Below are 57671 nucleotides of genomic sequence, written 5' to 3'. Positions count from 1 at the left end.
CCTCGTTGTTGGCCCACATCACGCTGACGAGGGCGACGCTCTCGGGCCCACCGTCCCGCGCGAGGGCGTCCTGCAGGGCCGCCGGGGTGATCAGCCCCTCACCGTCGGGTTCCACCCACGTGACGCGGGCACCCTGGGTGCCCACGAGGTGCTCGACCGGGTCGATGACGGCGTGGTGCTCGACCCCGCTGACCACGAGCCGGTCCCTGCGGGGGGCCGTGCCGGGGGCCGTGGTGGAGGCGACGCGAGCGGCATACGTCCCCTTGACCGCGATGTTGTCCGCCTCGGTGCCGCCGGAGGTGAAGACCACCTCGGACGGGCGGACGCGCAGGGCGTCGGCGATCCGCTCCCGTGACTCCTCGACGAGCCGGCGCGCGTCCCGGCCGTGGGTGTGCAGCGAGCTGGCGTTGCCGACCTGGCGCATCGTGCGGGCGACGACCTCGACCACCTCGTCGAGCACCGGGGTGGTGGCGGCGTGGTCGAGGTAGACACGGCGGGAGGGGACGGGCTCGGGCACCAGCCGAGTCTACGTGCGTACTCCCCCTGTCCTGCCCTCTCACCACCGGCCCGGTCGACGCGGCGACGACACCGCGCGGCCCCCGCCACCACGGGTGTCGGGGGCCGGTCGCGGGGCCGGGACGAGGTCAGCCCTTCCGGGCCCGGACCGCCTCGGTGGCCTGCGGGAGGACGGTGAACAGGTCGCCGACGACGCCGTAGTCGACGAGCTCGAAGATCGGGGCCTCGGGGTCCTTGTTGACCGCGACGATCGTCTTGGAGGTCTGCATGCCGGCGCGATGCTGGATGGCACCGGAGATGCCGGCCGCGATGTAGAGCTGCGGGGAGACCTGCACGCCGGTCTGCCCGACCTGGGAGGAGTGGGGGTACCAGCCCGCGTCGACCGCGGCGCGGGAGGCACCGACCGCGGCACCGAGGGAGTCGGCGAAGGTCTCGACCGGGCCGAAGTCACCGCCGGTACCACGACCGCCGGAGACGACGATCGCCGCCTCGGTCAGGGACGGGCGCCCGGAGGCGGCCTTCTCGGCGACCTCGGTGATGCGCGCGGCCGTCGCAGCCTCCGACAGGGCGACCTGCACCGGCTCGACCGCGGCGGCACCGGGGACCTCCTCGATCGGGATCGAGTTGGGCTTCAGCGTGATCACCGGGGAGCCCTTCGTCACCGAGGACACGACCGTGTAGGACCCGGCGAAGACGGACTGGGTGGTCCGGACCCCGCCGGAGGTGCCGGGGGCGACGTCGACCGCGTCGGTGATCAGGCCGGAGCTGGTCTTGATGGCCAGACGCCCGGCGATCTCCTTGCCGTCGTTGGTCGAGGGCAGCAGCACCGCCGCCGGGGAGGTGCGCTCCACCAGCGAGGCCAGCACCTCGGCCACCGGGGCCACGAGGTGACCGGTGACCGCGGGGTCGGCGACCGTGTAGACCTTGGCCGCGCCGTAGCGGGCCAGGAAGTCGGTGGCGCCCTCGGCGCCGGACCCGACGAACACCGCCGACGGCTCACCCAGTCGGGCGGCCGCCGTCAGCAGCTCGGCGGTGGACTTACGGACGTCGCCGTCGACGTGGTCGACCAGGACGAGGACTTCAGCCATGGGTGGATCTCTCTCTCTTCACGCAGGCGAACAGGTGCGGGGTCGGCTCAGACGAACTTGCGGGAGGCGAGGAAATCGGCCAGCGCGACGCCGCCCTGACCCTCGTCGGCGACGACCTCACCGGCCGAGCGGGGCGGACGCGCCGTGACCGTCTCCACCGTGGACCAGGCGGCGGCCAGCCCGACCTGCGCCGGGTCGATCCCCAGGTCGGCCAGCGACCACGTCTCCACCGGCTTCTTCTTCGCCGCCATGATCCCCTTGAACGAGGGGTAGCGCGGCTCGTTGATCTGGTCGGTCACCGACACGACCGCGGGCAGGGATGACTCGACCGTCTCCGAGGCGGTCTCGGAGTCGCGGCGGATGCGCACGGTGCCGCCCTCCACGCTCAGCTCGGAGGCGAAGGTCACCTGCGGCAGCCCCAGGCGCTCGGCCAGCATCGCCGGGACCACCGACATGCTGCCGTCGGTCGAGGCCAGACCGGTCAGCACCAGGTCGACCGTGCCGATCTTCTTCACGGCCTCGGCCAGCACCAGCGACGTCGCGACCGCGTCGGACCCCGCGATCGCCTCGTCGCTGACGTGCACGCCCTTGTGCGCGCCCATCTGCAACGACTTCTTCACCGCCCCCACGGCGTCGGCGGGCCCCATCGTCAGGACCGTGACCTCACCCTCGCCCGCCTCGACGATCTTCAGGGCCTCCTCCACGGCATACTCGTCCAGCTCCGAGAGCAGCCCGTCCACCCCCTCGCGGTCGGTGGTGTGGTCAGCCTCGAAGGTCCGGTCGCCCTGGGCATCGGGCACGTACTTCACACAGACGACGATGTTCACGCGTCACGTCCTCGTGGTCGGGATCAGGTTCTCGCTCATCTTGTCACGCCTCCCCCGACCTCCCGGACCGGTGGTGGACGCCCGCGGCTCCCTTCCACGCGCGGTGCAGCAGCGGGCGAGGGTCCGTCATGACTCAGGAGAGCAGGTGCGTCACCCAGGACAGCCCCATGAGCAGGAGGGTGAGCGCCGGCATGAGCAGCACCGAGGTCCAGCGCCCCGCCGTCGTCCGGCGCGGCGCCTCCCCGGGGGCCGTGATCCGGTCCTCGGAACGGTCCACCGCGGCGAGGATGCTGGAGGTGACGAGCAGCACCAGCCCCACGACCCCGGTGAGCAGGGTGGACAGCTCGACCACCGGCTCGCGCCACAGGAGCAGGATCGCGACGAACCCCCCGATGAGCACGAGCGGCAGCACCAGCGCGAGCCACCGGCGCTCGACGAGCAGGCGCAGGACGGTCGACGGCGCGGCCAGGAGCACCCCCACGAGGACGGCCAGGACGGCGGCGACGACGAGGTCACCGACGAGCACCTGGACCGGGGCTGCGATGAGCCAGGACGAGAAGGCCCGGGCGACGAGGTGCAGGCCGGCCAGGCCGAGCACGATGTGCGCCACGGCGAGCGGCCCGACGGGCGAACGTCCGGGGTTGCCGTCCGCATCCGCCATGGCGCGCGCATACTCCCGGGGGTCCCCGAACGCCTCCTGCGCGCTCTCGCCGGACTCCTGCACGTGGCTCTCGATCGTGGCCAGCGCGTCGCCGATGCGCTGGCCCGGCACGTCCAGCAGGCGCTGCTCCACGACGAAGGTCTCGATCCACCGCCGGTCGACGCTGGGTGCGAGGCTGGCCGGGTCGGCGCCGTAGAGGTTCCGGGTGTCGTTCATGTCGTTCTCCCTGGGACGGGTGCGCCGTCGGTGAGCGCGCGGGTGGTGGTGGTGAAGTCGGACCAGCGGGCGGCCAGTGCCACGGCGTGGGCTCGCCCCTCGGGGGTCAGCACGTAGTACTTGCGGCCCGGCCCCCCGTCACCGGGGCGCCACTCGACCTCGACGCGGCCGGCCTCCTCGAGGCGGCCGAGCAGCGGGTAGAGGGTGCCACCCTTGACGTCGCCGAGCCCGGCTGCGCCCAGTGCCTGCGTGAGGGCGTAGCCGTAGCTGGGGCCGTCCAGGAGAACCCGCAGGACGCAGACCTCCAGCACGCCGCGCAGCCACTCGCTCGGCCACGACTGTTGCGGTTCCATGACTAGATGGTATGTCGTACTAGTCCGTCTCGTCAACTAGTGACGAGCCCCCCGCCCGTCTGGGAGGAGCACCAGGGGGCAGGTACGTTGGGTCTCATGACCGACCCCACCTCCCTCCCCAACTTCCCTCCGCCCGCGCAGGAGCGTCCGCTGACCGGACGGGTGCTCGACGCGCTCCAGGACCTGCAGATGAACCCCAACCTCGACGGCGAGGGCGACGTCGCCTTCTCGGTCAAGGACCAGAAGCTCTTCGTCAAGGTCGTCGCCGGGCAGCAGTTCGACATCATGCGGATCTTCGGTCAGTGGCAGATCTCCAGCACCGTGCCCGACGACATGGCCACCCGCCTCAACGGCTGCAACGACGTGACCCTGGGGGTCAACCTCGTCAAGGCTGGCATCGCCAACAACAACCTGGTCCTGGCGGTCGAGCAGATCGTCGCCCGGCAGGAGAACCCCAAGGCCAAGGTGCAGATCGCGACCGGCCTCCTCCTCCAGGCGCTGCCGCTGTGGCACCGCAACGTGCAGGCCAAGTCCGCGGTCGAGCGCGGCGAGGACCCGCAGATCCCCGAGGGAGCGCCCGAGGGCACCGAGATCGGTCCCTGGCTCTCGATCGGCTCGACCGGCTCCACCGGTGGCGCGCCCGACGGAGAGGCGCAGGCGTGAGCCGTGTCGTGCGGACGGCCAGCGAGTTCGTCCGTGTCGAGATCGACTCGAGCATCGCCACGATCCGCGTCGACCGCCCGAAGATGAACCCTCTGTCGACCGAGGTGCAGGAAGCGCTCGGCGAGGCAGCAGGCATCGTGACGTTGGACGACGAGGTCGCCGCCGTCATCGTCTACGGCGGCGAGAAGGTCTTCGCCGCCGGTGCTGACATCAAGGAGATGCAGCACATGAGCTACACCGACATGGTGCAGCGCGCCCCGATCATCCAGGCCTGCTTCAGCGCGGTGGCACGCATCCCCAAACCCACCGTGGCCGCGATCGAGGGCTACGCGCTCGGCGCGGGCTGCGAGCTCGCGATGTGCTGCGACTTCCGCGTCGCCGCGCAGGACGCCAGGCTCGGTCAGCCCGAGGTCCTGCTCGGGGTCATCCCGGGCGCCGGCGGCACCCAGCGTCTCGCCCGTCTGGTGGGCGTGACGAAGGCCAAGGACCTCGTCTTCTCCGGCCGGATGATCGACGCCGACGAGGCTGCGGACATCGGTCTCGTCGACCAGGTCTGCGCACCCGGTGGCGCCCACGAGGCTGCCGTGGCGATGGTCGGTCGCTACGTCCACGGCCCCGCCTTCGCCCTCCGCTCGGCCAAGGAGGCCATCGACCGCGGGCTCGACGGTGACCTCGAGACGGGGCTGGCCATCGAGGCGATGCTCTTCGCGGGTGTCTTCGCCACCAAGGACCGCGAGATCGGTATGACGTCCTTCGTCAAGGAGGGCCCGGGCAAGGCTGCCTTCGAGGGCCGCTGAACCCAGCGCGCCCCACCGCGACCCGCCGCGCATCCACCCCGCGCACCCGGTCGCGGTGGGGCCGCATACCCTTGCGGCCATGGCGCCCCGGATCCGTCCCCGTCGCAGCACCGACACCCCTCCTCGACTGGGTGTGACCAGGCCGGAGACCGGCCCCGAGGTGGCTGTGGTCGCCCGTCACGCGACGGCGGTCGAGGTGTGCCTCTTCAACGACGACGGCTCGTCAGAGCGGCGGATCCCGTTGCGCCGCAATGCCTACGGCATCTGGTGGGACCACGTGCCCGAGCTCGTCCCGGGCACCCGCTACGGCTTCCGCGCGCACGGTCCGTGGAGCCCGGCCGAGGGTCACCGCCACAACCCGGACAAGCTGCTCCTCGACCCCTACGCGCACGCCGTCGAGGGCTGGGTGCACTGGCGCCCCGAGGTCTACGGCCACCGGGTCGAGGGCCACGGGGCGGACCCCGACTCGCGCGACGAGCGCGACTCGGCCCCCTACGTCCCCCGCTCCGTCGTGGTCGACCAGGCCTTCGACTGGGGCGACGACGCCCTGCCCGCCGTGCCCTGGACCGAGACCGTCGTCTACGAGGCGCACGTCCGCGGTCTGACGATGCGCCACCCGGACGTCCCCCCGCACCTTCAGGGCACCTATGCCGCCCTGGGACACCCGGCGGTCATCGAGCACCTCACCAGGCTCGGCGTGACGACCCTGGAGCTGCTCCCCATCCACACCTTCGCCTCCGAGGCCTCGCTCGTGCAGCAGGGTCTGCGCAACTACTGGGGCTACAACACGGTCGGCTTCTTCGCCCCGCACGCCGGGTACGCCGCGGCCAACGACCCCCAGGGCGTGGTCGACGAGGTCAAGGGTGCGGTCAAGGCTCTCCACGCCGCGGGCATCGAGGTCGTCCTCGACGTCGTCTACAACCACACGTCGGAGCAGAGCTCCTCCTCCGGCCCGACGCTGTCGTGGCGGGGGCTGGACAACCAGACCTACTACCGGCTCGACGGCAGGGGTCGCGACATCGACGTCACCGGCACCGGCAACACCCTGGACCTGCGCCACCCGCTCGTCGTGCGGATGGTCCTGGACTCCCTGCGCCACTGGGTGGAGGAGTTCCACATCGACGGCTTCCGCTTCGACCTGGCGACGGCCCTGGCCCGCGGGCGCGACGATGCCTACTACCGCGACCACGCCTTCCACGTCGCCCTGCAGACCGACCCGGTCCTGTCCCGCGCCAAGCTCCTGGCCGAGCCGTGGGACGTCGGCGTGCACGGGTGGCGCACAGGGCAGTTCCCCGCGCCCTTCGCCGAGTGGAACGACCGCTTCCGCGACACCGTCCGCACCTTCTGGCTCGCCGACGTCAAGCGCTCGCTGCACGGTCAGCCCGGGCACGGGGTCCGCGAGCTGGCCACCCGGGTGGCCGGATCCGCGGACATGTTCAGCGACGGCGACCGCGGGCCCATCGCCTCTGTCAACTTCGTCACCGCCCACGACGGCTTCACGCTGGCCGACCTCACTGCGTACGAGCACAAGCACAACTACCCCAACGGCGAGGAGAACCGGGACGGTCACGGCGACAACCGGTCCTGGAACCACGGCATCGAGGGGTCGACCACGGACCGCACGGTCCTCGACACCCGCAACCGCTCGATCCGCAACCTGCTGGCCACCCTCCTGCTCTCGACCGGGGTGCCGATGCTCGTGGCCGGCGACGAGATGGGCCGCACGCAGGAGGGCAACAACAACCCCTACTGCCAGGACAACCAGATCTCCTGGGTGCGGTGGGACCGCAAGCCGTGGCAGCAGGAGCTGCTCGAGGACACCCGCGCGCTGCTGGCCCTGCGCCGCGAGCTGGCCCTGCTGCGGCCCCCGGAGTTCCCGCTCCACGCCGCCGAGCCCGGCAGGTCCCGGCTGCGCTGGTACGACGAGTGGTCGGGCATGCTGGACGACGGGGGCTGGGATGACCCGCGGCGACGCACCGTCGTCGCCGTCTACGACACCCTGCACGAGGACGAGCCGCAGGCCGTCGCCCTGGTGCTGCACGCGGGCGCGGACCGCCTCGAGGTGGTGACGCCCGACCTGGACGACGTCCTGGAGTGGGACGTGCGGTGGTCCAGCGAGACGGTCAGCGCGGAGGTCGACGAGGTGACCGGCACCCGCCGCGCCCTCACGCCCGGCGCACGGCTCACCGTCGGCCCCGCCAGCTTCACCGTGCTCGTCGGCCGCGCGGTCTGAGCCCGGGCAACCGGGTCAGGGCAGCGCGACCAGGCCGAGCTCGGCGTCGGAGGACAGCTGCGGGTGGGCGGGCAGCACGCGCACCGTCCAGCCGAGCGAGCCTGTACGGGCCAGCCGGAAGTGCCCGTCGAAGCGGTGACGCCCCTCCTCGTAGGACTGCGTCGGCTCGAGGGCGATCTGCTCGACGTCGGTGAGGGTGTCCTCGGGGTTGGCGCGGCCCAGCACCATCTGCACCGAGACCTGAGAGGGGTCGAGGTCTCCCAGCGCGACGAAGGCGTGCACCTTGACCTCATCACCGATCTGCGGGGCGTCGCCCACTCCCTCGGCGTCGACGTGGTCCACGCGGACGTGCGGCCAGTTGCGGCCGACCGCCCGCACGAACTTCGCCAGCTCCCGGGCACCGGCGAAGTCGTCGTCGGACACCGCCCAGGCTGCGTGCGCGGCCGGCCAGTAGTACTTCTCGGTGTAGTCGCGCACCATCCGGTCGGCGAGGACCTTCGGGCCCAGCGTCGACAGCGTGTGGCTGACCATGTCGAGCCAGCGCTGGGGCAGGCCGTCCTCGTCCCGGTCGTAGAACGTCGGCACGACCGTCTTCTCGAGCAGCTCGTAGAGGGCGGACGCCTCGAGGTCGTCACGACGGTCGGGGTCCTCCACACCGTCGGCGGTCGGGATCGCCCACCCGTTCTGGCCGTCGTACCACTCGTCCCACCAGCCGTCGAGGATGGAGAGGTTCAGGGCCCCGTTGAGCGCCGCCTTCATGCCGGAGGTGCCGCACGCCTCGAACGGGCGCAGCGGGTTGTTGAGCCAGACGTCGCACCCCGGGTAGAGACGCTGGGCCATCGCGATGTCGTAGTTGGGCAGGTAGATGATCTTGCCGCGTACCTCGGGGTCGTCCGCGAAACGGACCATCTCCTGGATGAGTGCCTTGCCCGTGTCGTCGGCCGGGTGCGACTTGCCGGCGATGAGGATCTGCACCGGCCGCTGCGGGTCGTTGAGGATCTTCTTGAGCCGCTCGGGGTCGCTGAGCATCAGGGTCAGCCGCTTGTAGGTGGCCCCGCGCCGGGCGAAGCCGATCGTCAGCGCGTCCGGGTCCAGGATGTCCTGGGTCCAGCCCAGCTCTGCCTCGGTGACACCGCGGTCCAGCTCCGAGCGGCGCAGGCGGGCCCGGGCGTCGGCGATGAGCTGCGAGCGCAGCTCGCGCTTGGTGGCCCAGAAGTGCGCGATCGGCACCTCGTGGAGCCGGGTGAAGACGGACCGCGCCGCCATGTCCTTGCCGAGGTGCGCGCGCGCCAGGTCGTAGAGGCGGTGGTCGACCCAGGTGCCGGCGTGCACGCCGTTGGTGATCGAGCCGATCGGGACCTCGTCGAGGTCGAAGCCCGGCCACAGGCCGGAGAACATCTCCCGACTCACCGCGCCGTGCAGCTCGGAGACGCCGTTGACCCGCTGCCCGAGCCGCATACCCATGGCCGCCATGTTGAACCGCGACCGGTCACCGCCGGGGTAGTCCTCGGCACCCAGCCCCATCAACCGGTCGTGCTCGATGCCCGGCAGCTCGCAGCCCTCGTCGAAGAAGTGCGCGCGGATCGCCTGCACGTCGAAGCGGTCGATGCCCGCCGGGACCGGGGTGTGGGTGGTGAAGACGGTGCCGGCACGGACCGCCCGCAGCGCCTCGTCGAAGGTCAGGCCGGTGCCGGAGATCAGCTCGCTGATCCGCTCCACGCCCTGGAAGCCGGCGTGGCCCTCGTTGGTGTGGTAGACCGTCGGTTCCGGCGCCCCGGTGAGGAGGGAGTAGGCGCGCAGCGCGCGCACCCCGCCGATGCCCAGCAGCATCTCCTGCTCGAGGCGCTGGTCGCCGCCGCCGCCGTAGAGACGGTTGGTGACCTCGCGACGCACGGGGTCGTTGGACTCGACGTCCGAGTCCAGCAGGAGCAGCGGCACCCGGCCGACCTGGGCGCGCCAGACCAGCGCGTCGAGGTGTCCCCCGCGCGGCATGGCCAGCCGGATCACGACGGGCGTCCCGTCGTCCTCGCGCAGCAGCGAGAGCGGCAGGTCGTCGGGGTCGAGGACCGGGTAGGACTCCTGCTGCCAGCCCTCGGAGTTGAAGCGCTGAGCGAAGTAGCCGGACTTGTAGAAGAGCCCGACACCCACGATCGGGATGCCCTGGTCGGAGGCGGCCTTGAGGTGGTCGCCGGCGAGGATGCCCAGCCCGCCGGAGTACTGCGGAAGCACGGCGGTGATCCCGAACTCCGGAGAGAAGTAGGCGATCGCCTCCAGCGAGCGGCCCGCCTCGTCGTCCGCCAGGCGACCGGCGCCCTCGGCGTGGTACCAGCGCGGCTTGGTCAGGTAGCGGTCCAGGTCCTCCTTCGCCTCCCGCACGCGGGTGACGAAGCCGGCGTCGCCCGCGAGACGGTCCATGTCCTCGCCGCGCAGCGCCGACAGCACGGCGATCGGGTCGTGGCCGGTGGCGTCCCAGAGCTCCGGGTCGATGCTCGCGAACAGGTCGCGGGTCGGGGGGTGCCAGGACCAGCGCAGGTTCAGCGCGAGGTCGTGGAGCGGGGCCAGGGTCTGGGGGAGAACGGTGCGCACATGCATCCGACGAATTGCCTTCACGAGGACCAAAGATAGCGACAAGGTGCGCAAGTTCTTGCACGCCCCGTCCGCGGACCCACCCGCGCGGCCCGCGCGCGCTCTCCCCACCCCGCACGTGCTTGGACCACCCGATCACCGGTAGCGTGAGTGCGTGACCGATCTCTCGACCACGCCGCCCGCCCCCTCCCGTCCCGAGGAGCCCCCGATCGACAGGTCCGTTCTCGCGGTCTTCGGCCAGGAGCCCGTCGGCCGCATCCCTGTCCTGGACGTCGAACCCGTGGTCGACGGTGGACGCCGCCCCACCCGGTCGGTCGTGGGCGAGCTCTTCTCCCTCAGCGCAACCGTCTTCCGCGAGGGGCACGACGCCGTCAACGCCACCGTGGTGCTGACCGACCCCGACGACGTCGAGCACGCCGTCCCGATGACGCAGGTCAACCCCGGTCTCTCGCACTGGGAGGCGGAGGTCTCCGCCGACCGGGAGGGGGTATGGGGCTTCCGTGTCGAAGGGTGGTCGGACCCCTACGGCACCTGGTCCCACGACGGACCGATCAAGGTGCGGGCCGGCGTCGACGTCGAGCTCTCCTTCGAGGATGGTGCCCGCGTCCTCGAGCGGGCCCTGGACGAGGTGGAGCGACCCCCCGAGCACCGGGCGGTCCTCGACGAGGCCATCGTGACCCTGCGCGCCAGCAGCCTCGCGGCCGAGGAGCGTCTGCACGCGGGCACCCGCGACGAGGTCGTGGAGATCCTGGCCGCCGCACCTCTGCGCGACCGGGTCAGCGCCAGCCCCACCTACGCCTGGTGGGTGGAGCGGCCGCTGGCCCTCACCGGCGCCTGGTACGAGATCTTCCCGCGCTCCGAGGGTGCCACCCAGGACCCGCAGACCGGGCTGTGGACCAGCGGCACCTTCGCCACCGCCGCGGAGCGCCTGCCGGCGATCTCCGCCATGGGCTTCGACGTCGTCTACCTCACCCCGGTGCACCCGATCGGCACGACGAACCGCAAGGGTCGCAACAACTCGCTGACGGTGCAGGAGCACGACCCCGGCTCCCCCTACGCGATCGGGTCGGCCGACGGTGGCCACGACGCGATCCACCCCGACCTGGGCGACTTCGACGCCTTCGACGCCTTCGTCGCCCGGGCCCGCGAGGAGGGTCTGGAGGTCGCCCTCGACCTGGCTCTGCAGGCCTCGCCCGACCACCCGTGGGCCACCGAGCACCCCGACTTCTTCACCACCCGGGCGGACGGCACCATCGCCTACGCCGAGAACCCGCCGAAGAAGTACCAGGACATCTACCCCGTCAACTTCGACACCTCGCCCGCGAAGATCTACGCCGAGGTGCGGCGGGTCGTGCAGGTCTGGATCGACCACGGCGTGACGCTGTTCCGCGTCGACAACCCGCACACCAAGCCGGTCGAGTTCTGGCAGTGGCTCATCGCCGACGTCGCGGTGGACCACCCGGACGTCATCTGGCTGGCCGAGGCGTTCACCACGCCGATGATGATGCGGACCCTGGCCAAGGTCGGGTTCCAGCAGTCCTACACCTACTACGCCTGGCGCAACACCGCCGCCGAGCTGCGCGAGTACGTCACCGAGCTGGCCACCGAGACCGCGCCCTACATGCGCCCCTCCTTCTGGCCGACCACGCACGACATCCTCACGCCCTACATGCAGCACGGCGGGGTCGCCGCGCACCTGGTCCGGTCCGCGCTGGCGGCCACCCTGGTGCCCACCTACGGCATCTACACCGGCTACGAGCACGTGGAGAACCGTCCGCGTCCCGGGGTCGAGGAGCACCTCGACAACGAGAAGTACGAGTTCAAGGACCGACGCTGGGGCGAGCAGGTGCCCGGGCGGGCGGACCTCACCGACTGGCTGACCACCCTCAACCGGATCCGGCGCGAGCACCCGTCGCTGCACTGGCTGCGCAACATCACCTTCCACGAGGCGGAGGACGAGAACATCCTCGTCTTCTCCAAGCACGGCGGCGGGGCCGGTGACGGGTCCGACCGGGACACCGTGATCGTGGTCGCCAGCCTCGACACCGCCGCGGTGCGCGAGTCGCGCCTGCACCTCGACCTGCCCGCCCTCGGTCTGGGCCTGCGCTGGGGCGACACCTTCGTCGCGCACGACCTGGTCACGGGTGGACGGTGGACCTGGGACGATGCTCCTTCGGTCAGGCTCGGCCCGGGTTACGGTTCCGAGCAGGTCCACATCATCCACGTCGTGAGGAGCTGACCCGTGCGCGGTCTCAACCTGCACCAGCCCGGCCTGCGCAACGACCCCGACTGGTTCCGCAAGGCGGTCTTCTACGAGGTCCTCGTCCGCGGGTTCGGCGACTCGACGGGCTCCGGCTCGGGCGACTTCTCGGGGGTGCTCAACCGCCTGGACTACCTGCAGTGGCTGGGCGTCGACTGCCTGTGGCTGCCGCCGTTCTACGCCTCCCCCCTGCGGGACGGGGGGTATGACGTGGCGGACTACACCGCGGTCCTGCCCGAGTTCGGGACGCTGCCGGACTTCAACGAGCTCATCAGCCAGGCGCACGCCCGTGGCATCCGGATCATCACGGACCTCGTGATGAACCACACCAGCGACCAGCACCCGTGGTTCCAGGCCTCCCGCTCCGACCCGGAGGGGCCCTACGGCGACTTCTTCGTGTGGTCGGACACCGACGAGAAGTACAGCGACGCGCGCATCATCTTCGTCGACACCGAGACCTCCAACTGGACCTTCGACGCGGTGCGCCGGCAGTTCTTCTGGCACCGCTTCTTCTCCCACCAGCCCGACCTCAACTTCGAGAACCCGGCTGTGCAGGAGGCGATGTTCGACGTCGTCCGCTTCTGGATGGACCTGGGCATCGACGGCTTCCGGCTCGACGCTGTCCCCTACCTCTTCGAGGAGGAGGGCACCAACTGCGAGAACCTGCCGCAGACCCACGGGTTCCTGGCCAAGCTCCGCGCGATGGTGGACGAGGAGTACCCCGGGCGGGTCCTGCTGGCCGAGGCCAACCAGATGCCGGAGGAGGTCGTGGACTACTACGGCACCGAGGACGCCCCCGAGTGCCACATGTGCTTCCACTTCCCGGTGATGCCCCGGCTGTACTACGCCCTCCGCGAGGAGAAGGCCGAGCCGATCGCCCGTGTCCTGGAGGAGACCCCGGCGATCCCCGCCGGAACGCAGTGGGGCACCTTCTTGCGCAACCACGACGAGCTGACCCTGGAGATGGTCACCGCCGAGGAGCGCTCGGCGATGTACGGGTGGTACGCCCCCGACCCGCGGATGCGCGCCAACGTCGGCATCCGGCGTCGCCTCGCACCGCTGCTCGACAACTCCCGCAGCGAGCTGGAGCTGATCAACGCGCTCCTGCTCTCCCTCCCCGGCTCGCCGTGCCTCTACTACGGCGACGAGATCGGGATGGGCGACAACATCTGGCTCCACGACCGGGACGCGGTGCGCACGCCGATGCAGTGGACCCCGGACCGCAACGCCGGGTTCTCCTCCGCGGACCCCGGCAAGCTCTACCTGCCGGTCATCAGCTCGCTGGTCTACCACTACAACAACGTCAACGTCGAGGCCCAGATGGCCAGTGGCTCCTCGTTGCTGCACTGGACCCGCGGCATGCTGCAGGTGCGGGCCGCGCACGAGGTCTTCGGCCTCGGCGAGTTCCACCAGTGCGAGGCCGACAACGACACCATCCTGGCCTTCGTGCGGATCCTGCCGGAGGACGACCTGGAGGAACGGGACGGCCACGTGGCCGTCCTGTGCGTCAACAACCTCTCCTCGCGTCCGCAGGCCGCGCGGATCTCCCTGCCCGAGCGGCTCCACGGCTCCGCCGTCCGCGACCTCTTCGGCGGCCACGGCTTCCCGGCGATCGACGAGGACGGGACGGTGACCCTCACCCTGGGCTCCCGGTCCTTCTTCTGGCTGGGCCTGACCCCGCCCGCTCCGCCCGCCCCTCCCGCTCCGCCCGCCCTTCCGGCGCCGACCACCACCCCCCTCGAGAAGGACTCCTGATGGCTACCCTCTCCCCCGACTTCGGTGACTTCCTTCCCGGCTGGATCGCGCGGCAGCGCTGGTACCGCGGCACGGGGACCGCCCCGCACCTGCGCGAGGTGGCCTCGATCCGCTGGGAGGACCCGCTCGGCGAGGTCGGTCTCGAGGACCACATCCTCGTGGACGACTCCGGCCCCGAGCCGGTCGTCTACCAGGTGCCGCTGTCCTACCGCGCCGAACCTGTCGACTTCATGGCCCCCGCGCTCGTGGCGACCGCGGAGCACAGCGACCTGGGCACCCGCTACGTCTACGACGCGACGCACGACCCGGTCTTCGCCCAGGTCCTGCTCCAGCACATGTACGACCAGCACGACGTCCCGTCCGCCCGGGCCCGGCGCATCGTCGCAGGCGGCACCGCCCCGGCCCTGCGGTCCGCCCGCGTCCTGTCGGGCGAGCAGTCCAACACCTCGATCATCGTCGAGGCCCACGGCGAGACGCGTCCGGTCATCATGAAGGTCTTCCGGGTGCTGCAGGCCGGCGAGAACCCCGACGTCACCGTGCCGACCGCGGTCGCCGTGCGCGGCAACCGCACGGTGCCGGGCCCGATCGGGTACGTCGAGGGGCGCTGGCCCGCCGACGGCGCGGAGGTGCTCGGGCACCTGGCCTTCGCCCAGGAGTTCCTGCCCGACACGCAGGACGCGTGGCGCACCGCCCTGGAGGCGGCCCGGCAGGACGACGACTTCACCGAGCAGGCTCGCAGCCTCGGCACCACGATCGCCTCGTTGCACTCCTCGCTCCGCGAGGCCTTCGAGACCCGCGAGCCGGACCTCGCCTCCCGGGTGACGATCGTGGACCAGATGCGGGCCCGCGCGGACGCCGCGTTCGCCGAGGTGCCCGAGCTCGCTCCCTACCGCGAGGCCGTCGAGGCGATCCACCAGGACCTCGACCACCTCGAGCTCCCGGCGCTGCAGCGCGTGCACGGGGACTTCCACCTCGGCCAGGCCCTGCACGTGCCGGGCCGCGGGTGGGTCGTCGTCGACTTCGAGGGTGAGCCGCTGCGCCCGCTCGACGAGCGCACGGCGCCGGACCTGGCGCTGCGCGACGTCGCCGGCATGCTGCGCTCGTTCGACTACGCCGCGGCCTCGGTCGCGCAGGAAGGTGCGGGCGAACGCGAGGACTGGGCGTCCTCGGCCCGCGCCGCGTTCCTGGAGGGATATGCCGAGGCCAGCGGGGAGGACCTGGACGCCGACGAGCGCCGCCAGCTGCTCGAGGCCCTCGAGCTGGACAAGGCGCTGTACGAGGTCGTCTACGAGGCACGCAACCGTCCCGACTGGATGCCGATCCCCGTCGGTGCCGTGCAGCGGCTCCTCGGCGCGGCCGCCGGGCGGCACGAGTCCGCCGGCCCGTTCCTGCCCAGCGCCGACGACGAGCGCCCGGGGCGGCACCGTGCCGACGGCTCGGGCCAGGCCCACTCGCGGTCCGCGCCGCGGGAGTCCGCAGGTGGCCACGACGAGCCCACGGCGCAGGACTTCGGCGTCGGCGGTGCAGCCGCCCCCACCAGGACGTGGGGGCTGGCCGACCTCGACCCGGCCGTGCACGGACCGTCCTCGCAGGATCCCGAGGACGAGAGCGACGACCTCTCCGCCGTCTACACCGGCGCCGGCCACGGGGTGGTCGCGCAGCCCGAGCCCGGCACCGACGAGCACGCCGACGACGCCGCCCCCGAGCGGCCGCGCACCGCGACGGTGCCCTCCGCCGAGCACCCCCCCGCCAGCGGCGGCACTGCGCACGAGCCGATCCCGGCCCCGGTCGAGATGCTCGCCCCGCTGGCACCGCTCCCCCCGGTCGCCGCCGCCCCCGGCGAGAAGGCTCCCGGTCCCGAGGCCGATGAGCCGCCGACCGCCCGGGTCTACCCCGCCGCCAGCGGCTGGGTGCCGGCGAGGGACGCCCACGGCGTGCCGCTCGACCCGCAGGCCCAGCGCGAGCAGGCCTGGGACCAGGCGCTGCAGTCTCCCGCCATCGTGTCCGGCACCGTCCTCGGTGCTGGCGACGGCGCAGACGGAGGTGCGGTCCGGGGCGGGACCGGCGCTGCGGTCCACACGCGCGTCCCGCTGAGCCCCCCGCAGCATCCGTCGCCGCCGCACACCCGACCCCTCGACCTCGACGACGCCACCGACGTGGTCTACGGCATGCACCGCAGCCCGCACGACATCCTCGGCGCCCACGCGCACGAGGGGCACGTCACGATCCGGACCGTTCGTACGCAGGCCGACGCGGTCTCGGTCCTGCTGCCGGGGGGTCGTGAGGTCGAGATGACCCACGAGACCGGCGGCATCTGGGTCGCCGTCGTGCAGCAGGCGGAGGTCCCGGACTACCGGCTGGCCGTGCAGGAGGGTGGGGAGCGGACCGTCGTCGACGAGGCCTACCGCCACTCCCCCCTGCTGGGCGACACCGACCTGCACCTGATCGGAGAGGGCCGCCACGAGGAGCTGTGGCGCGTCCTCGGGTCGCACGTGCGCACCACCCGTGACGCCCTCGGCGAGATCACCGGGACCCACTTCGCGGTCTGGGCCCCCAACGCCCTGGCCGTCCACGTCATCGGCGACTTCAACGGCTGGGACGGGACCAACCACGCGCTGCGCGTGCACGAGCCCGTCGGCGTCTGGGAGATCTTCATCCCCGGGGTGCTGGCCGGAGCCCACTACAAGTACGACATCACCGGCCCCGACGGCACCCGCCGGACCAAGGCCGACCCGATGGCCCGCGCGACCGAGGTCCCGCCCTTCAACAACACCGTCGTGACGCAGTCCAGCCACCGCTGGGGCGACCAGGCCTGGATGGCCCGCCGCCAGGCCGAGGACATCCACCTCGGCCCGATGAGCATCTACGAGGTGCACCTCGCGTCGTGGCGCCAGGGGCTGGGCTACGAGGAGCTGGCCGAGCAGCTCGTCTCCTACGTCAGCCAGATGGGTTTCACGCACGTGGAGTTCATGCCGGTCATGCAGCACCCCTACGGCGGATCCTGGGGCTACCACGTCACCGGCTACTTCGCCGCCGACAGCCGGTTCGGTCACGAGGACGGGCTGCGTCATCTCATCGACCGGCTGCACCAGGCCGGGATCGGCGTCATCCTCGACTGGGTCCCGGGCCACTTCGCGACCGACCCGTGGGCGCTCGCCCGCTTCGACGGCACGCCGATCTACGAGCACCCGGACCCCCGCAAGGGATGGCACTCGGAGTGGGGCTCCTACATCTTCGACTTCGGGCGACCCGAGGTGCGCAACTTCCTCGTGGCCAACGCGACCTACTGGATGGAGGAGTTCCACGCCGACGGGCTGCGCGTCGACGGCGTCGCTTCCATGCTCTACCTCGACTACTCCCGCGAGGCCGGGCAGTGGATCCCCAACCGGCACGGCGGACGCGAGAACCTCGAGGCGGTGGCGCTCCTGCAGGAGACCAACGCCACGGCATACCGCCGTAACCCGGGGGTCGTGATGATCGCCGAGGAGTCCACGTCGTGGCCGGGCGTCACCGCCCCGACCGACGAGGGTGGGCTGGGCTTCGGGTTCAAGTGGAACATGGGCTGGATGCACGACACGCTCGACTACCTGGGCCAGAACCCCTACCAGCGGGCGCACCACCACCACGCGCTGACGTTCTCCCTCGTCTACGCCTTCAGCGAGAGCTACATCCTGCCGATCAGCCACGACGAGGTCGTGCACGGCAAGGGCTCCCTGGTCCGCAAGATGTTCGGAGACACCTGGCAGAAGTTCGCGACCACCCGGGCCTTCCTGGCCTACCAGTGGAGCCACCCGGGCAAGCAGCTGCTCTTCATGGGCAGCGAGTTCGCCCAGGGCAAGGAGTGGGCCGACGCAGGCTCGCTGTCGTGGGAGCTGCTCGGCCAGTCCGAGCACGCCGGGGTTCAGCGACTGGTGCACGACCTCAACGCCCTCTACGCCGAGCTGCCCGCGCTGTGGGCGATCGACCACCACGAGGACGGCTTCAGCTGGCTCGACGCCAACGACACCCAGCGCAACATCTACTCCTACCTGCGGTGGGGCAACGAGGGTCCGGACGGGCTGCGCCCGGTCGTGGCGGTCGTCGTCAACTTCAGCGGTATGCCGCACCACGGCGTTCACGTGGGTCTGCCCTACGGGGGTCGCTGGCGCGAGGTGCTCAACACCGACGCGGAGCACTACGGCGGGTCCGGCCAGGGCAACATGGGGTCGATCCAGGCCTACGACAACCCGCACCAGCGGCAGCCCTGGTCCGCCCTGGTCACGGTGCCCCCGATGGGCGCGGTGTGGCTCGTCCCCGACCCGCTGACGCCGGAGGAGGAGGCCGCCGCGGCCGCCGTACGGGCCGAGGAGGTCGCCACGCGCCAGGAGCTCGAGGTCGGCCAGCCGGTGGAGGACTCGGTGTCGACGACCGAGGACGCAGAGACGACGGCCGAGGTCCCCGAGACGACGGCCGTGCTCCCCGAGGACGACACCGCCACCGGCGTCGGCAGCGACACCCTCACCGACACCACCAGCACCGCTGCGGCCGACCCGACCGCGGAGCCGGACGAGACGAAGGACTGAGGACGAGGACATGGCACGTCACGAGCGGGCCGGTCAGCCGGCGCAGCCCCAGGACCTGGTCGACGTCGCCCATCTGGTGACGAGCTACTACACCGGCTCCCCCGACCCCGACGACCTCGACCAGCAGGTCGCGTTCGGGACCTCGGGGCACCGGGGCTGCTCGTTGAGCAGCGCCTTCAACGAGCCGCACATCGTGGCGGTGACCCAGGCGATCGTCGACTACCGGCGCGAGCAGGGCACGGACGGTCCGCTCTTCCTCGGCCGCGACACGCACGCCCTGTCCGAGCCGGCGTGGACGAGCGCCATCGAGGTGCTCGTCGGGAACGGCGTCACGGTCATGGTGGACGCCGACGACCGCTACACCCCGACGCCCGCCGTCTCCCGGGCGATCCTCCAGCACAACCTGGAGGGGTCTGGTGGTGCGCAGTCCGACGGCATCGTCGTCACCCCGTCCCACAACCCGCCTCGGGACGGCGGGTTCAAGTACAACCCGCCGCACGGAGGCCCGGCCGACGCCGACGCCACCGGCTGGATCGCCGACCGCGCGAACGCGCTGCTGCGCGCCGGCCTGAAGGGCGTGCAACGGATCCCCTTCGCCCGTGCGCGGTCCGCAGCCACGTCCTACGACTTCCTGGGCGAGTACGTCCGCGCCCTGCCCCGCGTGCTCGACGTGGACGTCATCCGCGAGTCCGGGCTGCGGATCGGCGCCGACCCTCTGGGGGGAGCCGCCGTCGACTACTGGGGTGCCATCGCCGAGACGCACCGGCTGGACCTCACGGTGGTCAACCCGCTGGTGGACCCGACCTGGCGGTTCATGACCCTGGACTGGGACGGCAAGATCCGGATGGACTGCTCGTCGGCCGACGCCATGGCCTCGTTGATCGCGGCGAAGGACGACTACGCGCTGTCGACCGGCAACGACGCGGACGCCGACCGCCACGGGATCGTGACGCCGGACGGTGGGCTCATGAACCCCAACCACTACCTCGCCGTCGCCATCGACTACCTCTTCGGCGGTGCCCGCCCCGACTGGCCCCAGGACACGGCCATCGGCAAGACGCTGGTGTCCTCCTCGATGATCGACAGGGTCGCCGAGGCCCTCGGCCGGCGCCTGGTCGAGGTGCCGGTCGGCTTCAAGTGGTTCGTGCCCGGCCTGCTCGACGGCTCGATCGCCTTCGGCGGCGAGGAGTCTGCGGGAGCGTCGTTCCTCTGCCGCGACGGCAGCGTCTGGTCCACCGACAAGGACGGCATCATCATGGCCCTGCTGGCCTCGGAGATGACCGCGCGGACCGGGCTCACACCCTCGCAGCGCTACGCCGAGCTCGCGGCCGAGCACGGGGAGCCCGCCTACGCCCGGATCGACGCGCCCGCCGACCGGGCCGCCAAGGCCAAGCTCAAGGCCCTGTCGGCCTCCGACGTCACCGCCGACTCGCTCGGCGGCGAGGACATCACCGCTGTGCTGACCGAGGCGCCCGGCAACGGCGCAGCGCTCGGCGGGCTGAAGGTGACCACGGCGAGCGCCTGGTTCGCGGCGCGCCCGTCCGGGACCGAGGACGTCTACAAGATCTACGCCGAGTCGTTCCAGGGGCCGGAGCACCTCGCGCGCGTCCAGGCCGAGGCGCAGCAGGTCGTCGACGCCGCCCTGAGCGGCTGAGCGGAGGGACCCTCGCTCAGAAGAGCGCGGTCATGAGGGCCGAGCGGCCCTTGGCCACCCGCGGGTCCTGGGGACCGACAACCTCGAAGAGGCCGAGGAGGTGGGTGCGCGCGGCGTCCCGGTCTGCGCCGCTGGTGCGGCGCACGGTCTCCACGAGCCGCAGGAACGCGTCCTCGACGTGCCCGCCCACGACGTCGACGTCGGCTGCCTCGATCTGCGACTGCACGTCGCCGGGGCGCTCGGCTGCTGCCTGCCTGACGGACGCCAGGTCGAGGCGGCTCGTGCGGCGCTGCAGGGTGACCTGCCCGAGCCCCAGACGGGCCAGCTCGTCGCCGGGGTCGACCGCCAGGGCGCGCTCGTAGGCGGTGACGGCGGCGTCCCAGTCGCCGAGCTCGATGGCGTCGTAGGCGGCCTGGTGCTCGGCCGACAACCCGTCCTCCTCCGCCTCCTCCGGCGTCGCCGCGTCGTCCGAGGGCCCGGGAAGCGGCCCGCTGACATCCACCCGTCCGGTCACCGCGTTGGTCACGGCAGCCTCCAGGAAGGAGTCGATGAGCGGGTCCACGCGGCTCATGTCCTGGGTGCCGAGGTAGAACGGCATGGGCTGGCCGCCCAGCAGGCCCAGGACGACCGGCAGTGCGCTGACCTGGCCGAAGGTCTGCTGCAGGATCGGGGTGAGCGCCTGCATGATGCCCGGGCTGACGGCCAGGTCGACCGCGACGACCTGGAACCGGCCGTCCTTGTCCTTGGCCAGCTGCGCGAGCTCGAGGAGGTGCGCGTGCGACTCGGGGACCTGCGGCGTCCACAGGACCAGCACGAGCGGCGTGGCGAGGCTGGCGTTGACGACCGCCTCGAACGTCGCGTCGTCCGCCTCCACGAGCGCCCCGGTGCGACCGGGCACCCCGCCGACGAGACCCAGCGTGGAGGCGCCAGCGCCGGCGGGGACGTGGCCCCCAGGGGGGCCTTCCTGACGAGCGGCACCAGGGCCGGTCGCAGGGCGGCCTGCACCAGGGGCGGCCGGACGTGCCCCCAGCCCGGAGAGATCGACGGCACCGCGGAGCGCGGCGGAGCTGAACGGCGGCTGGGACATGCGGGGCTCATCCTCCGGGAGAGGGGGGGCGGACGGGGTGACTCGTCCTCAAGGGTATGCGGTGCCGGTGGGGGTCAGGACCCCCAGGCGTCCACCAGCTGCTCGCGGGCGGCGATCATCTCCGGCTTGAGGTCCTGCTCCGAGGACGCGACCCGCAGGGCCACGAAGACGCTCGTGCGCAGCACGGCCTCGTCCGTGATCTCCTCGTCGTCGGCGAACACGGCGAAGGTGTCGGGCGGGGTCAGCACGCTGCTGGGGCGGACCGTGAAGGTGGTGTCGCGCAGCAGCGAGCCGAGCACGAACCCGGTGCCGTCCTCGAAGAGGAGCGTCCTGGTGTCGTCGCTCACGATCCAGTTCTTCTCACGCAGGTCGGCCTGGTCGGCCACCGCATCGGCCTGCAGCTGGGCCGCCTCGCGCACCGCGGGGCTGTAACCGTGGGTGCGGTAGTCGGGGACCTCCTCGGGCTGCGGCCAGCTGATGTAGGAGGCCAGCACCTTCAGGGTCTCGTGGGGGGGCACAGCCAGGTCGCCCGTGCCGTCGCGCAGCACCGGGGTGCCCACCGAGCGGCGGTCGAAGGTCGGCACCGAGGTGCCCGGCAGCATCGGGGCCTCCCAGACGATGCGGAAGTCCTTCTGCTCGCCGGTCCGGCTCTCCATGAGGTGCAGGAGCGGCACCCCGTCGTCGGGCACGGTCTGGACGAGCAGGAGCTGGGGCAGCTCGCCGTCGTCCCGGCTGATGGCGAGCACGTTGGGCTCGGGCACGGTGTCCCCACCCTCCTCGGCCGGTTCGCCGAGGACGCCCTCGAGACGGTCGGCAGCCTCCGCCGCGGTCCGTGCGGTGGACATGAAGGCCCTCTGCTGGGCGTCGCGCGCATCCTCGCCGTCGCCCTGGAACGCCTCGTGGCGCGCCTCGAGAAGGGCGGCAGCGACCGTCTCGGCGTCCTCGACGCTCAGCACCGCCTCGTCCTCTTCGGTGGACATGGCCACCGTCGTCTGCGAGGCGTCGTCGGTCCCGGCGCTCGTCGTCGTCGTGGCGTCGTCGCTGGTCGCAGCGAGGTCCGGCGTCGAGGTGAGCGCCGTGTCCTCGGTGCTCACGGCGTCCGCAGAAGGAGTCGTGGAGGCGGCGTCCGGGGTGTCGCCGCCGGTGCAGGCGGAGAGCACGAGGGCCGAGCTCAGGGTGACCGCAACGGTCAGGCGAGAGTACTTCATCACAAAACGGTAAACAGGACCACACCAAAGGGCCAAATCAGCGGTTTCCCAGCAAGCCGTGCTCCGGCCGCTCCTCACCCGGTCCGGTCGGCTGCGAACCGGTCGGTCGCCCGGACGAGCGCGTCCAGGATCCCGGGCTCGGAGAACGCGTGACCGGCGTCGGGCACCACCACGAACTCGGCGTCGGGCAGCCGCGCCGCGAGGTCGAACGCCGTGCGTGCCGGGGTGCACATGTCGAGCCGGCCCTGCACGATGACCGTCGGGATGTCGGCGAGCAGGTGCGCGCCCGCGATGAGCTGCCCCTGCCGCAGGAAGCCGCCGTGCACGAAGAAGTGGTTCTCGATGCGCGCGAAGGCCACGGCCTGCTCCGGCTCCACGGCCTTGGCGTAGCCCTCCTCGTCCGGGACCACCGTGATGATCCGCGCCTCCCAGCCGCTCCACGCCCGACCGGCCGGCAGGTGGACCGCGGGGTCGGGGTCGAAGAGCAGGTCGTGGTAGGCCACCTGCATCTCGTGCCGGCGCGCCGGCTCGACCGGCGCGACGAACTCGGCCCACAGGTCGGGGTAGACGTGCTCCAGGTGTCCTCGCTCGTACATCCACGCGAGCTCGTCGGTGCGCAGGGTGAAGATACCGCGCAGCACCAGCTCGCTGACCCGGTCGGCGTGCGCCTGGGCGTAGGCGAGCGCCAGGCAGGACCCCCACGAGCCCCCGAACACCTGCCAGCGCTCGATGCCGAGGTGCTCACGGATCTGTTCCATGTCCGCCACCAGGTGCCCCGTGGTGTTGGTCGCCCACACCTGCGGGTCCACGGTCGTGGACGCGTGCGGGGTCGACCTCCCGGCCATCCGCTGGTCGAAGAGGACGATCCGGTAGCGGTCCGGGTCGAAGACCCGGCGCTGGCGCGGCGAGGTGCCGCTCCCCGGCCCCCCGTGCACGAAGACCACCGGCCTGCCCTGCGGGTTGCCCGACACCTCGACGTACAGCTCGTGCCCGTCCCCCACCGGGAGCACGAAGGTGTCGTACGGATCGATCTCGGGATACAACGTTCGTCGCTCGGTCACGGTCCGACCCTCTCACCCGGGTGCGACGGTCGGGCCATCCGCACCTCGGTCATCCCCCCGTGCGCGGTGTCGGTGGCCCCGTCGAGAGCGAAACCGTGCCGCTCGTAGAAGCGCACGGCCCGGTCGTTGCGCTGCGCCACCCACAGGTAGGCCGGTCCCGGTCCGAGCACCTCGTCCATGAGCCGCGCGCCCAGTCCACGGCCCTGGTGCTCGGGCGCGACGTTGAGGACCCACAGCTGCTCGGGCGTCGGGGGGTTCTCGTCGCGGGCCGGGCCGCACATGATCCACCCGGCCGCCTCGTCGTCGAGCACCGCCACCCGGATCCGGCGACCGTCCTCGGGAACGGTGCCGTGGGCGTACGCCTGCGCCACCGAGTACCACAGCGGCCGGAAGGTGTCGGCGGACAGGTCGTCGAGCAGCTCGTCGCCCACCAGCCCACGGTAGGTGCTCTCCCAGACCCGCGCGTGCAGCGTCGCGAACGGCTCGACGTCCTCCAGGACCGGGGACCTCAGCAGGTATGCCGCCGCGCGCGGGTCCGGCGCGGGGCTCACCGCTCCCTCTCGGGCAGACCGCTGTCGTCGGAGGCAGAGTGTGCGAAGGAGGGTGCGAGGAGTGCCACGCGACAACCGTAGCGCGGGGTCACCCGGTCAGCCGGTCTACCACCTGGTCCGCGGCGGCGTAGGGGTCGAGCTCCCCGGCCAGGACCTCTGCCACCACGTCGTGCAGCACCCCCTCCCCGCGCAGGTCGCCCATCCGACGACGCAGGTCGGCCAGCGCGATCGCCTCGACCTCGCGGGCCGCGCGGGTCCGGCGGCGGTGGTCGAGCTCACCGTGGCCCTGGAGCCACTCCCAGTGCGCGTCCAGCGCCTCCATCACGCCGTCCACGCCCTCGCCCCGGTCCGCCACGGTCCTGAGCACGGGAGGCCGCCAGAGGTGCGGCTCCGTCCGGTCACCCAGCGAGATCATGTGGCGCAGCTCGCGCACGGTCGCGTCGGCGCCGTCGCGGTCGGCCTTGTTCACGACGAAGACGTCACCCACCTCCAGGATCCCGGCCTTGGCAGCCTGGACGCCGTCACCCATCCCCGGGGCGAGCAGCACGACCGTGGTGTCCGCCAGCGAGGCGACCTCGACCTCGGACTGCCCCACACCCACGGTCTCGACGAGGACGACGTCGCAGGCTGCAGCGTCCATCACCCGCAGCGCCTGCGGCGTGGACCATGCCAGGCCGCCGAGGTGCCCCCGCGAGGCCATCGAGCGGATGTAGACCCCTGGGTCGAGCGCGTGCTCGGTCAGCCGGATCCGGTCACCCAGCAGGGCGCCCCCGGAGAACGGGCTCGACGGGTCGACGGCCAGCACCCCCACCCGCTGCCCCCGTCGCCGCAGCGCGCTCACGAGCATGCTGGTGCTCGTCGACTTCCCGACGCCCGGGCTCCCCGTCAGCCCGACGATGCGGGCCCGGCCCGCGTGCGGCGCCAGCGCAGCCATCACCTCGCGCAGGGCCGGGTCCGCGTTCTCGACGAGGGTGATCAGCCGCCCCAGGGCGCGTGGGCTGCCCGCCCTGGCCTGCTCGACCAGGCCAGGGACGTCCACCTCACGTCGGGAGCGCACCGGCCCAGCATAGGTATGCGGTGCGTCCCGCCGTCACCGGCCGGGGTGCACCGCACACCAGGAGGGGCGGGTCGCTCAGTCCTGGGACGGGACGCGCAGGATCAGGGCGTCGCCCTGCCCGCCCCCGCCGCAGAGGGCGGCGGCGCCGACGCCGCCCCCGCGACGCTGCAGCTCCAGGGCGAGGGTGAGCGCGAGGCGGGCGCCCGACATGCCGATGGGGTGGCCCATCGCGATCGCGCCGCCGTTGACGTTGACGCGATCGGGGTCGAGGCCGAGCTCCTTCGTGGCGGCCAGCCCGATCGCGGCGAAGGCCTCGTTGATCTCGACGAGGTCGAGGTCGGTGGGCTCCAGACCCTGCTTCGTGCAGGCGGCGGCGATCGCGCGCGCGGGCTGGCTCTGCAGTGTGGAGTCCGGCCCGGCCACCATGCCGTGGGCGCCGATCTCGGCGAGCCAGGACAGCCCGAGCTCCTCCGCGCGGGCCTTGCTCATCACGACCACCGCGGCGGCCCCGTCGGAGATCTGGGAGGCCGACCCGGCCGTGATGGTGCCGTTCTTGCTGAACGCGGGCCGCAGCGCGCCGAGCGACTCCGTGGTGGTGGCCGGCCGGATCCCCTCGTCGGCCTTGAACGAGACCGGGTCACCCTTGCGCTGCGGGATGTCGACAGCGACGACCTCGTCGTCGAAGGACCCCTTCTCCCAGGCCTGCGCCGCCAGCTGGTGGCTGCGCGCCGCGAAGGCGTCCTGCTCCTGCCTGGTGAACTCGGCCGAGCCGCAGTTGGCGGACTCGGTCAGGTCGCCCATCCCCTGGTCGGTGAAGGCGTCCCAGAGGCCGTCGTAGGCCATGTGGTCGCGCACGGTGACGTCGCCGTACTTGTAGCCGGCGCGCGACTTCTCCAGCAGGTGCGGGGCGTTGGACATCGACTCCTGGCCCCCCGCGACCACGACCTCGACCTCCCCGGCACGGATCAGCTGGTCCGCGAGCGCGATGGCGTCCAGGCCCGAGAGGCACACCTTGTTGATGGTCAGCGCGGGCACGCTCATCGGGATTCCGGCCTTCACGGCGGCCTGGCGGGCGGGGATCTGGCCTGCGCCAGCGGTGAGCACCTGGCCCATGATCACGTAGTCGACCTGGTCGCCGGAGATCCCGGCCCGCTCGAGGGCACCCTTGATGGCGAACCCGCCGAGGTCGCTGCCGCTGAAACCGGACAGCGAGCCGAGCAGCCGGCCCATCGGGGTCCGGGCCCCCGCGACGAGAACGGAAGTGGTGCGGTCGGTGGTCATGCCTGGCCTCCAGCGTCGGTGGTGGGTGCGTCTTTTCCTCGCCACTCTAGTGCGGCCACGGACCTGCCCCGGACGGCGGTGGCACCGGCTCAGCCGCCGTGGACGACCTGCCCGTCGAGCACCGTCGCCGACACCTGCAGGCCCAGCAGGACGGCGGCGTGCTCGGCAGAGGTCATCCCTGGCTCACCCCGCGGGTCGGCGTCGACGAGCACCACGTCGGCCGGGTCACCGACGTGGACCCGACGCCCGTCGACCGAGGCCGCCAACGCCTCCTGCGGCGTGAGCGCCTGCTCGGGGTGCCAGCTCGGGGAGCCGACCGGACCGCGGTGGACGGCAGCCGCCATCGCCAGCCACGGGTCCAGGGGGGCCACGGGCGCGTCGGAGCCGAGGACGACCTCGATGCCCCGGTCCAGGAAGCTGCGCAGCGTGAAGGTGCGGCCGGTGCGGTCCGGCCAGCACTGCTCGGTGACGACCCGGTCGTCGAGCAGGTGGGCAGGCTGGACGCTGGCGCGCACCGGAAGCCCCGCCCAGCGGTCCAGGTCCTCAGGGGCGACGAGCTGTGCGTGCTCGATCCCGCCGACGGCCCCGGTCGCCGCGAAGGCGCGCAGGGCCTGTCCCACGGCCGCGTCGCCGATCGCGTGCAGCGCCACCTCCAGCCCCGCGGCGTGCGCGGTGGCCAGGAGGGTGTGCAGCTCCTCGCCGTCGAGGTTGGGTGCGCCACGGGGGTGCTCGAGGACGGCTGCGTCGGCGTAGGGCTCGCAGCACCACGCCGTCCGGGTGTTGAGGGAGCCGTCGCTGATGATCTTCAGCGGCCCCAGCCGGACCAGCCCGTCGGTGCGCCCGACCAGGTCGCCCGTGCGCACCTCGGCGTCGAGGACCTCCTGCAGGCCCTCGGGGTAGACCCCGATGCGGGCCCGCAGCGGAGGCAGCCCGGCGTCCGTGCGCTCCTGCCACTGCCGCCAGGGGCGACCGAACTCCAGGTCGGTCAGCCCCACCACTCCTCGCGCGTGGGCGTCGCGGATGACCCGTCCGACCCCGGACTCCGCGTCGGCCCTCGCCCCCGGCAGGCTGCTGAGCCGGTCGTAGACGGGGAACCAGTCCCCCTCCGCCAGCACGCCGGTGGTCTCGACCGACACCCCGAGGAGGCGCAGCGCGGGGCTGTTGAGCCAGCCGTGGTGGGCGTCGCCGCTGATCAGCACGACCGGCACCGCGGTGGTGGCCCGGTCGAGGGCCGCGACGGACAGCTCCTCGCCCCAGGTCGCGGACCGGTGGCCGAACCCGACGAGGACGCCGGTCGGCGGGAGCGGGCCGAGCGCCAGCCGGTGACGCACGACAGCCACGGCCTCCGCCACCGACCGGGCCCCCGAGAGGTCGAGACGGGAGCGCGACGAGGCCCACTGGGTGAGGTGGACGTGGTGGTCCCAGAGCCCAGGCAGGGCCCACCGGCCCGCACCGTCGACCACGGCGGTGCCCGGCGGGGCCTCGATGTCGGTGCCGGTGGCGCTGACCACCCCGCGGCCGAGCAGGACGTCGACGAGGCGGCCGGACGCGTCCGCGCCGTGGGCCGGCAGCCCGGCCGACGACCCCAGGTCACCGTCGAGGGGCACGATGCGCACGTCGCGCAGCAGGAGGTCGCTCATGGCCAGACCGTAGACCGCCGTCCACGGGTTCCGGCAACCCGTCCTGCGGCGGGGGACCGGCGCGGTGCGGGCGCTCGGGCCTACCCTGGGGTCATGAGCGCAACCCCCGCCCTCGGCGAGGTCCCGGCCCTCGGACCGTTCCTCCTGGCCATCGACCACGTGGGCCTGGCCGTGCCGGACCTCGACGCGGCCATCGCCTTCCACCAGGACGTCCTGGGCAACCGCCTCGTCCACGAGGAGACCAACGAGGAGCAGGGGGTGCGCGAGGCGATGATCGCGGTCGGCAACCCCGACGGCGGCGGCGGCGAGGAGCAGCCGACGATGATCCAGCTCCTCGCACCCACCGGGCCGGACTCGGCGATCGCGAAGTTCATCGACCGGCACGGCCCCGGCCTGCAGCAGCTGGCCTACCGGGTCAGCGACCTCGAGGCCGTCAGCGAGCTGCTGCGCGCGCGCGGCCTGCGCCTGCTCTACGACAACCCACGGCGTGGCACGGCCGGCTCGCGCATCAACTTCATCCACCCCAAGGACGCGGGCGGCGTGCTCGTCGAGCTCGTGGAGCCTGCCGGGTGACCGAGGCCAGGACGACCGGCCCGCGGGCCGAGGAGCGACGCCGGCTCGCGGTGCTCGGTCGGCTGCGCCCGCACCACGTCCCCGGGGCCAGCAGACGGGCCGTACGGTCCTGGCGCGCCTACCGCGAGCGTCAGCTGGCCGAGCTCGCCGAGAGCAACCGGTTGCAGCAGGAGCTGCGCGAGCAGCTGCGGCACCCGGTCCGGGCGCAGCTCGTGGCCCCGGACGAGCCCTCGACCAGCCGCCCGTGGTGGCAGGCCTCGCCGTTCTACGTCGGCTTCACCTTCGCCCTGGGTGCCCTCCTGGCCTGGCTGCTGGTGCAGAACCTCACCCGGCTCACCTCGGTCCTGACCTTCATCGTCGTCGCGGTCTTCGTGACCCTGACGCTCGACCCCGTCGTGCAGTGGCTGACCCGGCGCAGCATGGGCAGGGGGGGCGCCGTCGTGCTGGTCTTCCTCGGCCTCGTGGGGGTGGTGACGGTCATCGGCCTGCTCGTCGTCCCGCCGATCGTCACGCAGACCGCCGCGCTCGTGGACCGGACCCCCGACTACGTCGAGAACCTGACCACCCAGCCCTGGCTGGCCCGGCTCGACGAACGGTTCGACCTGTCCGCGTGGTTGGCGGCCGAGGCCGACCAGCTGGCCACCGACCGTTCCACCCTCTCGACGATCTTCGGCGGGGTGCTCGGCGCGGCGGGCTGGGTGGCCGGCAGCCTCGTGGGCCTGGCGACCACCATCATCCTGACGCTCTACCTGCTCGCCACGCTGCCCACCGTCAAGGAGGCCGGCTACCGCCTCGTGCCGCACAGCAAGCGGGAGCGGGTCGTCGGGCTCGCCGAGGAGATCATGCGGCGCGTGGGCGGCTACGCCTTGGGACAGGGCGCCGTCGCCACCATCAACGCGGTGTGCTCGTGGGTGATGATGCAGATCCTGAGCATCCCCTACTCCGCCATGCTGGCCGTGCTCGTCGGGCTGCTGGGTCTCATCCCGATGGTCGGCGCCACCCTCGGGGCCGTGCTGGTCGGCGTCGCCGCGATGACGGTCAGCCCGACAGCGGTGCTCGTGGTGGTCGTCTACTACGTCGTGTACCAGCAGTTCGAGAACTACGTCATCGTGCCCAGCATCATGCGCCGCACGGTCTCGGTGCCGGGCGCCGTGACCGTGGTGGCCGTCCTCGTCGGCGGCACCCTGCTGGGGGTGCTCGGCGCGCTCATCGCCATCCCCGTCGCGGCGGGCCTGCTCCTGATCTACCACCAGGTTCTCGTGCCGCGGCAGGACCGCCTCTAGGCATGGCCCGGTCCAACCGACCGCGCCGCGGTGGTCGTCCTGCGGCGGGCCGGGCAGGCTCGGGCCCGCCCCCCGCCGCCCGCGAGCCGGTGGTCACGGAGACGAGGTATGCCGGTCAGGTGTGGGGGGTGCGCACCGTGCGCCCCAACGACAGCGGCCGGGTCTACCGCTGCCCGGGCTGCCAGGGCGAGGTGGGGGCCGACGTCGCGCACACGGTCGCCTGGCCCGTCGAGTCGATGCAGCAGGTAGACAACCGCCGGCACTGGCACACCGTCTGCTGGTCGGCCCGGGAGCGCCGGCGCCCCGGCGGCAGCTGGGCCTAGCCTGCCGGGGTGAACGGCCGGTCCAGCAGCACGTGCTCCACCAGCAGCGGGGACGCCTCGACGGACTCCCGCGGCAGGCCCGAGGTGCCGCCGGCCAGCTCCTCGCACACCGCGAGCACCTCGTCGGCCCCGATGTGGTCGATCATGGCAAAGGGGCCGGCGGGGTAGCCCAGGCCGTGCTGGAGCGCCGTGTCGATGTCCGCCACGGAGGCGTAGCCCTCGTCCAGCATCCGCACGGCGTCGTTGAGGTGCGGCACGAGCAGCGCGTCGACGACCAGCCCGACACGGTCGCGGCAGACCACCGGCTCCGCGCCGAGCCGGGTCACCAGCTCGCGCATCATCGCGACCGCCTCGTCGTCGGTGACGCTCGTGCGGCCGATCTCCACGACCTGGCCGTTGCCGGTGGGCTCGTGCACGCGGAGCACGACGCAGCGCTCGGGCCGTCCGGACAGGGCGCCGAGAGCGACGGCGGCTGCGCTGTTGACGGTGGCCAGCACGGTCTGCGGGCCGGTGATCTCCCCGAGCTCCTCGAAGAGGTCGTCCAGGTCGCGCCCGGGCAGGTCGTCCTCGTCCAGGTCGCGCAGGTCGTCCAGCTGGAGGTCGGCGAGCGCGAGGTCGAGGTCGACCGACTGCGCCTCGACGACCAGACCCGCGTCCACCAGCCTGCGCAGGTCCTCGGAGTCGTCGGCGTCGGGCACGTGGACCACGGCATACCCGCCCTCCTCCAGCCGGGAGGCGAGGTCGTCGGCCACCTCCCCGCGTCCGACCACGCCCACGGTCCTCAGCTCGGGCCCGGCGACCACCGCCGGGGTCTGCGCGTCCTCGACGACCTGACCGCCGCCGGGCCGGTCGTAGGTGTAGAAGCCGCGGCCGCTCTTGCGGCCGAGCAGCCCGGAGGTGACCATCCGGCCCAGCATCGGGCTCGGGGCGTGCATCTGGCTGCGGGTGTGGCTGTAGATGACGTCACCGATGTGGTGGCAGACGTCCAGGCCCACGAGGTCCATCAGCGTCAGCGGCCCCATCGGCAGACCGGCCCCGACGCGCATCGCGGTGTCCAGGTCCTCGCGCGAGACGTGCCCGTGCTCGAGCATCCGCAGCGCGGAGGTGAAGTAGCCGAACAGCAGGTAGTTGGCCACGAACCCGGCCCTGTCACCGACGACGACGGGCTTCTTGCCCAGCCCCTGCGCCAGCGCCACCACCGCGTCCACCAGGGCCTGGTCGGTGCGCAGCGTGGTGATGACCTCGACGAGCTTCAGCACCGGTGCGGGGTTGAAGAAGTGCAGCCCCACGACCCGCTCGGGCCGACGGGTGGGCGCGGCGATCTCGGTGATCGACAGGCTCGAGGTGTTGGTGGCCAGGATTGCGTCCTCGGGGACGATCTCGTCGAGGCGACCGAGCACGTCGTGCTTGAGCTGCAGGATCTCGGGCACGGCCTCCACGACGAGGTCGACGTCGGCGAGGTCGGCCATCTGCGTGGTGATCGTGATCCGCCCCAGGATCTGCGACTGCCCCGCCTCGTCGAGCTTGCCCCTGGCGACCGCGCGGTCGGTGGAGCGCTGCAGGATGGCGCGGCCGCGATCGGCATACTCCGGCGTCGTCTCCACCCCGAAGACCCGCAGCCCTCCCCGCGCGAACACCTCGACGATGCCTGCTCCCATGGTGCCCAGGCCGATGACCGCGACGGTGCTGATCTCACGCATGGTCACGATCCTCTCAGACCACGAGGCCCCGGACCCGGCAGGGTATGCCGTGCGCCGGGTTAGGGTGGCCCGCGTGCGTGTCGTCATCGCCCGGTGCTCGGTCGACTACCAGGGGGCCCTCCAGGCCCACCTGCCGCTGGCGACCCGTCTGCTCATGGTCAAGGCCGACGGCTCCGTCCTCATCCACTCCGACGGCGGGTCCTACAAGCCGCTGAACTGGATGGCCCCGCCCTGCTCGATGGCTGAGGTGGAGCCGGACGAGGAGGAGCGCGCCGAGGGTGTGGACGCCGTGTGGCTGGTGTCCCACGCCAAGCGCGAGGACACGCTGCGGATCCGCCTCCACGAGGTGCTCTCGGACGGTTCGCACGAGCTCGGGATCGACCCTGGTCTGGTCAAGGACGGGGTCGAGGCGCAGCTGCAGGCCCTGCTCGCCATGCACATCAGCACGCTGGGCGAGGGCTGGACGCTGCTCCGTCGCGAGTACGCCACCGCGATCGGCCCCGTCGACATCCTCTGCAAGGACTCCTCCGGCGCCACCGTCGCCGTCGAGATCAAGCGGCGCGGCGACATCGACGGGGTGGAGCAGCTGACCCGCTACCTGGAGCTGCTCAACCGTGACCCCCACCTGTCCCCCGTGCGGGGGGTGTTCGCCGCGCAGGTCATCCGGCCGCAGGCCCGGGTGCTGGCCACCGACAGGGGCATCCGCTGCGTCACGCTGGACTACGAGGCGCTGCGGGGCGTGGACGACGCGGGGTCGCGGCTCTTCTAGCCCGGCCTGCGGCACAATCGGGGCATGACCCGCCGAGCCGCGATCGCCGCGCCCAACGCCTACGCGACCCACGCCGCCGAGGTGGCGCTCGCCGAGGGCGGCACCGCCGTCGACGCGGCGATCGCGGCGATGATCACGGCCACGACCACCGAGCCCGGGGTCGTGGCCCCTCTGGGTGGTGGCTTCCTCACCGTCTGGCCGGCGGACGGTGAGCCCGTCGTGGTCGACGCCAACGTCGAGATGCCCGGTCGGGGCCAGCCGCCCGAGCGCTTCGGTGCCGGCCTGATCGAGGCGGCGTCCGACTACGGCGGCGGCATGGTCACCTACGTGGGGGCCGGCTCGGTGGCGACACCAGGGCTGCTGGCGGGGATGGGCTGGGCCCACGAGCACTTCGGCACCGCGCCCTGGTCGGCCCTCCTGCAGCCAGCCGCGGACGTGGCCCGCTCCGGCTTCCGGCTCAGCGCCACGGCCCAGTCCTACCTGGTCCTCATCACCGACACCATCCTGGCCTGGGACCCCGAGACGCGTCGCCTGCTCACCGACGACGGAGCCGCCCCGCAGGTCGGACGTCTCGTCGCGGACGAGCAGCTCGCCCGGACCCTGGAGCAGATCGGCGCCGAGGGGCACGAGTCGGTCTACACCGGCGACCTCGCCCGCAGGATCGACGCCGACATGCGCGAGCGGGGCGGGCTGCTGTCCATGACCGACCTGGCCGCCTACCGCCCGGTCGTGCGGCCGGCGCTGCGCAGCACGCTGGGCAGCTGGGACCTGGCCTGCAACCCGCCCCCGTCGATCGGTGGGCCGGTCCTCACCGCGATGCTGCGTCTGCTCAGCGCGGCGGAGGAGCCGATCACACCGGCCCGCGCGGCGTGGGTGCTCAAGGAGGTGCTCGACATCCGGCTGGACCGGATCGACACCGCCGCGGACCTGGCCGCCGCCGGCGCCGAGCTGCTCGAGACGCTGCACGAGATCGGCTCGCTCGGGCTGCCGACGTCCGCCTCCACCGCCCACGTGTCCGTGGTCGACAGCGACGGGACGGCCTGCGCCTTCACGGCCTCGGCCGGCTACGGCTCGGGGATGACCGTCGCGGGCACCGGCATGATGGCCAACAACGCCCTCGGCGAGCTCGAGCTCAACCGGCTCGGCCTGCACGCGCTGCCCCCCGGCACGCGGCTGGCCTCCAACATGGCCCCCACCGCGGCCCGCCGCGACGACGGGACCGTCCTCGCGGTCGGCACACCCGGCGCCGACCGGATCACCACGGCGCTCGCCCAGGTCATCACCCACCTCGCCCGCCACGGCGAGAGCCTGCAGACCGCCATCGACCGGCCCCGGATGCACCCGCGGCGGCTCCCCGACGGGAGCACCCTCTTCGAGCACGAGCGGGACGCGACGATCGCCGCCAGCCTGGACGCCGCGGGGATGGCCCGTCACGAGCACCCGCCGCAGGTCATGTACTTCGGGGGCGTCGGCGCGGCCGTGCTCCACCCGGACGGGACCCTGGAGGCGGGTGCGGACCCGCGCCGGGCCGCCGCGAGCCTGGTCACCTGACCCCGGGCGCACGGCATACCCGGTCCGTGGCACGATGCCGGGCATGGTCAACCTCACCCGCATCTACACCCGCACCGGCGACGACGGCACCACGGCGCTGGGCGACCTCGGCCGGACGAGCAAGAACGACCCGCGGCTGCATGCCTACGCCGACACGGACGAGGCCAACTCGACCATCGGGGTCGCGCTGGCCGCGGGCGACCTGCCCGCGGAGATGCGCACGACGCTGACGCGGATCCAGAACGACCTCTTCGACGTCGGTGCCGACCTGTGCATGCCGCTGCGGAAGAGCTACGAGTGGAAGCCGCTGCGGGTGCGGCCGGAGTGGGTCGACGAGCTCGAGGCGGACTGCGACCACTACAACGAGGCACTGCCCGCGCTGCGCTCGTTCATCCTGCCCGGCGGGACCGTCGGCTCGGCCCACCTGCACGTGGCCCGCACGGTGGTGCGGCGGGCCGAGCGGTCGGCGTGGGCCGCGCTCGCGGTGCACGGGGACGGGGAGGCCGCCGAGGACGCTCCCCGGGGCACCGGGGGCGTGAACCCGCTCACGGCGACCTACCTCAACCGTCTCTCGGACCTGCTCTTCATCCTGGCCCGGGTGGCCAACGGCGGCGGCGAGCGCGACGTGCTGTGGCAGCCGGGCGGTGGCCGGGCCCAGGCTCCCGAGCGCCGGAGCCGGTCGCGGGGGACCACGGACGACGACTGACCGGCTAGGCGACCGGCGAGTTCCTCCAGCCCGGCGGCACGGCCTCGACCCACGCGCGCAGGGCGGTGTAGTGCCGCTCGTCGAGCGCCAGGTCGAAGGTCGCCGAGCCGTAGCTGACGGGGACCTGGATCAGGCCCGGCCGGCCGAGCGCGGCGGCGTCCCGTCCGGCGACCGTGCGGGCCATCCCGAGGTCGAGGTTGCCGCGCACCCAGGGCCCGCCGGAGAGACCGCCCGGCCCGCGCAGGGCCAGACGGTCCTCGGAGAAGCGCAGGGTGCCACGCCGCCAGTCCTCCCCCGCGCGGCGGTAGGCGGCCGGGATCGGCGCGCCCCCCGTCCCCTGGTCGCCGAAGGTCCGGAAGAGCACCAGCCCCAGCCCCAGGAGCACCAGCGCGCAGAGCGCGGCCAGCAGCACGAGGATGATGCTGTCCGGCATGGGGTCAGGCGGAGGCTGCGGGACCCGTGAGGCCGGCGGCGTCGACGTTGTCGGCCACGATCACGACGCGGTCGTGGTCCACGGACAGGAAGCCGCTGTCGATCGTCACGATCTGCGTGCCGCCCCCGGTCGCGATGCGGACGTCACCGGTGACGAGGACGCCGAGGAGCGGGGTGTGGCCCGGGAGGATGCCGAGATCGCCATCGATGCTGCGGGCGCTGACCATGGAGGCCTCACCTGCCCAGACCTTGCGGTCAGCGGCGACGAGCTCGACCTGCAGTGCACTCACGACGTGTGTCCTCTCAACGCTGACCAGATGCTCGCGCCAGTCTACCTGGGCCCCGGATCCGCCCAGGACGGGTCGTCGATCTCCGGCTCGGCGTTGGTGGGCCCTCCGACCTCGAGGTGCCCCTCGGCGGCGACGGCGCCGGTGAGGCGGTTGAGGGCCCGCATGCCGTGGTAGACGATCAGGGCGGCCGCCGTGCCGAGGGCGATGCCCTCGAAGACGAGCTGCCCCGGGGCCCAGGTGTAGTTGGCGATGCCGACGACCAGGGCGACCGCCGCGGTCGAGAGGTTGATCGGGTTGCCGAAGTCGACGCGGTGCTCGACCCAGATCCGGAAGCCCAGCACGCCGATCATGCCGTAGAGGATCGTGGCTGCGCCGCCGAGCACCCCCACCGGCACGGTCTGGATGGCCGCGCCGAACTTCGGCAGGAACGCGAGGACGACCGCCGTGAGGCCGGCCACCCAGTACGCGGCGGTGGAGTAGACCCTCGTGGCCGCCATGACCCCGATGTTCTCGGCGTAGGTCGTGGTGCCGGACCCCCCGCCGGCGCCGGCGAGCGTGGTGGCCAGTCCGTCTGAGAGCAGGGTCCGGCCGATGACGTGGTCGAGCGCGTCGGCCGACCCCTCGGTCATCTGGGCCACCGACTTGACGTGCCCGATGTTCTCCGCGACCAGCACGAGGACGACCGGGAGGAAGAGCCCGGCCACGCCGAGGTGGAACTCGGGCGTGACGAACGTCGGGGCGCCGATCCAGCTGGCCTCCCGGATCGCGGTGACGTCCACCTCCCCGCGGACGGCGGCCACGGCATACCCGACGACCACGCCGAGCAGGATCGAGAGGCGCCCGAGCAGGCCACGGAGCAGGACGGTGCTCAGCAGGACCGCGAGCAGCGTGACGAAGGCCGTGGTGGGTGCCTGCTGGACGTTGTTCCAAGCGGCGGGCGCCAGGTTGAGCCCGATGAGCGCGACGATCGTCCCGGTGACCATGGGGGGCATGAGCCGGCTCACCCAGCCGTGGCCGACGACCTGCACGAGGAGTCCGACGAGCGCCAGCGCCACGCCGGCCATCACCACCCCGCCCAGCGCACCGGCAGGGCCGTGCTGGGACTGGGCCGCCGCGATGGGGGCGAGAAAGGCGAACGAGGATCCGAGGTAGGAGGGCACCTTGTTGCGGGTGATCAGCAGGAAGAGCAGGGTGCCGACACCGCTGAAGAGCAGCGTGGTGCTCGGCGGGAAGCCCGTGATGAGCGGCACCAGGAAGGTCGCGCCGAACATCGCGACGACGTGCTGCATCCCGATGCCGACGGTCGGCGCCCACGCCAGCCGCTCCCCCGGGCCGACCACCTGACCGGGCTCGATCCGGTAACCGTCTCCGTGCACGGTCCACAGGCTCACTCGGGTTCTCCTCCAGGTCGGTGGGGTGGGCGCGCCAGGGGGCGCCCGGTGGTCGGCAGGGACGATCGCGCGCGACCGGGCGCGAGCCTACCCCCCACGCCCTCCGCGATGGCCCTCGGCACCAGAATGGGTCTGTGATCACCGTCGACACCACGACCCTCGCAGCCTCGCTGCGCTCCCTCCCGGACAACGCGCGCGTCGTGGCGTCCGGCAACCACAGCATCCCGTGGGAGCTGGTCCGGCTCCTGGACGAGCAGGTCGAGCGGTTCGTCCTGAACACGCTCAACGGGCCGCCCGGACTCCCGGAGCGCGAGGGTGTCGTCGCCGAGACCAGCTTCGTGGGTGCCGGACAGCGGCGGCACCCCGGTCTGCGCTACGTCCCGTCACGGCTCTCGCTCGTGCCCGTCCTCTTCCGCAGCTCGCTGCCGGTCGACGCGGTCCTGCTCCACTGCTCACGGCCTCGGGACGGGGTGGTCTCGCTCGGGATCGAGGTCAACGTGCTGCCCGCGGCCATCGAGGCCTGCCGCGAGCGTGGCGGCCTGGTCGTGGCTCAGGTGAACGACCGCATGCCGTTCACCCACGGCGACGCCCTCGTCCCGGTGGAGCACATCGACCTGGCGCTGGAGGTGAGCGCACCCCTCCCCTCGCCCTCCACCGGGGTCACCCTCGGGGAGGACGCGCTGACGATCGGCGAGCGGGTCGCCGCCATGGTGCCCGACGGGGCGACCCTGCAGATGGGGATCGGGGCGGTGCCCGACGCCGTGCTCGGCGCGCTGACACGGCACACGGGCCTCCGGCTGTGGACGGAGATGTTCTCCGACGGCGTGCTGGCGCTCGACGCGGCGGGGGCGCTGGACCCCGACCACCCCCTCACGACGTCCTTCCTCTTCGGCTCCCCCGAGCTGTACTCCTGGCTCGACGGCAACCGTCGTGTGCACATGCTGCGCACCGAACGCACCAACGACCCCGCCCTCATCGCCCGCCAGCGCTTCATGACCTCGATCAACACCGCGCTCGAGGTGGACCTGTTCGGGCAGGCCAACGCCTCGCGGATCGACGCCCGGATCCACAGCGGCTTCGGCGGTCAGACCGACTTCATCGTCGGGGCGCTGCACTCGCCGGGCGGCCAGGCGATCATGGCGCTGCGCTCCTGGCACCCCAAGGCCGACGTGTCCTCGATCGTCCCGATGGTCGAGGAGCCGGTGACCTCCTTCCAGGCCTCGGCGATCGTGACGGAGCAGGGCGTCGCGCCGCTTTTCGGCCACAGCGAGAAGGACCAGGCACGCGGCCTCATCGAGAACGCCGCGCACCCGCGGGTCCGGGAGGAGCTGTGGGAGGAGGCCCACCACCTCGGGCTGGCGTAGTCCGACCGCACGACGCGTCCGGTCCGGCACCACCACGCGTCCGGTGGGGGTACGGCGAAGGGCCGGTGAGTCCTGCGACTCACCGGCCCCCCGTCGTCCCGCAGGATCAGGTGCTCAGCTGGTCTTCTCCAGCTCGGCGGCCTGGCGCTCGACGTCGTCGAGGCCACCGCACATGAAGAAGGCCTGCTCGGGCAGGTGGTCGTACTCGCCGTCGGCGACCTTGGTGAAGGCCTCGATCGTGTCGGACAACGGGACCGTCGAACCCTCGATGCCGGTGAACTGCTTGGCGACGTAGGTGTTCTGCGACAGGAAGCGCTGGATGCGACGGGCGCGGCCGACGAGGATCTTGTCCTCCTCGGAGAGCTCGTCGATGCCCAGGATCGCGATGATGTCCTGCAGCTCCTTGTAGCGCTGGAGGATCGACTTGACCCGCACGGCCGTGTCGTAGTGCTCGCGGGTGATGTAGCGCGGGTCCATGATGCGGCTGGTCGAGCTCAGCGGGTCCACCGCCGGGTAGATGCCCATCGAGGCGATCGGGCGGGAGAGCTCGGTGGTCGCGTCGAGGTGCGCGAAGGTCGTGGCCGGGGCCGGGTCGGTGTAGTCGTCGGCCGGCACGTAGATCGCCTGCATCGAGGTGATCGAGTGACCGCGGGTCGAGGTGATGCGCTCCTGCAGGGTGCCCATCTCGTCGGCCAGGTTCGGCTGGTAGCCCACGGCCGACGGCATGCGGCCGAGCAGCGTGGAGACCTCGGAGCCTGCCTGCGTGAAGCGGAAGATGTTGTCGATGAAGAGCAGCACGTCCTGCTTCTGCACGTCACGGAAGTACTCCGCCATCGTCAGCGCGGAGAGGGCCACGCGCAGGCGGGTGCCCGGCGGCTCGTCCATCTGGCCGAACACGAGGGCGGTCTGGCCGAGGACCCCTGCCTCCTCCATCTCGACGATGAGGTCGTTGCCCTCACGCGTCCGCTCGCCGACCCCGGCGAACACCGACACACCACCGTGGTCGCGGGCGACACGGGCGATCATCTCCTGGATGAGCACCGTCTTGCCCACACCGGCGCCGCCGAACAGGCCGATCTTGCCGCCGAGCACGTAGGGGGTCATCAGGTCGATGACCTTGATGCCGGTCTCGAACATCTGGGTCTTCGGCTCGAGCTGGTCGAAGGCAGGCGCCTGACGGTGGATGCCCCAGCGCTCGGTGATCTCCAGCGTCTCGCCCTCCTTGAGGTCCAGGACCTCGCCGGTGGCGTTGAAGACGTGCCCGAGGGTCACGTCGCCCACGGGCACCGTGATGGGTCCGCCCGTGTCGCGGACCGCGGCGCCGCGGACCAGGCCGTCGGTCGGCTGGAGGGAGATCGCCCGGACCATGTTGTTGCCGATGTCCTGGGCGACCTCCAGGTTGACCGTCTTGGTCTCGTCGTCGACGGTCACCTCGGTCTTGAGGAGGTTGTAGAGGGCGGGCATCTGTCCGGGCGGGAACTCGACGTCGACGACGGGGCCGATGATCCGGGACAGGCGACCCACGCCGCCCTGCGACTGCTCCTGTGCCGGAGCCTCAGTGGTAGCCATGCTCATGGTTGGGTGCTTCCCTCTCACTTGGCGTCGGCGAGGGCGCTGGCGCCGCCCACGATTTCGCTGATCTCTTGGGTGATCTCGGCCTGGCGGGCCTGGTTGGCCAACCGGGTGTAGGTCTTGATGAGCTCGTCGGCATTGTCGGTCGCCGACTTCATCGCCCGCTGGCGGGCCGCGAGCTCGGAGGCCGAGGCCTGGAGCAGCGCGTTCCAGATGCGGGACACGACATAGCGGGGCAGGAGGGCGTCGAGCACCTCCGGGCCGGTGGGCTCGAACTCGTAGAGGGGGTAGATGTCCTCCTCGGCGACCGGCTCGTCGTCCTCCACGACCTCCAGCGGCAGCAGGCGAACGACCTGCACCTCCTGGGTGACCATGGACAGGAAGCGCGTGGACACGATGTGGAGCTCGTCGACGCCTCCCCCCTCGGAGCCGGCGATGAAGTCGGCAGTGAGGCGCTCGGCGATCTCGCGGGCCACCTCGAAGGTGGGGGCGTCGGAGAAGCCGGACCACGACTGCTCGAAGCTGCGGCCCCGGAAGCGGTAGAAGCTCTCCGCCTTGCGCCCGGTGAGGTAGGGGGCGACCTCCTTGCCCTCGGTCTCGAGCAGCTCGCGGAGCTGCTCGGCACGCTTGAGCACGTTGCCGGAGTAGGCGCCGGCGAGACCGCGGTCGCTGGAGATGACCAGGACCCCCGCGCGGCGGACGCTCTCGCGCTCCATGGTCAGCGGGTGGTCCACGTCGGAGAAGCTGGCGACCGCGGACACGGCGCGGGTGATCGCGTTCGCGTACGGCGTGGTCTCCACCACGCGCTGCCGGGCCTTGACCACGCGTGAGGCCGCGATGAGCTCCATCGCCCGAGTGATCTTCTTCATCGACTGGATGGACTTGCTGCGCTGGCGGTACTCCCGCTGCTGCGCTCCCATATCTGCCTCTCTCGTCTGGCTGTGCGTCGCTGCGTGGTGCAGGTCTGTCTGCTCGGGTATGCCGTGGGGCGGGGCCCGGGTGCGGGGCCGCGCGCCCCACGGCATACCGGGCCTGTCAGCGGCGACGGACCTTGATCTGCTCCTGGTCGACGTCCTCGTCCTCGAGCGCGTCGATGTTCTCGTCGGCCTCGTTGCTGCCGATGCGCACCTCGCCACGACCGTCCGGGCTGAACTCCTGCTTGAACGCCGCCATGGCGTCCACCAGCGTCGCCTCGGTGTCGTCGCCCAGCTTGCCCGTCTCCCGGATCCCGTCCAGCAGACCCTGCTGCTCGCGCCGCAGGTAGTCGAGCCAGTCCGCCTCGAAGCGGCGGACGTCGGAGACCGGGACGCTGTCGAGGTGGCCGTTCGTGCCGGCCCAGATGATCGCGACCTGCTCCTCGACTGGCACGGGGGCGGACTGCGGCTGCTTGAGCAGCTCGACCATCCGGGCACCGCGCTCGAGCTGCGCCCTGGACGCGGCGTCGAGGTCGGAGGCGAACATCGCGAACGCCTCCATCTCGCGGAACTGCGCCAGGTCGACCTTGAGACGGCCCGAGACCGACTTCATCGCCTTGATCTGCGCGGCACCGCCGACGCGGGACACGGAGACGCCCACGTCGATCGCCGGGCGGACGTTGGAGTTGAAGAGGTCGGACTGCAGGTAGATCTGACCGTCGGTGATCGAGATGACGTTCGTCGGGATGTAGGCCGAGACGTCACCCGCCTTGGTCTCGATGATCGGCAGACCGGTCATCGACCCTGCGCCCAGCTCGTCGGAGAGCTTGGCGCAGCGCTCGAGCAGCCGGCTGTGCAGGTAGAAGACGTCCCCCGGGTAGGCCTCGCGGCCCGGCGGGCGGCGCAGCAGCAGCGACACCGAACGGTAGGCCTCCGCCTGCTTGGACAGGTCGTCGAAGACGATGAGGACGTGCATGCCCTGGTACATCCAGTGCTGGCCGATCGCCGAGCCGGTGTAGGGGGCGAGGTACTTGAAGCCCGCGGCGTCGGACGCGGGGGCGGCGACGATCGTGGTGTACTCCAGCGCGCCGGCCTCCTCCAGGGTGCTGCGCACCTCGGCGATGGTCGAGCCCTTCTGGCCGATCGCCACGTAGATGCAGCGCACCTGCTTGGCCGGGTCGCCGGACTCCCAGTTGGAGCGCTGGTTCAGGATCGTGTCGACCGCGACCGTGGTCTTGCCGGTCTGGCGGTCGCCGATGATGAGCTGGCGCTGGCCACGGCCGACCGGGATCATGGCGTCGATCGCCTTGATGCCGGTCTGGAGCGGTTCGTGCACCGACTTGCGCATCATCACGCCGGGAGCCTGCAGCTCCAGCGCGCGGCGGCCCTCGGTCTGGATCTCGCCCAGCCCGTCGATCGGCCGCCCCAGCGGGTTCACGACCCGGCCCAGGTAGCCGTCTCCGACGGCGACCGAGAGCACCTCGCCGGTGCGGCGGACCGCCTGGCCCTCCTCGAGCCCGGAGAAGTCGCCGAGGACGATGACGCCGACCTCGTGGACGTCGAGGTTCAGCGCGAGGCCGAGGGTGCCGTCCTCGAACTCGAGCAGCTCGTTGGCCATGACCGAGGGCAGGCCCTCGATGTGGGCGATGCCGTCACCGGCGTCGACCACGCGACCCACCTCCTCGCGCGTGGAGGCGCTCGGCTCGTAGGACTGGACGAAGTGGTCCAGCGCGTCGCGGATCTCTTCCGGACGGATCGAAAGCTCCGTCATGTCATTTCTCCTCGTCGTCGGTCCTGCGTCGGACCGTGTCTGCTGTCGGTGGTCGGGTGGTTCAGGGGCGGGTCAGCTGGTCATCTGCCGGCGCGCGTCGGCCAGTCGCTGGCTGACGGTGCCGTCGATGACCTCGTCGCCGATCTCCACCCGGATGCCACCGACGACGTGCTCGTCGATGACCAGCTGGGTGTGGACCTGGCGTCCGTACTGCGAGCTCAGGGCGGCGACCAGACGGTCGTGCTGCTCGGGGGTGAGCGGCACCGCGCTGATGACGGTCGCGGTGACCTGGTCCTGCCGCGCTGCGGCCTGGTCCAGGAAGGCCGCGACGGCGTGGTCGAAGCGGCGCCCTCGCAGCCCGGCGACGGCCTGCTTGGCCAGCCGCACCGACTCGGGGGCGGCCTTGACCGAGAGCAGCCGGTCGACGAGCGTGGTCTTGGCCAGCAGCCCGGCCCGCCGGTCGCTGAGAGCGGACTGCAGGTCGGGGGTGCCCTCGACGATGCGCGCGAACCGGAACAGCTCGTCCTCGACCTGACCCAGCCGGTGGTGCTGCTGGGCGTGCGCGAGGACGGACTCGACCCCGAGCCGCTCCAGCGCGGACACCAGGTCGCCCTGGCTGGGCCACCGGTGCGACGCGACCGCCCGGACGACGTGCAGGGCCCCGTCACCGACCTTGCCGGAGAACAGCCGCTCGGCCAGCGCGACCTTGTCCGCCCCCTCGCGGGAGGGGTCGGCCAGGTTGCGCCGCAGCGTCGGGTTGGCGTCGACCAGCCGGGCCACCGACAGCACCTCGTCCGCGACCCGGGAGGAGTCGGCGCCGGCGGCCAGGACCTCGTCCAGCGCCTGGGACGCCTCGTGGAAGACGCGACGGAACGCGGTCTCCATCAGCGGCCCTGCTCGCTGCCCGCACGGACCTCGGGCCGGGCCGAGCCGGACTCCAGGTCGGCCAGGAAACGGTCGACGATGCCGCGCTGGCGCGCCTCGTCGTGCAGCGACTCACCCACGATCTTGCTCGCCAGGTTCGTGGAGATCTCCCCCACCTCGCCCCGGAGCTGGACCATCGCCTGCTGACGCTCGGCCTCGACCTGCTTGTGCGCGGTCTCGGTGATCCGGTTCGCCTCGGTCTGCGCCTGCTGGCGCAGGTCGGCGACGATCTGGGCGCCCTGCTCCTTGGCGTGCTCACGGATGCGCGACGCCTCGGCCCGGGCGTCACCCAGCTGGTCCTCGTACTGCTTCTTGGCGGCGGCGGCCTCGGCCTGGGCCTGCTCGGCGGCAGCGATCCCACCCTCGATGGCGGCCGTGCGCTCGGCGTAGGCCCTCTCCAGGTTGGGGACGACCTTCTTCGCGACGAACCAGTAGAACAGTCCGAAGACGATCAGGCCGAAGATCAGCTCCGGCATGTAGGGCAGGATCGGGACAGCGTCCTCCCCGGCGCCCATGGGCTGGCTCTCCGCCGTCTTCAGGACACCCGACACGACCGTGGTGTAGTCCACGAGCGGCTCCTCACATGTGCATGTCCGGCAGGGTCACACCGCGGTGGCGGGGTGCGCTACGAGGACGGGGCTGGAATGGGTGGGTGTCGGTCAGCCGACGAAGAACGCGATGAAGAAGAGGACCAGACCGAAGATGGCCAGGGCCTCCGCCAGCGCGAAGCCGAGGATGGCGATCGGCTGGAGCTTGCCCTGCGCCTCGGGCTGACGGGCGACGCCGTTGATGTAGGCGGCGAAGATCAGACCCACCGCGATGGCCGGGCCGATGGTGGACAGGCCGTAGCCGATCAGAGTGATGTCACCAGACACGTCGTATCTCTTTCTGTGTGATGTCCCGACGGGGCGGCGCCCCGTCGAAGGCTTCGTAACTATTCAGTTTGGTGGTGCAGTCAGCGGTGACCGGGAGCTCAGTGCTCGTCGGCCAGTGCGCCACCGATGTAGGAGGCGGCGAGGAGGGTGAAGACGTAGGCCTGCAGGAACTGGACCAGCAGCTCGAAGGCGGTGAGCGCGATGCCCAGGCCCCAGGCGGGGATCGCGACCAGCATCAGCGCAGGCTCGTAGGTCTCGAACAGGGTCCAGCCACCGACGATGAAGACGACCAGGAGCATGTGGCCGGCGAACATGTTGCCGAAGAGTCGCAGGGCCAGCGTCAGCGGGCGGGTGATGAAGAAGGTGATGAGCTCCAGCAGCAGGATGAACGGCTTGATCCAGCCCGGCAGACCCGCCGGCAGCATCGACCCGAGGTAGCGCCCGACGCTGCCCTGCTTGCGGATCCCCACCCAGTGGTAGACGACATACACGATCGCGGTGAGCCCGATCGGGAACGCGATCCGCGCCATCGTGGGGTTCTGGAACGGGGGGATGATGCCGAAGAGGTTGTTCAGCAGGATGAAGACGAACAGGCTGAACAGGAACGGCACGAAGGGCATGAAGTCCTTGCTGCCGATCATGTCGCGGGCGACGCCGTTGCGGGCGAAGTTGTAGACCTGCTCGGTGTACCACTGCCCCCTGCCCGGCACCACGGTCGCACGGCGGGTGGTCACCCACAGCCAGATCACGAGCATGACGGTCGCGATCGCCATGAGCAGCATCGGCCGGGTGAAGTAGTAGGCGGTGCCCGGGATCGCGAAGAGGGGCTGCCAGAAGTCGCCCGGGGTGGGCGGGAAGTGGCTGTCCTCAGCCATCGGCAGGACCAGGCCAGCGGCCATCATGGTCGCACTCACGCGTTCTCCTCCACAAGGTCTTCGACGGGCGTCGGGGCAGGCTCTCGCTCAGGAGACATGGCCGCGATGTCGAGCAGGGACACCGACGTCATGACCTACCGTACCTGAGCCAGATCACGTACATGGACAGCACCATGCCCAGCACCACGCCGACGGGCAGCAGGAACCAGGTGCCCAGCCACCAGTCGAGCAGCCAGCCGAGGGCGCCGAACCCGAGCGGGCCGGCGAGCAGGTAGGCCAGGACGGCGTTGCCGATGTCGGTCTGGGCCGCCATGCCCTCGATCTCGGGCTCGGTGCCGCCGTGCGCCGAGGGGATCGGGGCATGCCGGCGCGCCGGCTCCTCGGCGCCGCCGGGTCGGGGGGCGGTCACCGCGCCTCCCCCGGCAGGGTGACGTCGAGGGGTGCGCGGGCGCGCAGGTAGCCGACGACGAGACCGGCCTGGAACACGAGGCCGGTGACCACGAACGCGATCACCAGCGGCACGACCTCGAGCCAGGTGGTCTGCCCGAGCGACCAGATCACCACGGCGAGGACGGCCAGCTGCAGCACGAAGACGAGGAAGGCCCCTGCCATCGTGGAGGCGGTGGGTCCGGCCAGGACGCCCTTGATGCCGAGCACGCCGAGCACGAAGACCGCCAGCGAGACGACGACCCCCAGCAGGGCGGACACCGCGGCCCACTCCCCCGCGGCGGCCCAGGTGAGCAGCGGCGCGAGGACGACCAGGGGCAGCGTCGGGACCAGTCCTCCCAGCAGCATCGACCGCAGCGGCGTGCGCGCAGGGCGCGGCGCGACAGGTGCGGTCATGGGGGGAAGCTCCTGGTCAGAGGCGGTCGAGGGGCGCTTGTGAAAGTTATCACAAGCGGGGTGTGGTCGACGAAGCCGCAGGTCACGGTCCCGCCACCGACTGCCGCCGCGGCCCCCGGGTGAGCACGATCGCGAGCGCGAGCAGGAGGGCGATCCCGAGGACCGACACCCAGGGGGTCAGGTAGGCGAACGACACCGCCCCCACGGCGATGAGCCCGGCCCACAGGTAGAGGAGCACGACCGCACGCCGGTGGCTGTGCCCGATGTCGAGCAGCCGGTGGTGCAGGTGCCCCCGGTCCGGCTTCCACGGGCGCTGCCCGGCGCGCGTGCGACGGAGCACGGCCATCACGATGTCGAGGAAGGGCAGGGCCATGATCGCCACCGGGATGAGCAGTGGCAGCAGGAAGGCGGCGGCCGCCGAGGTGCTGGCCAGCGAGGAGCTCGGGTCGACCGAGCCGGTCATCGAGATGGTGGCCGCCGCGAGCAGCAGCCCGAGCAGCAACGCCCCCGCATCGCCCATGAAGAGACGTGCCGGGTGGAAGTTGTGCGGGAGGAAGCCCAGGCACACGCCGATCACGGCCGCGCTGATGAAGGTCGCCACCGAGAACACGTTGGGCGGGTCGAAATCCTTGCTCACCAGGTAGGACCAGGCGAAGAACGCGGCGGCCGCGATGAGCACGACGCCGGCGGCCAGCCCGTCGAGACCGTCGATGAAGTTGACGGCGTTCGTCGAGATGACCACGACGAGGATGGTCAGCGTCACCATGACCGGCTCGGGCAGGACGGTGACGCCCAGGATCGGCAGCGAGAGCAGCTGGACCCCGTAGAAGGCCATCACCGCCCCTGCCACCACCTGACCCGCGAGCTTGGTCAGCCAGTCGAGCTCGCGGACGTCGTCCACCGCACCGAGCAGGGTGACGAGCGCAGCCGCCGCCAGCACGCCGTACAGCTGGGGCGAGGCGTCGAAGAGCTGCCCATGGTACGGCAGCTGCTTGCCCAGGACCACCGCGGCGGTGAAGCCCAGGAGCATCGCCACACCGCCGAGCCGCGGGATCGGGACGGAGTGCACGTCGCGGTCGCGGACGGCGGTGATCGCGCCCACCCGCAGCGCCAGCCGGCGCACCAGCGGGGTCGCCAGGTAGGTCACGATCGCTGCGGTGAGCAGCACCATCAGGAATTCGCGCACGTGGTCCCGCCCGCCTGGCGTCGGCAGACCCGGCACCCGGGGGTGCTGGGCCAGCCTCAGCCGGCTGTCGGCTCCGGGTAGGCCGGGTAGGCGATGAGGAGGTCGGCGATCGTCGCGCGGATCTCCTGCGCGACCGGGTGGTCGGGGCTGCCGTCCGTCTGCGTCACGGCACGGTGGATGAGCTCGGCGACGACGGGCATCTGCTCCGTACCCATGCCCTGGGTGGTCACCGACGGCGTGCCGACGCGGATGCCCGAGGCCACGTTGGGCTTCTCCGGGTCGAAGGGGATGGCGTTCTTGTTGAGCACGATCCCCGCCGCGTCGCACCGCGCCTCGGCGTCGACCCCCGTCACGCCGACCCCGCGCAGGTCGTGCAGCGACAGGTGGGTGTCGGTGCCGCCGGTGATCGGCCGGATCCCGTGCTGGCCCAGCGTCTCTGCGAGCACCCGCGCGTTGTCGAGAACCTGCTGGGCGTAGGCCCGGTAGGCCGGGGTCGCGCACTCGGCGAAGTTGACCGCCTTGCCGGCGACCGCGTGCATGAGGGGTCCGCCCTGCATCATCGGGAACACCGCCCGGTCGATCTTCTTGGCGTGCTCCTCCTTGCAGACGATGGCCCCACCTCGCGGTCCGCGCAGCACCTTGTGGGTGGTGAACGAGACGACGTCGGCGTGCGGGACCGGGGAGGGGATGACCTGGCCGGCGACCAGGCCGATGAAGTGCGCGGCATCCACCCAGAAGATTGCGCCGACCTCGTCGGCGATCGCGCGGAAGCGCGCGAAGTCGATGAGCCGCGGGATCGCCGAGCCGCCGGCGAGGATGATCTTGGGGCGGTGCTCCTTGGCCAGCGCCTCGACCTGGTCGTAGTCGATGTCCTCGGTCTCGGGGTGCACCCCGTAGTGGACCGCGTTGAACCACTTGCCGGAGAAGCTGACCTTGAACCCGTGGGTGAGGTGCCCGCCGTGGTCCAACGACATCGCCAGGATCGTCTCGCCCGGCTTGACGAAGGCGCCGTAGACGGCCTGGTTGGCGCTGGCCCCGGAGTGGGCCTGGACGTTGGCGTGGTCGGCGCCGAACAGCTGCTTGGCCCGCTCGATCGCCAGCTTCTCCACCGTGTCGACCTCTGCGCAGCCACCGTAGTAGCGGGCGTCGGGGTAGCCCTCGGCGTACTTGTTGGACAATGTGGAGCCCAGGGCGGCCAGCACGGCGGGGCTGGTCTGGTTCTCGCTGGCGATCAGCTGCAGCCCGGCCCGCTGCCGGTCGAGCTCGGCGACGAGCAGACCGGCGATGGCAGGGTCCTGCTCGAGGAGGGCGGCGAAACTGGGGCCGTAGTACGTGTCGGCGGTCACCTCGGTCGTCATGCGCTCACTGTAGCCGTGGGTCAGGGCGTCAGGGCGAGAGCGTGCGCAGCGCCGGCGCCGGCACGCTCACCCCGCTGGGCACCACGCTGCCCACCAGCCGGGCCCCGGGTATATCGTGCTCCACCCGCTCCCCCGCCTCCTCCCGCTCAGCCGGCTCGGCCGCTTCCGCCGGCTCGGACGGTTCAGCCGGGTCGGACGGTTCAGCCGGGTCGTGCAGCACCGTGGTGCCCAGCACGCCCCGGATGTCCGCCGGGCTCAGCGCGCCGGCCCGCAGCACGACCGGCTCCTCGCCCGTGCAGTCGAGGATGGTCGAGGGCAGCCCACCGGTGCGCGGGCCGTCGTCCAGGTAGGCCGCCACCGCCCCACCCAGCTGCTCGAGCGCCTCCTGAGCCGTGGACGCGGCCGGCCGTCCCGTGACGTTCGCGCTGGTCACCGCCATCGGCCCGACCTCCGCGAGGAGCAGGAGGGCAGTCTCGTCGTCCGGCATCCGCAGCGCGACCGTGCCGTTCGTCTCACCGAGGTCCCACTGCAGCGACGGCTGGGCGCGCACGACGAGGGTGAGCGGGCCCGGCCAGAACTGACGCATGAGGATCCGGGCGTAGAGCGGCACGTCGGTCGCGAGGCCGTCGACGGTTCGGGCGTCCGGCACGAGCACCGGCGGGGGCATCTCCCGTCCTCGGTGCTTGGCCGCCAGCACCATCGCCACGGCGACCACGTCGAAGGCGTCCGCGCCGACGCCGTACACGGTGTCGGTGGGCAGGACGACGACCCTGCCCTCACGCACCTGCTCGGCAGCGCGCGCCAACGAGCTCTCGCGGACGTCGGGGTCGGTGCAGTCGAGCAGGCGGTCCTGCAGCGGCGAGCCAACGCCCATGCGTCCTCCGATCAGGTCCGGTCCGGTCCTGCGCCGGCCCGGGTCCAGTCTCGCACCAGGTGGCGGGTCGAGTTGCGCTGCACCCGGCCATCCACCACAGTGGCTGGCAAGGAACGTGGGCCAAACCCGGCCCACACCGACCGAAGGAGAGTGAACGCCGATGCGTGGAGGCTTGATCTGGACGATCGTGGGCATCCTGCTCATCATCGCCCTGCTGATTTACATCCTCTGATCACGATCCCTCGGAACGCGGCCTGAGCCGCGATCCCTGGAACGTCGCCCTGGTCGCCTCACGGTGTCCGGGGCGCCGTCATGTCCGGGCCGTGTCGCGCACCGCCCGGGTGACGCGGGGCAGACCGGCGAGGTCGCGGTGGTCCTCCACCTGCGCCCACCGGCCCTGCGCCGCGAGCGCGGCAGGCAGCGACCCGCCCTGGACGTCCGCGTGCTCCATCAGCAGCACACCCCCGGCCCGCAGGAGCTCGGCCGCCCGCAGCCCCACCTCGAGCGGCACCTGGAGCCCGTCCGGGCCGCCGCCGTAGAGCGCCAGCTCCGGGTCGTGCTCGCGCACCTCGACGTCGACCGGCACGGCGTCCGGGGGGATGTAGGGAGGGTTGGTCACCACGACGTCGACCTCCCCCGCCCAGTCGCCGAACGCGTCCTGCGCCCGCCCCAGCCGCAGGTCGACCGGCAGCCCGGCGCGCGCGACGTTGCGCACCGCATACCCGTGGGCCTCGTCCGAGAGCTCCACCGCACCCACGCGGGCGTCCGGGCGCGCGAGCGCCAGCGCGAGCGCGACCGCCCCGCTGCCCGTGCACAGGTCGACGACGGTCGGCCGGTCCAGCCCGCCCAGAGCCTCGAGCGCCAGCCCGAGCATCACCTCGGTCTCAGGTCGCGGCACGAACACCCCGGGTCCCACCTCCAGCTCGACCCCGCCGAAGTGCGCGACGCCCGTCAGGTGCTGCAGGGGCACGCGCCGCGCGCGCCGCTCGATCAGGTCCACGAATGCCGTGCGCGTCGCGTCCGGGACGTCCTCGCCGAGCACCCGGGCGCGGCGCAGGTCGCCGAGCTGGCGGCCCGCGGCGTGCGCCAGCAGGATCTCGGCGTCCACCCCGGGACTGGGGACCCCGGCGCCGGCGAGCACCGCGGTCGCCGTCCGCAGGAGGGTGTCGAGGCGCTCGCCCACCGGGTCGGGGCTCACCGGGTCAGCGTTCGCCGGCCGAGGCGAGCCGGGCAGCCTCGTCGGCGTCGACGGCCGACTGGACGACGCTGTCGAGGTCCCCCTCGAGCACGTGGTCGAGGTTGTAGGCCTTGAACCCGGTGCGGTGGTCGGCGATCCTGTTCTCGGGATAGTTGTAGGTGCGGATGCGCTCGCTGCGGTCGACGGTGCGGATCTGGCTGCGGCGCTGCTCGCTGGCCGCGGCCTCCGCCTCCTCGACCGCGAGCTGGTGCAGGCGTGCGCGCAGCACGCGCAGCGCCGACTCCTTGTTCTGCAGCTGGGACTTCTCGTTCTGGCACGACACGACCAGACCGGTCGGCAGGTGGGTGATCCGCACGGCCGAGTCGGTGGTGTTGACCGACTGACCACCCGGACCAGAGCTGCGGAAGACGTCGACCCGCAGGTCGTTGGCGTCGAGCTGCACCTCGGCAGGGTCCTCGATGTCCGGCATGACCAGCACGCCGGCCGCCGAGGTGTGGATGCGTCCCTGGCTCTCGGTGACGGGGACGCGCTGCACGCGGTGCACACCGCCCTCGTACTTCAGGCGGGCCCACGGCGCCTCCCCGGGCCCGGGCGTGCCGGTCGCCTGGATCGAGACGCGAGCATCCTTGTAGCCGCCCAGGTCCGAGGCGGTGGCGTCGAGCAGCTCGGTGCGCCAGCCACGGCGCTCGGCGTAGCGCAGGTACATCCGGAGCAGGTCGCCGGCGAACAGCGCCGACTCCTCACCGCCCTCACCCGCCTTGACCTCCAGGATCACGTCGCGGTCGTCGTCGGGGTCGCGCGGCACCAGCTGGCGGTGCAGGTGCTCGGCGGCCCGGGCGGTCCGCCGCTCCAGGTCGGGCACCTCCGCCGCGAAGGACGCGTCGTCCGTGCCCAGCTCCTTAGCCGCCGCCAGGTCGTCGGCCGCGGCCCTCCAGACCCGGTATGCCGTGACCGTCGGCGTGAGGAAGGCATACCTCTTGTTGAGCCGTCGCAGCGCGGCCGGGTCAGCGTGCACGGCGGGGTCGGCGAGCTGGCGTTCGATCTCGGCGTGCTCGGCCAGGAGCGGGAGGGCGGTCTCGAACACGGCGGGCTCCGGACGGTCGGGCGGGACTACGGGGGAACGGCGAACGCCGGCCCCGCGAGCAGCTCGCGGGACCGGCGTCAGAGGGGCTAGGCCTTCTTGCCGTAGCGCTCCTGGAAGCGCGCGACCCGACCACCGGTGTCCATGATCTTCTGCTTACCCGTGTAGAACGGGTGGCAGTTGGAGCAGACGTCAGCGCTGATCTTGCCCGACGTGGCGGTGCTGCGGGTGGTGAACGACGCACCGCAGGTGCAGGTGACCTGGGTGGTGACGTACGTCGGGTGGATGTCCTTCTTCATGGTCTTCTCCTCGGGGTGGTGTCTCCGCCGGGTCGGCTGCGCGGTCTCGCGCGCCGTGAACCGGCGGCCAACGGACTATTCTGCCAGACCGCGCGGGCGCCGGTCCACCTGGACCGGCGCCGCACGGCATACCTGCTGGGTGCTTCAGTCCTCGTCGTCGAGCTTGATGGAGCTCGTCTGCTGAACCTGGGTCAGGAACTCGTAGTTGTTCCGGGTCTTGCGCAACCGGTCCAGCAGCAGCTCGATCGAGGCTTGCGAGTCGAGGGCGGCGAGCACCCTGCGCAGCTTCCACATGACCTTGAGCTCCTCGTTGCCCAGGAGGATCTCCTCGCGCCGCGTCCCGGAGGAGTTGACGTCGACCGCGGGGAAGATGCGGCGATTGGCCAGCTGCCGGTCGAGCTTGAGCTCCATGTTGCCGGTGCCCTTGAACTCCTCGAAGATGACCTCGTCCATCTTCGAGCCGGTCTCCACCAGCGCCGTCGCGAGGATCGTCAGCGAGCCGCCGCCCTCGATGTTGCGGGCGGCGCCGAAGAAGCGCTTCGGCGGGTAGAGGGCCGCGGAGTCGACACCACCGGACAGGATGCGCCCGGAGGCCGGGGCCGCCAGGTTGTAGGCGCGCCCCAGGCGGGTGATCGAGTCCAGCAGGACGACGACGTCGCCGCCCATCTCCACGAGACGCTTGGCGCGCTCGATCGCCAGCTCGGCCACGGTGGTGTGGTCCTCGGCCGGCCGGTCGAAGGTCGAGGAGATGACCTCGCCCTTGACGGCGCGCTCCATGTCGGTGACCTCCTCGGGACGCTCGTCCACGAGGACGACCATGAGGTGGCACTCCGGGTTGTTGGTGACGATCGCGTTGGCGAGCGCCTGCAGGATCAGCGTCTTGCCGGCCTTGGCCGGGGCGACGAGCAGGCCACGCTGGCCCTTGCCGATCGGCGCGACGAGGTCGATGACCCGTGTGGTGAGGTTCTTCTGGTCGGTCTCCAGCCGCAGGCGGTCCTGCGGGTAGAGCGGGGTCAGCTTGCTGAAGTCCGGCCGGTTGCGGGCCTGCTCGGGGTCCCGCCCGTTGACCGAGTCCAGTCGGACCAGGGCGCTGAACTTGCCCTTGTCGCGCCTGTTGCCGGTCGAGGAGACGGAGTGCTGGAAGTCCTCGCCGTCCTTGGGCGCCTTGATGACGCCCTGGACCGCGTCACCCTTGCGGAGGTTGAACTTGCGCACCATGGTGAGCGGGACGTAGACGTCCGTCGGCCCCGGCAGGTAGCCGGTGGTGCGGATGAAGGCGTAGCTGTCGAGCAGGTCGAGGACCCCGCCCACCTTGACGAGGAGATCCTCCTCGGTGTACGTCTCCTCGTCCTCCCGGGGCCCACCCTGACTGCCGCCCTGACCACCCTGGCCGTCGGGACCGGCGGTCCCGCGACCGCGCTTGCGGTCCCGGCCACGCTGGCGGTTGCGGCGACGGTTGTTGCGGCCACCACCGTCGTCGTCGCCGTCGTCGAAGCCGCCCTGGCGCTGGTTGCCCTGGTCGCGGTTGTCCTGCTGACGACGGTCGTCCTGCTGACGGTCGTCCTGCTGCCGGCGGTTGTCGTGCTGACGGTCCTGCTGCTGACGGTCCTGCTGCGGACGGCGCTCGCCGTGCTGCTGACGGTCGCCCTGCGGCTGACGGTCGTCACGCTCGGTGCGCTCGCCCTGCGGCTGACGGTCGTCACGCTCGGTGCGCTCGCCCTGCGGCTGACGCTCGCCCGGCTGGCGGTCCTCGGCAGCCGGCGGAGCGCCGGCACCGGAGCCGGCGCGCCGGCTGCGGCGGGTGCGGGTGGTGGAACCCTCGCGCTGGGCCTGGGCCCGGTCGAGGGCTGCGTCGAGGTCGACTGCGCCACCCTCGCCTGTGGCTGCGGGCTCGGGCGACGACGGAGCGTCCTGGTGCCGGCCGCCGGACCTCGGCGCATCGTCACGGTCTGCGCGGGGCTCACGTGCCTGGCGCGTCCCCTCGCCGTCGCTGCGGTGCAGTGGCTCCTCGCGAACGGCCGGGGCCGCGGCCGAGACGCCGCCGCGCCGGTCGCGGATGGCCGAGACGAGGTCGGCCTTGCGCATCTTCGCGTCGACGCTGATGCCCATGCTGGAAGCCAGCTGCTGGAGCTCTGCGAGACGGAGCGCGCTCAGCGAGCCCGTCGTGGCTGCGGCAGCCTGAGTGGTTTCGGTCACGTACTTGTCCTTCCCCCTCGGTCCGGACTCGTCCGGGCCTGGGGCTGCTGGGTGTCGGTCCACGGCGCACTCACGGCGCATGAACGGGAACGTGCCACGGACGCGGCCAGGCTCGACGATCAAGGTGTGGCATCAGACGTCGAGTGACATCGGCCCGCGGGGTGAGTCGCTCCGGAGCCGGCCGAACGGCCGCTGATGCTCACGGGGCGTCCCCAAGATAACACGCACCGGCTCCGGCGCATGCTCGGAGGTCAGCGGCGGCGCGCCGCCCGCAGGACGTCGCCCAGGACGGCCGACGCCGTCTCCTCGCCACCGGCACCCGCGCCGTGCAGGCGCAGACGTCCGGCCGACTCCGCCTCGATGATCAGGACGTTCGCACCCTCCCGCGCCTGGGCCAACGGGTCGTCCTGCGGCAACCCCACCGGACGCACCGCCAGCTCGACGCGGCAGTCCTCGCCGCTGCCGGAGCACCAGGCGGAGGCCACGAGCTTGATGACCTGCCCGGCCGCGGCCGCGTGGGCGAAGTCCTCGTCGGTCAGTCCGTTGATGCCGGTGCGCTGGACGTCCGCCAGGGTGACCGGACGACCCCACGCCGTGCGCGCCAGGATGACGATCTTGGCGGCGGCGTCCAGCCCCTCCAGGTCCTCGGTCGGGTCGGCCTCCAGATACCCCAGCTCACCGGCCTGACGCACGGCGTCCTGGAAGGGCACTCCCCGCCGAGCAACCATGTCGAGCACGAAGTTCGTCGAGCCGTTGACGATGCCCGAGATCGCGGTGATGCGGTCACCCGCGAGCGACTCGCGCACCACGGCCAGCACCGGGACGGCCGCCATCACGGCCGCCTCGTAGTCCAGCCCCACCCCGCACTCGTCGGCCAGGGCGTGCAGCTCGTCGCCCTGCTGCGCGATCAGCTGCTTGTTGGCGGTGACGACGTGCGCGCCGCGCCTCATGGCCCGCTCGATGAGCGCCCGCGCCGGCTCGAGCCCGCCCATCACCTCCACGACCACGTCGGCCCTGTCCACGAGCGCCTCCGCGTCGGTGGTGAGCAGCGAGGGGTCGACACCGGGGCGGTCGCGCGACGCGTCGCGCACAGCCACCCCGACGAGCTCGAGCGGGCGGCCGAGCTGCGCGGCATACCGCTGCGCCCGGTCGTCGAGTCGGCGGGCCACGGCGGCACCGACGGTGCCGGCGCCCAGCAGGGCGACACGGACGGGCTGGGGGGACATGCGTGCTCCAGGGAGGTCGTGGGCGGGTCTGGGTGGTGGTCGGGTAGGCACGGTCCGGGGCGCGGCAGGTCACATCCGCTCGGGTGCCGAGACCCCGAGCAGGTGCAGACCGTTGGCGAGCACCTGGCGGGTCGCGTCGTTGAGCCACAGCCGGGAACGGTGCAGCTCGGTGATCTCCTCGTCGGCGCTGGTGGGCCGCACGCGGCACTCGTCGTACCACTTGTGGAAGTGGCCAGCCAGCTCCTCCAGGTAGCGGGCTACCCGGTGGGGCTCGCGCAGGGTCGCGGCCCGGGCCACCACGCGGGGGAAGTCGCCGAGCGTGGCCAGCAGGGTGGCCTCGGTCTCGTGGGTGAGCAGGGACGGCTCGAACCCGTCCGCCCGGTGCACGCCGTCCTCCCCCGCGAGCCGGGCGACGTTGCAGGTCCTGGCATGGGCGTACTGCACGTAGAAGACAGGGTTGTCATGGGTGCGGCGACGCAGCTCCTCACCGTCCAGGTCCAGCGGGGTGTCGGCCGGGAAGCGGGCCAGCGAGTAGCGCACCGGGTCGGTCCCGATCCACTCGAGCAGGTCGGCGAGGAAGATCGCGTTGCCCCGCCGCTTGCCCATCCGCTCGCCCCGGATGTTGATGAGCTGGCCGATCAGGACCTCGATGTTGCGCTCGGCGTCGTCGCCGGCGCAGGCGGCGATGGCCTTGAGCCGCCCGACGTAGCCGTGGTGGTCGGCCCCCAGCATGTAGATCTTCTCGACGAAGCCACGGTCCTTCTTGTCGAGGTAGTAGGCGGCGTCGGCGGCGAAGTAGGTCGGCTCGCCGTTGGCGCGGACGAGCACCCGGTCCTTGTCGTCACCGAAGTCGGTGGTGCGCAGCCACACCGCCCCGCCGTCGTCGTAGACGTGCCCCTGCTCGCGCAGGCGACCGACGGCCTGCTCGACCTTGCCCTCCTCGTGCAGGCGGGACTCCTTGGTCCAGACGTCGAACTCGACGTTGAACTCGCGCAGGGTCGCCCGAATCTGCTCCAGCATCAGGGTGTAGCCGATCTCCTTGACCTCCGGGAGGACCTCCGACTGCGGCCGGTCCAGGAGGTCGGGGCGCTCGGTCCGCAGCTGCTCGGCGAGCGCGGCGACGTACTCCCCCGGGTAGCCACCCTCAGGCATCTCCGCGCCGGTGGCGCGGGCCAGGATCGAGGCGGCGAACTTGTCCATCTGCCCACCGAAGTCGTTGATGTAGTGCTCGGTCGTCACGTCGGCGCCGCTGGCCCGCAGCAACCGGGCGAGGGCGTCCCCGAGCGCGGCCCAGCGGGTGTGCCCGATGTGCGGCGGTCCGGTGGGGTTGGCCGAGACGAACTCGAGGTTGACGACGTGCCCGGCGAGGGTGTCGTTGGTACCGAAGGCGGTGCCCGCCTCGACGATCGAGCGGACCAGCTCGCCGGCGCTCGCGGCGTCCAGCCGGATGTTGAGGAAGCCGGGGCCGGCCACCTCGACCTCGACCACGCCGTCGACGTTCCGCAGCCCCGAGGCGACGACCTCCGCGAGCGCGCGCGGCGGCATACCCGCGCCCTTGGCCAGCTGCAGCGCCACGTTGCACGACCAGTCGCCGTGCTCGCGGTTCTTGGGTCGCTCGACGCGCAGAGTACCGGGGGCGGGCACCTGAAGATCGAGGTCGCCAGCGGCGACGGCCTCGGTCAGGACGGCACGAAGGGCCTCGGCGAGCTGCTCTGGAGTCACCCGTCCGAGTCTAGTGCCGCCCCGCGGCGGGCCCCGCACGTCGCTGTGCTGGACGGGGGCTCCTGACTGGTAGTGTGAGACGCCGTTGCCCCCGTAGCTCAGGGGATAGAGCACCGCCCTCCGGAGGCGGTGGCGCAGGTTCGAATCCTGCCGGGGGCGCAACGGACAAGGCCGCTCACCTGTGACGACAGGTCGGCGGTCTTCTCTCTGTGCGACAGGCGGTCCGCAGAGAGCGGCACGACGCGCAGGGGTCGCCGACAGGAGCCCAGGCCACCGTCGACGGTCGGTGCTTGAGCCGACCGTCGACGGTCCGGTGGAT

The 57671-nt window shown here is 72.0% G+C and carries 50 protein-coding genes and 1 tRNA gene (2 of these 51 cut by a window edge); 15 read left to right on the top strand and 36 right to left on the bottom strand.

All coding sequences use genetic code 11. From position 1 onward, the window contains the following. The 5 genes from ACI3ET_RS03160 to ACI3ET_RS03140 form a co-directional block, all read right to left on the bottom strand. Positions 1-517: the beginning of a cysteine desulfurase family protein gene (locus ACI3ET_RS03160; RefSeq protein WP_405031499.1), read on the bottom strand. 722 nt of this gene lie to the left of the window's left edge; the window shows 517 of its 1239 coding nt (coding positions 1-517); it begins with the start codon at positions 515-517; the stop codon falls past the left edge of the window. A gap of 127 nt (positions 518-644) precedes the next feature. Continuing rightward, entirely contained in the window at positions 645-1604 is a 960-nt protein-coding gene (locus ACI3ET_RS03155) for an electron transfer flavoprotein subunit alpha/FixB family protein (protein ID WP_405031498.1), read from the bottom strand. Positions 1605-1651: 47 nt separating this feature from the next. Next, the gene (locus tag ACI3ET_RS03150) at positions 1652-2431 is read right to left on the bottom strand and encodes an electron transfer flavoprotein subunit beta/FixA family protein (protein ID WP_405031497.1); all 780 of its coding nucleotides are present in this window, start codon (positions 2429-2431) and stop codon (positions 1652-1654) included. A 133-nt stretch (positions 2432-2564) separates the two neighbouring features. Then, positions 2565-3308: an HAAS signaling domain-containing protein gene (locus tag ACI3ET_RS03145; RefSeq protein WP_405031496.1), complete on the bottom strand. Its 744-nt coding sequence runs from the start codon at positions 3306-3308 to the stop codon at positions 2565-2567. Next, positions 3305-3661, bottom strand: a complete 357-nt coding sequence (locus ACI3ET_RS03140) for a PadR family transcriptional regulator (RefSeq protein ID WP_405031495.1) — start codon at positions 3659-3661, stop codon at positions 3305-3307. The genes ACI3ET_RS03145 and ACI3ET_RS03140 overlap by 4 nt, the downstream gene beginning before the upstream one ends. A gap of 96 nt (positions 3662-3757) precedes the next feature. Between ACI3ET_RS03140 and ACI3ET_RS03135 the strand changes: the two genes are divergently transcribed. The 3 genes from ACI3ET_RS03135 (at position 3758) to glgX (ending at position 7354) form a co-directional block, all read left to right on the top strand. Further along, on the top strand, positions 3758-4324 hold the full coding sequence (locus ACI3ET_RS03135) for a hypothetical protein (protein ID WP_405031494.1): 567 nt from the start codon (positions 3758-3760) through the stop codon (positions 4322-4324). Continuing rightward, positions 4321-5121, top strand: coding sequence for an enoyl-CoA hydratase/isomerase family protein (locus ACI3ET_RS03130; RefSeq protein WP_405031493.1), 801 nt, complete (start codon positions 4321-4323; stop codon positions 5119-5121). The genes ACI3ET_RS03135 and ACI3ET_RS03130 overlap by 4 nt, the downstream gene beginning before the upstream one ends. Before the next feature lie 79 nt (positions 5122-5200). Further along, positions 5201-7354, top strand: coding sequence for a glycogen debranching protein GlgX (gene glgX / locus ACI3ET_RS03125; protein ID WP_405031492.1), 2154 nt, complete (start codon positions 5201-5203; stop codon positions 7352-7354). A gap of 15 nt (positions 7355-7369) precedes the next feature. On the opposite strand, the gene glgP is transcribed toward glgX, so the two are convergent. Further along, complete coding sequence (gene glgP / locus ACI3ET_RS03120) at positions 7370-9964, bottom strand: alpha-glucan family phosphorylase (RefSeq protein WP_405031491.1); 2595 nt, start codon at positions 9962-9964, stop codon at positions 7370-7372. Positions 9965-10094: 130 nt separating this feature from the next. Here glgP and ACI3ET_RS03115 point away from each other — a divergent pair, with 130 nt between their 5' ends. Genes ACI3ET_RS03115 through pgm form a run of 4 tightly spaced genes read left to right on the top strand, consistent with a single transcriptional unit; the run spans position 10095 to position 20171 of the window. Next, entirely contained in the window at positions 10095-12179 is a 2085-nt protein-coding gene (locus ACI3ET_RS03115; protein WP_405031490.1) for an alpha-1,4-glucan--maltose-1-phosphate maltosyltransferase, read from the top strand. Positions 12180-12182: 3 nt separating this feature from the next. Continuing rightward, a complete protein-coding gene (gene treS, locus ACI3ET_RS03110) occupies positions 12183-13955 on the top strand; it encodes a maltose alpha-D-glucosyltransferase (RefSeq protein WP_405031489.1) in 1773 nt (590 codons plus the stop codon). Further along, complete coding sequence (gene glgB / locus ACI3ET_RS03105; RefSeq protein WP_405031488.1) at positions 13955-18517, top strand: 1,4-alpha-glucan branching protein GlgB; 4563 nt, start codon at positions 13955-13957, stop codon at positions 18515-18517. Before treS ends, glgB begins: the two co-directional genes overlap by 1 nt. Positions 18518-18527: 10 nt before the next feature. Then, complete coding sequence (gene pgm, locus ACI3ET_RS03100; RefSeq protein WP_405031487.1) at positions 18528-20171, top strand: phosphoglucomutase (alpha-D-glucose-1,6-bisphosphate-dependent); 1644 nt, start codon at positions 18528-18530, stop codon at positions 20169-20171. A 16-nt stretch (positions 20172-20187) separates the two neighbouring features. Here pgm and ACI3ET_RS03095 read toward each other — a convergent pair whose 3' ends face one another. The 7 genes from ACI3ET_RS03095 to ACI3ET_RS03065 all read right to left on the bottom strand — a co-directional run bounded on the left by ACI3ET_RS03095 (position 20188) and on the right by ACI3ET_RS03065 (position 28056). Beyond that, a complete protein-coding gene (locus tag ACI3ET_RS03095; protein WP_405031486.1) occupies positions 20188-21258 on the bottom strand; it encodes a tetratricopeptide repeat protein in 1071 nt (356 codons plus the stop codon). 74 nt (positions 21259-21332) lie between these two features. Next, positions 21333-22466, bottom strand: a complete 1134-nt coding sequence (locus ACI3ET_RS03090; protein ID WP_405031485.1) for a hypothetical protein — start codon at positions 22464-22466, stop codon at positions 21333-21335. Positions 22467-22540: 74 nt separating this feature from the next. Beyond that, positions 22541-23527 carry a prolyl aminopeptidase gene (gene pip, locus ACI3ET_RS03085; RefSeq protein ID WP_405031484.1) on the bottom strand — a complete coding sequence of 329 codons (987 nt, stop codon included), beginning with the start codon at positions 23525-23527 and terminating at the stop codon, positions 22541-22543. Further along, positions 23524-24078, bottom strand: a complete 555-nt coding sequence (locus tag ACI3ET_RS03080; RefSeq protein ID WP_405031483.1) for a GNAT family N-acetyltransferase — start codon at positions 24076-24078, stop codon at positions 23524-23526. Before ACI3ET_RS03080 ends, pip begins: the two co-directional genes overlap by 4 nt. A gap of 88 nt (positions 24079-24166) precedes the next feature. Beyond that, a complete protein-coding gene (meaB, locus tag ACI3ET_RS03075; protein ID WP_405031482.1) occupies positions 24167-25135 on the bottom strand; it encodes a methylmalonyl Co-A mutase-associated GTPase MeaB in 969 nt (322 codons plus the stop codon). Positions 25136-25210: 75 nt separating this feature from the next. Then, positions 25211-26416, bottom strand: coding sequence for an acetyl-CoA C-acetyltransferase (locus tag ACI3ET_RS03070; protein ID WP_405031481.1), 1206 nt, complete (start codon positions 26414-26416; stop codon positions 25211-25213). A gap of 89 nt (positions 26417-26505) precedes the next feature. Continuing rightward, positions 26506-28056 carry an amidohydrolase gene (locus ACI3ET_RS03065; RefSeq protein ID WP_405031480.1) on the bottom strand — a complete coding sequence of 517 codons (1551 nt, stop codon included), beginning with the start codon at positions 28054-28056 and terminating at the stop codon, positions 26506-26508. Between the two features lie 93 nt (positions 28057-28149). Here ACI3ET_RS03065 and mce point away from each other — a divergent pair, with 93 nt between their 5' ends. From mce to ACI3ET_RS03050, 3 genes are read left to right on the top strand one after another with little or no spacing between them, the layout of a single operon-like run. Then, complete coding sequence (gene mce, locus ACI3ET_RS03060; RefSeq protein WP_405031479.1) at positions 28150-28629, top strand: methylmalonyl-CoA epimerase; 480 nt, start codon at positions 28150-28152, stop codon at positions 28627-28629. Then, positions 28626-29912, top strand: coding sequence for an AI-2E family transporter (locus ACI3ET_RS03055; RefSeq protein WP_405031478.1), 1287 nt, complete (start codon positions 28626-28628; stop codon positions 29910-29912). Before mce ends, ACI3ET_RS03055 begins: the two co-directional genes overlap by 4 nt. 2 nt (positions 29913-29914) lie before the next feature. Further along, positions 29915-30235, top strand: a complete 321-nt coding sequence (locus ACI3ET_RS03050; RefSeq protein WP_405031477.1) for a hypothetical protein — start codon at positions 29915-29917, stop codon at positions 30233-30235. Here the strand turns inward: ACI3ET_RS03050 and ACI3ET_RS03045 are convergent. Beyond that, positions 30232-31935: a 3-hydroxyacyl-CoA dehydrogenase family protein gene (locus ACI3ET_RS03045; RefSeq protein WP_405031476.1), complete on the bottom strand. Its 1704-nt coding sequence runs from the start codon at positions 31933-31935 to the stop codon at positions 30232-30234. The two genes, ACI3ET_RS03050 and ACI3ET_RS03045, sit on opposite strands and share 4 nt — an antisense overlap. Before the next feature lie 73 nt (positions 31936-32008). Between ACI3ET_RS03045 and nucS the strand changes: the two genes are divergently transcribed. Genes nucS through ACI3ET_RS03030 form a run of 3 tightly spaced genes read left to right on the top strand, consistent with a single transcriptional unit; the run spans position 32009 to position 34961 of the window. Beyond that, complete coding sequence (gene nucS / locus ACI3ET_RS03040) at positions 32009-32704, top strand: endonuclease NucS (RefSeq protein WP_405031511.1); 696 nt, start codon at positions 32009-32011, stop codon at positions 32702-32704. Positions 32705-32728: 24 nt separating this feature from the next. Then, on the top strand, positions 32729-34255 hold the full coding sequence (locus ACI3ET_RS03035) for a gamma-glutamyltransferase (protein WP_405031475.1): 1527 nt from the start codon (positions 32729-32731) through the stop codon (positions 34253-34255). Positions 34256-34298: 43 nt separating this feature from the next. After that, positions 34299-34961 (top strand): cob(I)yrinic acid a,c-diamide adenosyltransferase, encoded by a 663-nt coding sequence (locus ACI3ET_RS03030; protein WP_405031474.1) that lies wholly within the window; start codon positions 34299-34301, stop codon positions 34959-34961. Positions 34962-34965: 4 nt separating this feature from the next. On the opposite strand, the gene ACI3ET_RS03025 is transcribed toward ACI3ET_RS03030, so the two are convergent. Genes ACI3ET_RS03025 through ACI3ET_RS03015 form a run of 3 tightly spaced genes read right to left on the bottom strand, consistent with a single transcriptional unit; the run spans position 34966 to position 37068 of the window. Continuing rightward, positions 34966-35394: a DUF2550 family protein gene (locus ACI3ET_RS03025; RefSeq protein WP_405031473.1), complete on the bottom strand. Its 429-nt coding sequence runs from the start codon at positions 35392-35394 to the stop codon at positions 34966-34968. Between the two features lie 4 nt (positions 35395-35398). Beyond that, entirely contained in the window at positions 35399-35683 is a 285-nt protein-coding gene (locus ACI3ET_RS03020) for a F0F1 ATP synthase subunit epsilon (RefSeq protein ID WP_405031472.1), read from the bottom strand. Positions 35684-35724: 41 nt separating this feature from the next. After that, positions 35725-37068 carry a uracil-xanthine permease family protein gene (locus tag ACI3ET_RS03015; protein ID WP_405031510.1) on the bottom strand — a complete coding sequence of 448 codons (1344 nt, stop codon included), beginning with the start codon at positions 37066-37068 and terminating at the stop codon, positions 35725-35727. A gap of 140 nt (positions 37069-37208) precedes the next feature. Here ACI3ET_RS03015 and ACI3ET_RS03010 point away from each other — a divergent pair, with 140 nt between their 5' ends. After that, positions 37209-38438 (top strand): acetyl-CoA hydrolase/transferase family protein, encoded by a 1230-nt coding sequence (locus tag ACI3ET_RS03010; protein WP_405031471.1) that lies wholly within the window; start codon positions 37209-37211, stop codon positions 38436-38438. Between the two features lie 114 nt (positions 38439-38552). Here the strand turns inward: ACI3ET_RS03010 and atpD are convergent, their stop codons facing one another. The 18 genes from atpD to ACI3ET_RS02920 form a co-directional block, all read right to left on the bottom strand. Further along, complete coding sequence (atpD, locus tag ACI3ET_RS03005) at positions 38553-40013, bottom strand: F0F1 ATP synthase subunit beta (protein WP_405031470.1); 1461 nt, start codon at positions 40011-40013, stop codon at positions 38553-38555. A gap of 17 nt (positions 40014-40030) precedes the next feature. After that, positions 40031-40930: a F0F1 ATP synthase subunit gamma gene (locus ACI3ET_RS03000; protein WP_405031469.1), complete on the bottom strand. Its 900-nt coding sequence runs from the start codon at positions 40928-40930 to the stop codon at positions 40031-40033. A 115-nt stretch (positions 40931-41045) separates the two neighbouring features. After that, positions 41046-42695 carry a F0F1 ATP synthase subunit alpha gene (gene atpA / locus ACI3ET_RS02995; RefSeq protein ID WP_405031468.1) on the bottom strand — a complete coding sequence of 550 codons (1650 nt, stop codon included), beginning with the start codon at positions 42693-42695 and terminating at the stop codon, positions 41046-41048. 72 nt (positions 42696-42767) lie between these two features. Continuing rightward, positions 42768-43580 carry a F0F1 ATP synthase subunit delta gene (locus tag ACI3ET_RS02990; protein WP_405031467.1) on the bottom strand — a complete coding sequence of 271 codons (813 nt, stop codon included), beginning with the start codon at positions 43578-43580 and terminating at the stop codon, positions 42768-42770. Continuing rightward, positions 43580-44188: a F0F1 ATP synthase subunit B gene (locus tag ACI3ET_RS02985; RefSeq protein WP_405031466.1), complete on the bottom strand. Its 609-nt coding sequence runs from the start codon at positions 44186-44188 to the stop codon at positions 43580-43582. Before ACI3ET_RS02985 ends, ACI3ET_RS02990 begins: the two co-directional genes overlap by 1 nt. Positions 44189-44278: 90 nt before the next feature. Beyond that, positions 44279-44494 (bottom strand): F0F1 ATP synthase subunit C, encoded by a 216-nt coding sequence (locus ACI3ET_RS02980; protein ID WP_405031465.1) that lies wholly within the window; start codon positions 44492-44494, stop codon positions 44279-44281. Between the two features lie 98 nt (positions 44495-44592). Continuing rightward, positions 44593-45408: a F0F1 ATP synthase subunit A gene (gene atpB / locus ACI3ET_RS02975; protein WP_405031464.1), complete on the bottom strand. Its 816-nt coding sequence runs from the start codon at positions 45406-45408 to the stop codon at positions 44593-44595. A gap of 88 nt (positions 45409-45496) precedes the next feature. Next, positions 45497-45778 carry an AtpZ/AtpI family protein gene (locus ACI3ET_RS02970; protein WP_405031463.1) on the bottom strand — a complete coding sequence of 94 codons (282 nt, stop codon included), beginning with the start codon at positions 45776-45778 and terminating at the stop codon, positions 45497-45499. After that, positions 45775-46212, bottom strand: a complete 438-nt coding sequence (locus ACI3ET_RS02965; protein WP_405031462.1) for a hypothetical protein — start codon at positions 46210-46212, stop codon at positions 45775-45777. The genes ACI3ET_RS02970 and ACI3ET_RS02965 overlap by 4 nt, the downstream gene beginning before the upstream one ends. 82 nt (positions 46213-46294) lie before the next feature. After that, a complete protein-coding gene (locus ACI3ET_RS02960) occupies positions 46295-47398 on the bottom strand; it encodes a glycosyltransferase family 4 protein (protein WP_405031461.1) in 1104 nt (367 codons plus the stop codon). 56 nt (positions 47399-47454) lie between these two features. Further along, on the bottom strand, positions 47455-48756 hold the full coding sequence (locus ACI3ET_RS02955) for a serine hydroxymethyltransferase (RefSeq protein WP_405031460.1): 1302 nt from the start codon (positions 48754-48756) through the stop codon (positions 47455-47457). Positions 48757-48784: 28 nt separating this feature from the next. Then, entirely contained in the window at positions 48785-49630 is an 846-nt protein-coding gene (locus ACI3ET_RS02950) for an L-threonylcarbamoyladenylate synthase (RefSeq protein ID WP_405031459.1), read from the bottom strand. A 310-nt stretch (positions 49631-49940) separates the two neighbouring features. After that, on the bottom strand, positions 49941-50828 hold the full coding sequence (gene prmC / locus ACI3ET_RS02945; protein WP_405031458.1) for a peptide chain release factor N(5)-glutamine methyltransferase: 888 nt from the start codon (positions 50826-50828) through the stop codon (positions 49941-49943). Between the two features lie 4 nt (positions 50829-50832). Further along, on the bottom strand, positions 50833-51912 hold the full coding sequence (gene prfA, locus ACI3ET_RS02940; RefSeq protein WP_405031457.1) for a peptide chain release factor 1: 1080 nt from the start codon (positions 51910-51912) through the stop codon (positions 50833-50835). A gap of 86 nt (positions 51913-51998) precedes the next feature. Then, positions 51999-52208: a 50S ribosomal protein L31 gene (gene rpmE / locus ACI3ET_RS02935; RefSeq protein ID WP_405031456.1), complete on the bottom strand. Its 210-nt coding sequence runs from the start codon at positions 52206-52208 to the stop codon at positions 51999-52001. A 144-nt stretch (positions 52209-52352) separates the two neighbouring features. Next, the gene (gene rho, locus ACI3ET_RS02930) at positions 52353-54404 is read right to left on the bottom strand and encodes a transcription termination factor Rho (RefSeq protein WP_405031455.1); all 2052 of its coding nucleotides are present in this window, start codon (positions 54402-54404) and stop codon (positions 52353-52355) included. Between the two features lie 251 nt (positions 54405-54655). Next, positions 54656-55630, bottom strand: a complete 975-nt coding sequence (locus ACI3ET_RS02925; protein WP_405031454.1) for a homoserine dehydrogenase — start codon at positions 55628-55630, stop codon at positions 54656-54658. Between the two features lie 69 nt (positions 55631-55699). Then, positions 55700-57352, bottom strand: a complete 1653-nt coding sequence (locus ACI3ET_RS02920; protein ID WP_405031453.1) for an arginine--tRNA ligase — start codon at positions 57350-57352, stop codon at positions 55700-55702. A gap of 87 nt (positions 57353-57439) precedes the next feature. On the opposite strand from ACI3ET_RS02920, the gene ACI3ET_RS02915 reads away from it, so the two are divergent. Beyond that, a tRNA-Arg gene (locus ACI3ET_RS02915) sits at positions 57440-57511 on the top strand. A gap of 159 nt (positions 57512-57670) precedes the next feature. Here ACI3ET_RS02915 and ACI3ET_RS02910 read toward each other — a convergent pair. Continuing rightward, position 57671, bottom strand: a 1-nt sliver of a protein-coding gene (locus tag ACI3ET_RS02910) for a ferritin family protein (protein ID WP_405031452.1). It continues 908 nt past the right edge of the window; only 1 of the gene's 909 nt is visible here; the start codon falls outside the window, past its right edge; only part of the stop codon is in view: it crosses the right edge, with 1 base visible at position 57671.

It is taken from the genome of Ornithinimicrobium jinqii (assembly GCF_045032595.1).
GTDB lineage: Bacteria > Actinomycetota > Actinomycetes > Actinomycetales > Dermatophilaceae > Ornithinicoccus.
The sequence above is the reverse complement of the archived record's forward strand: the minus strand, read 5'-3'. Positions and strand labels throughout refer to the sequence as shown.

Excerpts from the sequence above, each read along its gene's own strand:
- ACI3ET_RS03155 (WP_405031498.1), bottom strand. The coding sequence starts at position 1,604 with ATGGCTGAAGTCCTCGTCCTGGTCGACCACGTCGACGGCGACGTCCGT.
- ACI3ET_RS03145 (WP_405031496.1), bottom strand. The coding sequence starts at position 3,308 with ATGAACGACACCCGGAACCTCTACGGCGCCGACCCGGCCAGCCTCGCA.
- ACI3ET_RS03140 (WP_405031495.1), bottom strand. The coding sequence starts at position 3,661 with ATGGAACCGCAACAGTCGTGGCCGAGCGAGTGGCTGCGCGGCGTGCTG.
- ACI3ET_RS03135 (WP_405031494.1), top strand. The coding sequence starts at position 3,758 with ATGACCGACCCCACCTCCCTCCCCAACTTCCCTCCGCCCGCGCAGGAG.
- glgX (WP_405031492.1), top strand. The coding sequence starts at position 5,201 with ATGGCGCCCCGGATCCGTCCCCGTCGCAGCACCGACACCCCTCCTCGA.
- glgB (WP_405031488.1), top strand. The coding sequence starts at position 13,955 with ATGGCTACCCTCTCCCCCGACTTCGGTGACTTCCTTCCCGGCTGGATC.
- pgm (WP_405031487.1), top strand. The coding sequence starts at position 18,528 with ATGGCACGTCACGAGCGGGCCGGTCAGCCGGCGCAGCCCCAGGACCTG.
- ACI3ET_RS03095 (WP_405031486.1), bottom strand. The coding sequence starts at position 21,258 with ATGTCCCAGCCGCCGTTCAGCTCCGCCGCGCTCCGCGGTGCCGTCGAT.
- ACI3ET_RS03090 (WP_405031485.1), bottom strand. The coding sequence starts at position 22,466 with ATGAAGTACTCTCGCCTGACCGTTGCGGTCACCCTGAGCTCGGCCCTC.
- ACI3ET_RS03070 (WP_405031481.1), bottom strand. The coding sequence starts at position 26,416 with ATGACCACCGACCGCACCACTTCCGTTCTCGTCGCGGGGGCCCGGACC.
- ACI3ET_RS03065 (WP_405031480.1), bottom strand. The coding sequence starts at position 28,056 with ATGAGCGACCTCCTGCTGCGCGACGTGCGCATCGTGCCCCTCGACGGT.
- mce (WP_405031479.1), top strand. The coding sequence starts at position 28,150 with ATGAGCGCAACCCCCGCCCTCGGCGAGGTCCCGGCCCTCGGACCGTTC.
- ACI3ET_RS03050 (WP_405031477.1), top strand. The coding sequence starts at position 29,915 with ATGGCCCGGTCCAACCGACCGCGCCGCGGTGGTCGTCCTGCGGCGGGC.
- ACI3ET_RS03045 (WP_405031476.1), bottom strand. The coding sequence starts at position 31,935 with ATGCGTGAGATCAGCACCGTCGCGGTCATCGGCCTGGGCACCATGGGA.
- ACI3ET_RS03035 (WP_405031475.1), top strand. The coding sequence starts at position 32,729 with ATGACCCGCCGAGCCGCGATCGCCGCGCCCAACGCCTACGCGACCCAC.
- ACI3ET_RS03030 (WP_405031474.1), top strand. The coding sequence starts at position 34,299 with ATGGTCAACCTCACCCGCATCTACACCCGCACCGGCGACGACGGCACC.
- ACI3ET_RS03025 (WP_405031473.1), bottom strand. The coding sequence starts at position 35,394 with ATGCCGGACAGCATCATCCTCGTGCTGCTGGCCGCGCTCTGCGCGCTG.
- atpD (WP_405031470.1), bottom strand. The coding sequence starts at position 40,013 with ATGAGCATGGCTACCACTGAGGCTCCGGCACAGGAGCAGTCGCAGGGC.
- ACI3ET_RS03000 (WP_405031469.1), bottom strand. The coding sequence starts at position 40,930 with ATGGGAGCGCAGCAGCGGGAGTACCGCCAGCGCAGCAAGTCCATCCAG.
- atpA (WP_405031468.1), bottom strand. The coding sequence starts at position 42,695 with ATGACGGAGCTTTCGATCCGTCCGGAAGAGATCCGCGACGCGCTGGAC.
- ACI3ET_RS02990 (WP_405031467.1), bottom strand. The coding sequence starts at position 43,580 with ATGGAGACCGCGTTCCGTCGCGTCTTCCACGAGGCGTCCCAGGCGCTG.
- ACI3ET_RS02965 (WP_405031462.1), bottom strand. The coding sequence starts at position 46,212 with ATGACCGCACCTGTCGCGCCGCGCCCTGCGCGCACGCCGCTGCGGTCG.
- ACI3ET_RS02955 (WP_405031460.1), bottom strand. The coding sequence starts at position 48,756 with ATGACGACCGAGGTGACCGCCGACACGTACTACGGCCCCAGTTTCGCC.
- ACI3ET_RS02950 (WP_405031459.1), bottom strand. The coding sequence starts at position 49,630 with ATGGGCGTTGGCTCGCCGCTGCAGGACCGCCTGCTCGACTGCACCGAC.
- rpmE (WP_405031456.1), bottom strand. The coding sequence starts at position 52,208 with ATGAAGAAGGACATCCACCCGACGTACGTCACCACCCAGGTCACCTGC.
- ACI3ET_RS02925 (WP_405031454.1), bottom strand. The coding sequence starts at position 55,630 with ATGTCCCCCCAGCCCGTCCGTGTCGCCCTGCTGGGCGCCGGCACCGTC.